This is a genomic window from Pleomorphomonas sp. NRK KF1 (assembly GCF_023721755.1).
Lineage (GTDB): Bacteria > Pseudomonadota > Alphaproteobacteria > Rhizobiales > Pleomorphomonadaceae > Pleomorphomonas.
The window spans coordinates 1-56550 of the sequence record NZ_JAMDLH010000002.1; the positions used below are offsets into that span (position 1 = coordinate 1).

A 56550-nucleotide genomic window follows, 5' to 3' on the forward strand; every position below is an offset into this window, starting at 1 on the left:
GACGATATCGGCCTACGAGCGGGTGAACGGCGACATCGGCATCCGCAACGACCTCTTCATCGTGCCGCTGGTCGGCTGCATCAACGGCCTTGCCGACAACATCGCCAAGGCGGTGCAGAAGGAGGGGCTTCTGCCCGAGGGCTCCAGCGTCACCGTCCTCTCCCACCCCTACGGCTGCTCGCAGCTCGGCGACGACCTCGCCAACACGCGCGGCATCCTGCAGAACTACGTCGCGCATCCCAATGCCGGCGGCGTCTTGGTGCTCGGTCTTGGCTGCGAGAACAACACCAAGGCCTACTTCAGGGAAGGGCTGGAGCTGCCTGACCCCGACCGCGTCCGCTTCCTGACCAGCCAGGAGGCCGGCGACGAGAGGACGGAAGCGCTCGCCCTCTGCCGCGAGCTCACCCAGAAGATGGCAGGCGACAGGCGGACCGAGGTTGGCGCCGACCGTCTCCGCATCGGCCTCAAGTGCGGCGGTTCGGACGGCTTCTCGGGCATCACCGCCAATCCGCTGCTCGGCGCCTTCTCCGACTGGCTGACCGGCATCGGCGGCACCACCGTTCTCACCGAGGTGCCGGAGATGTTCGGTGCCGAACAGCTCCTGATGGAGCGCTCGGAGAGCCGCGAGGTGTTCGACAAGACGGTGGCGCTGATCAACGACTTCAAGCGCTACTACGTCGACAACAACCAGCCGATCTACGAGAACCCCTCGCCGGGCAACAAGGCGGGCGGTATCTCGACGCTCGAAGAGAAGTCGCTCGGCTGCACGCAGAAGGCCGGCCTCTCCACCGTGCGCGACGTGATCGGCTACACCGGCAAGATCCGCAAGCCCGGCCTCAACCTCCTGTCGGCCCCCGGCAACGACGGCGTCGCCGTCACAGCGCTCGCCGCCTCGGGCTGTCACATGGTGCTGTTCACCACCGGACGCGGCACGCCGCTCGGCGGCGTCGTGCCCACCATGAAGATCGCCACCAACAGCGACCTTGCGACCCGCAAGCCGCACTGGATCGACTTCGACGCCGGCCCCATCGCCACCGGAGAGACCACCGTCGAAGGCCTCAGAGACAGCTTCGCAGACGCCGTCCTCCAGATCGCATCCGGCAAACCAACCAGAAACGAAACCAACGAAATCAAGGAAATCGTCATATTCAAAACCGGAGTCACGCTTTAAGCGGGAAAAGCCGCTTATCGCTGCAGGGCGGCGAGCTTTGCCGCGAGGCCGAGAAACAGCGCCCCCAGCGAGCGGTCGAGCCATAGGCCTAGCCGCGTGCTGGCGCGCAATCGCGCCGTCAGCCAGGCGCCGCCGAGCACCACCAGCGGCTCCACGGTTGCCGCGACGACGATGATCAGGACGCCATGCAGCAGGAGCTGCAGCGGCACCGGCCCCGCGCCTTCGACGACGAATTGCGGCAGGAAGGCGAGGAAGAAGATCGCCACCTTCGGGTTCAGGATGTCGACCAGCATGCCTTGAAGAAAGACGGCCGACAGGCGGCTCTCGACTTCTGCCGCCTTGACGTCGAAGGCGCCCGCCTTCGATCGCAGGGCCGAGATGCCAAGGTAGGCGAGATAGGCGACGCCGGCCCATTTCACCAATGAGAAAGCGGTGGCGGACGTGGCGACGATGGCCGACAGGCCGATGGCGGCAAACAGCACGTGGCAGAAGGCGCCGGCCCACAGGCCGAACATGGCGGCGAGCCCCTGCCGGCGGCCGCCGCGCGCCGTATGGCCGAGGATGAAGGCGATATCCGGCCCCGGCGACACGTTCAGCAGGAAAGCCGCCGCAAAGAAGGTTGCCCAGTGCGCCAGGTCGTAGCCCAACATGTCCGTCCCCGTGTCCTAACGGCTTCAGATCTATCCGGTCGGCGGCCGCAATGCATGCGGAAACGCCATCACGCCCGCCGCCGAGCCGGTACGTGTCGCGTGGCACGGGCGGGCACGTCGAGATCGGCGGCCACGTCCGGTTCGGCCGGCAGGGGCGCGTTGGCCGGGTGCGGCGGCTGGTAGATGGGGTCGGGCAGTCCACCGCCCTTGTCGGTGGCGCGTACCGCCTCGCCGGGCGGGGTCAGCGCCGCCGCCGCGTCGTCGGCCGCGAGATGACCGAGGAGATGCGTCAGGTTGACGATGCGGTCGGCCACCACATGGATGACGCCGCTTTCGGACTGCATGCGGCCCGTCACCGACACCATGCGGGAGCCGAGCACGATGGCCCGGTGCGCCTCGAACACCTTGGCCCAGACGACGATGTTGGCGATGCCGGTCTCGTCTTCGAGTGTCAGGAAGATGGTACCCTTGGCCGTGCCCGGCCGCTGACGCACCACGATGAGGCCGGCCACCGTGACGCGGCGGCCGTCGGCGGTTCGCGTCAGATCGTCGCAGGGCATGGCGCGCAAGCGGTCGAGGTGGGAGCGCAGGAAGCTGACGGGATGGGCGCGCAGCGACATCCGGAGATGGCGATAATCCATCACCACTTCCTCGCCCGGCAGCATGGGCGGCAAGTGCATGTCCGGCTCGATCTCGCGGCCCGCCTCCTCGGCCGCCAGGAACAGCGGCAAGTCGTCCTTGTCGCCGGTCCTGCCGAGGCCACGCACCGCCCAGAGCGCGTCGCGGCGGCTGAGGCCGAGCGAGGCGAAGGCATCGGCGTCGGCAAGCCGTTCCAGCGTCGAGCTCGGCAGGCCGGTGCGGAGCCAGACGTCGCGAATGGAGTCGTATCCCCTGCCCCGACACTCGACTATCAGCCGACCGTCACTCTCCTTGAGACCCTCCACCTCGCGGAAGCCGAGGCGAAGGGCATGGGTCGTCCGGATATGCCCAGCCATCGAGGCGTGGCGCCGATGCGGCGTCACCTCCGGCGCGCCGGGCTCCAGCGTCGCATCCCAATCCGAGAGGTTGATGTCGGGCGGTCGCACGGTGACGCCATGGTCGCGCGCGTCGCGGACGATCTGGGCCGGCGCATAGAAGCCGAGCGGCTGGGCGTTGAGCAGCGAGGCGGCGAAGACGTCCGGGTAGTAGCACTTGATGAAAGCCGAGGCGTAGACCAGCAGCGCGAAGCTCGCGGCATGACTCTCGGGAAAGCCGTATTCGCCGAAGCCTTCGATTTGCCGGAAGCAGTTCTCGGCGAAGGTACGGTCGTAGCCGCGCCCGGCCATGCCCTCCACCATCTTGTCGCGGAAGGTGTGAATGGTGCCCATGCGGCGGAAGGTGGCCATGGCGCGCCGCAGCTTATCCGCCTCGCCCGGCGTGAAGCCGGCGGCGACGATGGCGATGCGCATCGCCTGTTCCTGGAACAGCGGCACGCCCAACGTCTTGCCAAGCACCTGCTCCAACTCATCCTCTGGACCATGCTCGGGAGACGGGGCTGGATATTTCGGCTTTTCGAGACCTTGCCGCCGCCTGAGGTAGGGATGCACCATATTGCCTTGAATAGGCCCAGGGCGGACGATCGCCACCTCGATGACGAGGTCATAGAAATGGGCCGGTCTCAAACGCGGCAGCATGCTCATCTGCGCCCGGCTCTCGATCTGGAAGACGCCGAGCGTATCGGCGCGCTGGATCATGGCGTAGACCGCCTTCCGCTCGGGCGGCAGGCTGGCCAGCGTCCAGTGCCGATCATAATGCTCGCCGAGCATTTTCAATGCCTTGGCGAGCGCCGTCAGCATACCCAGGGCCAGGATATCGACCTTCAGCATGCCCAAGGCGTCGAGGTCGTCCTTGTCCCACTCGACGAAGGTGCGGTCGGCCATGGCGGCGTTGCCGATCGGCACGGCTTCGTCGAGCCGGCCAGCCGTCAGAACGAAACCACCGACGTGCTGGCTGAGGTGACGCGGAAAGCCCGAGAGGTCACGGGCATATTTCAGCACCATGGCAAGCCTCGCCTCGGTGGGATCGAAGCCGGTGCGGCGGGCGTCGTCGTCCTTCAGTCCCTTTGATGGCGATCCCCAGACCGAGCCCGACAATGCCGTCACCGCGTCGTCGGTGAGGCCGAACACCTTGCCCACCTCGCGCACGGCGCTGCGGCCGCGATAGGTGATCACCGTGGCGGCGATGCCGGCCTTCTCCCGACCGTAGCGTCTGTAGATGTACTGCATCACCTCCTCGCGCCGGCCATGCTCGAAATCGACGTCGATATCCGGCGGCTCGTCGCGTTCGACCGAGATGAAGCGTTCGAACAGAAGATCGCCACGCCTGGGGTCCACGTCGGTAATTCCAAGGCAATAGCAGACGACGGAGTTGGCGGCCGATCCACGCCCCTGGCAGAGAATGCTCTCCGAGCGCGCATAGCGGACGATGTCGTAGACGGTGAGGAAATAAGGCTCGTATTCCTTCTGGGCGATGATGGCGAGCTCATGCTCGATGGTCTTGCGAATTGCCTCGTCAACCCCTTCCGGAAAGCGTCGCTTCACCCCCTCTTCGACCAGGGCTCTCAATGCTTCGGCAGCCGTGGCGTAACCCGCGAAGGCTTCGCGCGGATATTCGTACTTGAGTTCGTCGAGCGAAAAGCCGAGCCCGTCGAGGAAGCGTACCGTCTCGCTTACCGCCTGCGGCAGGTCGGCGAACAGGCGTTCCATTTCCTCCGGCCGTTTGAGGTGGCGTTCGGCGTTCTGTTCGAGGCGCAAGCCGGCCTCGTCGATGGTGACGTGCTCGCGGATGCAGGTGACGATGTCCTGCAGCGGTCGCCGTTCGGGAGTGTGATAGAGCGGATCGCCGAGGGCGATCGGCTTGAGACCTGCCGATTTTGCCAGCGCCGCGAAGGCGGCAAGCCGGCGCCGGTCGTCGCCGAGGCGCGGCATGGTGACGCCGAGCCAGAGCTGGCCGGACAGGTCGGCGGCGAGCTTTTTCACCTCAGCGCCGAAGGCCGGCAGAAGGCGGCGCGGCGGCACGACGATCAGCCGGAGGCCTTCGGAAAACTCCAGAAGGTCGCCAGCCGTCAGGATGCAATCGCCCTTCTCGGCCCGCATGTTACCGGTGGTCAGCAGGCGGCAGAGCCGACCATAGGCGGCGCGGTCCTTGGGATAGGCGAGAATATCGGGCGTGCCATCGGTGAAGACGAGGCGGGAGCCGACGGCGAGCCGCACGCCGTATTCCTTGGCCGCCACATGGGCGCGCACGACGCCGGCCAGCGTGTTGCGATCGGCGATGCCGATGCCGGCATAACCAAGCTGCCCGGCCGTTCCCACCATCTCCAGGGCATGGGAGGCGCCACGCAGGAAGGAATAGTTGGTGACAGCGGCAAGCTCGGCATAGGCGGTCATGATCGCCTCCGAAAACCTTTACGAGGCCAATTTCCGCCATCCCCCCTCTCCCTGGTCCCTCCCCCACAAGGGGGGAGGGGACGATGGGACCAGCCGACCCATTTCCGAGGCAAGTCGAACCTTCCAATAATGGGTAGATTTAAGCCGCGTCCCCTCCCCCCTTGTGGGGGAGGGACCAGGAAGAGGGGTGAGCCCAGCCTCCTCATGCGAACAGTCCGTGCACGAACCAGCGCGGATGGTTGGTTTCGACCTGAAAGAGGCCTTCGCGGAACATCCAGAAGCGGCGCCCCTCGGCATCCTCGACGCGGAAATAGTCGCGCGTCGGCGCCTCCTGCCGCCACCACTCGCCAGCGATCCGTTCCGGCCCCTCGGCGCGCTTCACCTCATGCGTGACGCGCCGCCAGCGAAAGCGGAGCGGCGGGCCATCCGGCACCGAGGCCATCGCCTCCACCAGTTCCGGCTGCGCGAACAGGCGGATCGGCCGCTCGGGCGGATCGCCGGCCAGGACATCGGTTGCCGGGAAGCTAGCCTCTTCCGCCACGTGGGCCGGCACGGCGCGGCTTGCCCGCTCGGGAATGTGGCTCGCATAGAACTTGAGTCGCCGCACCCGGCCCCGGCCGATGCGGGCGCCGACACGGTCGACGAAGCGCGTCAGCTCCAGCGCCGTATCGGGCCCGGCAAGCGACAGGACCTCGGCGTCGCGGCGGCTCGCCTCGGTTACGGCAACGGTGACGCAATCGAAGCCATACCCGGCATCGAAATCCTCGGCGAGGCTGTCGAGCCGGCGGCAGAGGATGTCCTGCATGACCGTCGCCTCGCGGCTCGGACGGCTGAGACCTGCCTCGACATGGGCGAGCGCGCCATCGACGCGCCAGAGGCTGAGGCGAAGATGCAACGCCCCCTCGCCGGCCGCCTCCAGCCGCTCGGCCAGCGCGCCGATCAGCGACAGAGCGACGGCGCGCACGTCTTCCTCGCGGGCGATCGGCTCGAAGAAGCGGCGCTCGGCACAATAGGGAGCGACGGGCAGTCGCGGGGAGAAGGCCTCGTCGGCCAGCCCCAGCGCCCGATCGAGCTGGATGAGCGGAGCACGACCGAAGCGGGCGGTAAGCGGCGCGCGCGGGCCGTCCATCAGGTCGCCGATGCGCTTGAGACCAACGCGGGCGAGCGCGTCCACAGTCGTCGCGTCGAGCCGCAGCGCCGCCATGGGCAGGCCGGCCAGCGCTCGTCGCTCCTCGCCGGCTTGCAGCCGCCCGCCTCGTCCGAAGGCGGCAAGCGCATGGGCGGCGCCGATGGTCGAGGCGATGCCGATGCTGACAGTCAAGTCCTGCCGCTCGAGCCGACGCGCCATGTCGGCCGCCAACGCCTCTTCGCCGCCGAACAGATGGGCGCAGCCGGCGATGTCGAGCACCAGCGTGAAATCCTCCGGATATGGAAACTCCGGGTCGACGGACGACGTGCCGATGCGGCGGCCGGCCAGCGGCGTATAGCGCTGCGCCCAGTCGCAGAGACGATCGAGGAAAGCGGCGTCGGCCTCGGGATCGGCGGCGCGGACGTCAAGGCCGGGCACGCGGGCACGCGCGTCGGCCAGGCCGAGTCCCGGCTGCAACCCGAGCCGCACCGCCTGCCCGTCGACATGGGCGAGACGCACGGCGCTCCGATGTTTCGCCGTCAGCACCATGGGTGGGCGCGCCGAGGCCTCAGCGGCTGCGGAAGGGGACGACCGCTCCCGATCCAGGCGGGCGAGACGGTCGGTCGCCAGATGCGGCAGCCAGGCGACCAGATAGCGGGACTGCCAGGGGGCCGGCCCCTTCGGCTTTGGGCCTGGCGCGCGGGGCTCGGAAGGATTGCTCATCGGTACGCCACTCCATCATCCACGCGCCGACAGGACCGAAACGATTACGCGCAAGATCGGCCGCGAAAACCGGATTGCCGGGCTGGCGGCCGCCGTTGCTCGGGGCGGCCGAGATGCGCCAGCGCGTGACGGCGCTGGTCGGACCCGGAATGCCGCCCGTCCGGAGCAGGATGCCGGTGGCCCGGCCGCCATCGGCGATCAGCGACAGGCGGCGGCAGGCCGTCAGGTCGAGCCGGCGGTCGTCGCCGAAGGGTTCGATCAGCACCGCCCCGAAGGCACGGGCGGCAAGCCCCTCCTCGGCGGCGCGCAGCACGTCGGCGGTGTCGCCGGCCGTCACCGCGACGAGCCGCGACGGATCGAGGCCGAAGGCGGCAAGGCCAGGCCCATAGGGTTCGCCCGCCTCGCGCCCGGCCATCTCGGCACGCACCCAGAGCCAGAGACTGTCCCGCCCGGCCGCTCTCAACAGCAGCCCGGCGCAGGCCAGTGCGAAGCCGGTCGCCGAGGCCATGTCGGGCGCACCGGCCGGGCTCACGTCGTGCAGTGCGCCACGCTTGAGTCCCCCCGTCGCCGCATCGACCTCCGGATGACCGAAAGGAAGCGCCGTCGTCTCCGCGCCCGCCCAGGCGTTCGCGACCCGACCACCGCGAAAAGCGGAGGTCGGCGCGGCACGGATTGCGGCGGGCGCGATATCGTGCACCGGCACGCCGGCCAACTCTTCCACAGCCTCGGGATCAGCCCGAACCTCGCCCCGGCCGCGTGCCCGTTCCAATTGGGCGACCTGCCGTCGAAGCATGGCAATCCTGTCCGTCGACTCGCTGGCGAGCACGGTTCAAACTCCCGTTTCCGTGGGTTTTGTTCTCTATATGTTCCAGTATAGGAGGGGCATTCGAAGAGTCAACGGGGATGCGATGGAAACCCGTCGGGATCCTCCTGTTCGGATTCGAAAAATCGCCACTTCCCTGGCAGCCGCAGTCATACCTCGATCAGGGTCAGGCCGGCGGATCTGAAGGGATCGAGCACCTCTTCGGCAAGATCCGACACCGTCACGAGGGTGCCGACATCGCCGAGCGGCATGATCTGGTAGGGCGAAGCCGCCCCCAGCTTTTCCTCGGTCGCCAGCACGACGGTTTCCGCCGACTGCCGGGCGATCAGGTTCTTGACCGCCGCCTCCTCCCGGTCGCCGGTGGTGACGCCGGTTTCCGGATGAATGCCGGTTGCGCCCATGAAGAACAGATCGGCGCGGATGCGCGAGATCGCTTCGGCGGATGTCGCTCCCACCGCGACGATGGAATGCTTGAACAGCCTGCCGCCGATGAGTTCGACCTCCACATGGGGATGGCGGACAAGTTCCACCGCGATGCTCGGGCTATGGGTCACGACGACCGCCCTGAGATCCAGGGGAAGATGGCGCGCCAGTTGCACGTTCGTCGTGCCGCCGTCGAGAAAGACGATCTGTCCCGACTGGATCAGGCGGGCGGCGGCTTGTCCGAGCCGTGCCTTCACCGACGAGCCGACCTGTTCGCGCGAGGCGAAATCGGCGACCGCCGACGAGGCCGGCAGGGCTCCCCCATGCACGCGCTGCAACAGCCCCTCGCCGGCAAGTTCGCGCAGATCGCGGCGGATCGTATCCTCGGACACGCCCAGCCGCTGGCTGAAATCCTTGGCCACGAGACGGCCTTCCTGCCTCAACACCAGTTGGATCAAGGCCTTGCGTTCCGACGTGAGCATGCAATCCTCATCTGCACGAAAATTCTTGACTCTGCACGATATTGCACGAAACTAAGGGCAGGTCCAGAGTTCCGAAGACAAGGATACGAACTTGAGCATAGCCGATCGCGTTCGCGTGGAAGACGTCACCGTCCTCTCCGATGACTGGTACATCCTGAAGAAGACGATCTTTTCCTTTCGGCGCAGCGACGGAAGCTGGCAGCGCCAATCGCGCGAGACCTACGACCGGGGAAACGGCGCGACGATCCTGCTCTACGATCCCAGCCGACGCACTGTGATCCTGACCCGCCAGTTTCGCTATCCGGCCTTCGTCAACGGCCACGACGACCTGCTGATCGAGGCGCCGGCCGGCCTTCTCGACAATGCCGCGCCCGAGGTTCGCATCCGCGCCGAGATGGAAGAGGAAACGGGATTTCGCGTGCGCGACGTCCGCCCGATCTTCGACGCCTTCATGAGCCCCGGCTCAGTGACGGAGCGGCTGCATTTCTTCGTCGGCCGGTACGAACCCGGCGACAGGATCTCTGCCGGCGGCGGCAACGAGATCGAGGGCGAGGATATCGCCGTTCTCGAAGTCGGCATCGACGAGGCCCTGTCGATGATCGGATCGGGCGTCATTCGCGACGGCAAGACGATCATGCTGCTGCAATACGCCGCCCTCCATCTTTTCCCCCAAACGATCCCGAACAAGGCAACCATCGCATGCTGATCCTGATCGCCGGTCCCTACCGCTCCGGAACCGGAGACGATCCCCAGAAGATGGCCGACAACCTCCGTCGCCTGGAGCAAGCCTCCTGGCCGCTGTTCCAGGCCGGGCACGTTCCGATGATCGGCGAATGGGTGGCCCTTCCCGTCTGGCGGTCGGCGGGTGGGACAACGCTCGGCGACGAGCTCTACGACCGGATCTTCTATCCGGCTGCCGAGCGTTTGCTGGCGATTTGCGATGCGGTTCTTCGTCTTCCAGGAGAATCCAAAGGCGCCGACAATGACGTCCGCATAGCAAAAGAGCGGGGATTGCCGGTCTATCATCGGCTGGAGGACGTGCCGGGAGTTGGAAGCTGATCCTGCCCTGCCTTGACCTCGCCATGGATTGGCCCCACACAGTCCCGGTCCGGCGAAACGCCCCGACAATCCATACCGGGATCCTCCGTGCCCAACCGTTCTCCAGAATTTGCCCGCATCGAAGCGGCAACCGATGAATCTATCCGTCTCGCCGCCGATCGCATCCGGCAGGGCGAGCTGGTCGCCTTTCCCACCGAGACCGTCTACGGCCTCGGGGCCGATGCGACGCGCGGGCAAGCCGTCGCCGCCATCTACGAGGCCAAGGGGCGTCCCTCCTTCAACCCGCTGATCGCCCATGTCGACAGCATTGCCATGGCCGAGACGCTGGTCGTCTTCGATCCGCTGTCGCGGCGTCTGGCCGAAGCCTTCTGGCCGGGACCGTTGACGCTGGTACTGCCGGCACGGCCGGATTGCCCGGTATCCTCGCTGGCCACCGCCGGCCTCGACACGCTTGCCGTACGAATGCCGGCGCACAGGGTGGCGCTCGACCTGATCCGCGCCGCCGGCGTGCCGATCGTCGCGCCCAGCGCCAACACTTCGGGGCACGTCAGCCCCACCTCCGCCGCCCACGTCTATGGCGACCTCTCCCGCCGTGTACCGCTGATCCTCGACGGCGGCCGCACCGAGGTAGGCCTCGAATCGACCATTCTGCAGGTTCGCGACGACATTCCCTATCTCCTGCGCCCGGGTGGACTCGCCCGCGAGGACATTGAGGCGGCGGCCGGCGTCGCCGTCGTCCGGTCGGAAGGCGACCCGTCCACCGCGCCCGTGGCACCGGGCATGCTGGCCTCCCATTACGCGCCCCGCGCCCGCGTCCGGCTCGACGCCCGCCGCGTCGAGCCCAACGAAGCCCTGCTCGCTTTCGGCGGAGCATCGATCCGAGGCGCCACCGAGGCAAAGCGCGTCTTCAACCTCAGTCCGGCGGGCAGTCTACGCGAAGCGGCCGCCAATCTGTTCGACATGCTGCGCCGAGCCGACGGCGACGATGTTGCCGGAATCGCGGTGGCACCGATCCCCACGCATGGCTTGGGCGAGGCGATCCGGGACCGGCTGACGCGGGCGGCGGCTCCGCGCTAAACCTTCCTGCTACTTGACGGCTCGGTTGTAGCGGCATCCTCTGTCTCAGGATTTTCACGGACGCCGCATGGCGTCATGCGGAGAGGGGCGCATGCGGACACTTTTCCTGAGCCACCCGCGCTATCGCGACCATCTCGCCCCGGAGAACCACCCCGAACAGCCGGGCCGCATCATCGCCATCGAGCGACAACTTGAGGGCGAGGCGTTCCAGAACCTGATCCGCGACATGGCGCGTCCCATCACCGACGCCGAGATCCAGCGCGTCCATCCGGCCGCCTATGTCGACCATATCCGCATCCAGGCGCCGCACGACGGGCTAATGTCGATCAGCAGCGACACCATCCTGTCGAACGGGACCTACGAAGCGGCGCGGCTCGCAGCGGGCGCCGCATGCCTCGCCGTCGACGAGGTGATGGCCGGCCTTGTCGACAACGCCTTTTCCGCCGCCCGTCCGCCAGGCCATCATGCCAGCGCCCGGCAGGCCATGGGTTTCTGCTTCTTCAATCACGCCGCCATCGCCGCCCGCCATGCCCAGGCGGCGCATGGAGCGGAGCGTGTGGCCATCGTCGATTTCGACGTCCACCACGGCAACGGCACGCAGAACATCTTTTACGCCGACGAATCGGTGTTCTACGCCTCCATCCACCAGGCCCACCTGTTTCCAGGTACCGGCGAGGCATCGGAAACCGGCGTCGCCGACAACATTCTCAACATACCGCTCGGTGCCGGTGCCAACGGGGCTGACGTTCTCGCAGCGATGACCGATGCCGTTTTGCCGGCGGTTGCTGCCTTTCGGCCCGATTTCCTGGTACTTTCGGCGGGCTTCGATGCTCACTATCGCGACCCCCTCGGCGATCTCAATCTCGTCGAAGGCGACTATGCTACCCTGACCCGCTCCCTGATGGACGTCGCCGATCGCATCTGTGGCGGGCGTGTCGTATCCCTTCTTGAGGGAGGGTATGACATCGACGCTCTCGGCCTGTCGGCCGCCGCCCATATCTCGGCACTGATGGGGCATTAAGCCGGGCAAGCAACATCTCGGGCGCCGCGTAATCGCCAAGATGCCCGAGTTCAATGGTCCGTGCCTGTTGGCGAGGATCAGTGTTTGGAGCCATGCACGCCGAACTCATGCGCGACTGGTTGGGTGCCAAGCTCCACCATCGCTCGATAAAGGCTTCGCCTTGTCATGCAATGCCGCCCTGAGCGGCAGCCAATCCGGACGTCTGTTCAAATTTTGCTTAACGAGGCGTTAAGTTTTTCTTGGCCCGCTTATTCATTTTGCATCGCCTTCAATACTTGATCAGCTTTTGACCTCTGCTATCGGCAAAGCAAATGTCGCATTTTGGTCACGGACTCAAAAATCTAATTCAGCCTAGGAAGAAATCCGAACCGCATGAATGCTGCCTGCCCTTGTTCGGCCTCATTCGCAGGATTAATATATGAACGTGGAAGACGTGATTTAACCACGTTGTTCCAGAATGAATACATAAGACAAACCACGTACCCGGCAACGGGGTAGGACGGTACCCAGATGGTCAAACAGGCTGATGCTGTGAACAAGGGCCAGATCCAACAAGGCAGCGAGCTGGAGCTCGATGCCCAATATCATGAGATCGGCATTCCGGCGGTGAACGCTGCCGCGCGCGCCATGCGTCGTCAGGTGCAGCAGAAAGACTACACGACGGTCCAGCAGACCGCCCCCATGTTCTCGTACGAGGACTGATGGATCAGCCTTCCAGGGTTGCCGCATATGCGGCCGGCCCGGCGGCGAACCAACTCCTTTCAGATTTGCTTTCAAAGGCGATCGCGAGAATCTTATAGGTTCTGCGCGCGAGGTAGGGCTTGTGCCTTGAAAGCAGGGACTGGACTCGTCTACGGCCGGGGCTATGTCCCCGGCCGTAGACGTTTGTGGCGACAGCGAAGTGCGGGTTATCCGCCGTGCTTCATTCCCGCGCCATCCATCGGCATGGCATCGTGCCCGCCCGCCTTGTGATCCTTCGCCTTGGCGCTGATGGCTTCGACGGCGAACTCCACCGGGATCTCACCGGCCTTCTCGAAAAGCAGGGTTCCCTTGACCTTGGTGCCGGCCTCAAGTGGGGCCGTCAGCTTCATGAACATGAGGTGGTAGGAACCGGGCTTCAGCTCGACGGTGGCGCCGGCCGGGATGTCCAGCCCCCCGTCGAGTTGCCGCATTTTCATCACGTCGCCTTCCATCTTCATTTCATGCACTTCGGTGCGCTCGGAGAGCTCGAAGCTGCCGCCAACGAGCTTGTCGGCGTGCTCACCCGCGTTGACCACGGTCACGAAGCCACCCGCCATTTCCGCCCCATTCGGCGTGGCGCGCGTCCAGGGATGGTCGAGAGTGAGCGAGCCGGACTTGAACTCATGGGCGGCAGCCGGCGCAATGGCCAGCGTGGAAGCGGCGGGCAGGATCGCGAAAAGGCCCGCGACCAGTGCGGCGCGGAACGGTGGGGAAGCGAACTGGGGCATTGGAAACCTCGTCTATGAGGGAGTTACGGCCACTTTTGCGAGGCGCGGAGCGTCCATCAGCAGGTCGATCCGTCGCACGAGAAAGGGCGTCGATCTTTGGCGAGCAACAAACTTGTCAAGCGAGACCCGGAGGCCCCCTTTGCGGAGGCGGCCCGCCGGCCTCCAGTCGCCGCACGACGACGCTGGGCGCGGCCAGCTTGACCGGCAGACAGAATCCCACCGGCTCGGTGAGCCCAGCCGGGGGCGCCAGCGCGGCCGTCACGGTCCCGAAGCAGCAGGACAGACAGTCGTGCGCTATCCTTGCGGGCTTTTCGGCGGGCCGCGCGACATTGTCGGTACCGCCGTTCATCGAGCAAAGGACGAACGCACCGCCGCCGACACCCTCGCGCGCTTCGGAACGGGCAACGGACAGCGGAACCAGCGCCTGCAGCAGAAGCGCATAGACGAGCAGCACACGCATCAAGCTGCGCGTCAGCCTCGCCTGCGTTGGCTGCCAGTCGCCCCCCGCCATGATCTCCCCCACGGACCTATCCGATGAAACACTTACCAGATCGCCTTGGCGGTGCAATGTCCAACGGGAAAGACTCGACCGGCGGCACGCCCGCGTATAGAGAAACGGCAGACGGCAACGCCTCCTTCTTTTGGGAAGAGTCGCCGCATCCGGAGATTTTGCCCATCGCCAAGCGAACCGGCCTCGCGAAGGCCAGAGTTCTGGACGTCGCCCATGCTCAATGCGTTTCATCCCGTCGGCGACAAGCTCGAATACGCCCCCAATTGCGGCACCCTGGTGCCAGATCAGCAGACGCTTTGGATCGACCTGATGACGCCGACGCGTGCCGAGGAACTGGCCGTCGAGCAGTTCATCGGCGCCGAGCTGCCCACCCGCGCCGAGATGGAAGAGATCGAACCGTCCAGCCGGCTGTCGGTCGCCAATGACGTCCTCTATCTCACTGCCGCCCTGCCCTGTCGCGCCGGCAGCAACGACCCGGGCATTACCGTCGTCACCTTCGTGCTGACTGACAAGCATCTCGTCACGGTGCGCTACGACGAGCCCGGCACCATCCCCCTCGCCATCAAGAACGTGACGACGGCGGGAGCCAACGTGACGACGCCGCACGGTGCTCTGCTGACCATCCTGGAGGCCGCCATCGACCGGCTGGCCGACGTCATCGAGCAATCCGGCGCCCGTATCGAAACCATCGCCCGCCGGGTGTTCGAGGACGACTCGCGGACCTCACCGTCGGGCGATCGCTACAAGAGTTCGCTGCGGCGCATCGGTCGCGAAGGCCTGCGTCTCGGCCACTTTCAGGAGAGCCTGATCTCCCTCTCCCGTCTCCTGCTGTTCCTCACGGCCAAGATGGAAGGGCCGCGCTATTCCAAGGAAGACGTCGCCCGGCTGAAGCCGATGAAGAGCGACGTGACGGCGCTGGCCGACCACTGCCGGGGCCAGGAAGAACGCATCACTTTCCTGCTCGATGCGACGCTGGGCCTCATCTCGATCCAGCAGAACGACACCATCAAGATCTTCTCGGTTTTGGCCGTAATCTTCATGCCGCCGACGCTGGTCGCCAGTTTCTACGGCATGAACTTCCGCTACATGCCCGAGCTCGAATGGTCTTACGGCTATCTCTGGGGCATCGCCGCGATGATCCTGTCGGCGGCCGGCACCTATGGCCTCTTCCGCTGGAAGCGGTGGCTATGATCCTTGCCTGGGGCGTTCCGGATCGTCAGGAACGCCATCGAGAACGGCAGACTGATCCGCACGGCTTGGCCTGATGCGAGACTCCCTGAGATCGCCATGCCTGTCGAGAGTGGCGTAGGCAATGGTTGCGAACTTGGAGTTTATCTCCTTGAGCGCCGCGATCATCTCCAGGTGCTGGTTGCTCGAACCGAGACTGAGATGATCGCCCTGGCGAAGACGGGCGAGATGGGCGGCCCGGCTATGGCTTTCCATTTCGGTCACGGCCTGCTTGTGGCTCACCAGGCGCCGCGCCGTGGAAATGTCGCCGGTCCACGCCGTTTCCTCGGCAAGAATGATCGCCTGGTGGACGGCTTGCACCATGGCGTCAATCTCGGCTTTTCCCTCTTCGGAGAACTGGTACTCGCCCTTGATCTGCTCCAGCCGAAGAGCAATGAGCTTGCCGGCAAAGATGTCTCCACAGCGTTCCAGGCGGATCGCAAAATCGACGATGGGCCGGATGTCCGCCAGCTCTGCATCGTTCACAGCCGGCAGCTTGGCGTAGATCTCGCGAATGCTGGCCAAGGTGGCATTCATGCGCTTTTCCAAGCTCGCCATTCTCGCCGGATCCGGGACGGGCGCCGTGGCGTCGTCGAGCATCAACGCGGCGATTTCCAGCATGCTGGAGAGCTGACGCTTGATCATCGGGAAGGCAAGTCCCACGTCGTCGGCCACCCCTTTGGGTAGGCTGACGGTGAACGGCGCGTTGGCAGCACCAAAACGTCCGTCGATGAAACGCGCCAGACGCACGCAAAGCGGGGCGGATAGCAGCAGCATGGCGTTGAAGGCGAGATGCCCGGCAAGCATCGCCTCGCCGGTGCCAAAGCGAACGCCTTCCGTCAGGCCGCCGAAATGTGCTCCGACAAGCATGAGAAGACACAGCAGGACGAAGGCAAATCGCACTGCTGCCACCGCTCCCGCAACCGCCTTGCTGCGCGCGTTCTCATGCTTCAGCAGCCATAACGGCAAGAGTGCGCTGCCAAGGTTGGCGCCCAGTACGATCCCGAGGCCGGCGCTGACGCCAAGGGGCGCGTGAAGGGAGAAAGCCATGGTGGCCAGCAGCGCCGCGATGCTGGAGTGCATGAGGAGCGTCAGCGCGCCACCGACCAGCAAGGCCGTTACCGGATCGCTGTTCAGGTAACCGACGACGGCAGCGGCGCCCGGCAGGTTGGCAAGTGGGGCTACGCTCTGCCTGATGATCGCGAGAGACAGAAAAATCAGCCCTAGACCGAGAATGGTGCGGCCGTAATTTCGAAGACGCGGCTCCGTCGCACGCAAGTAAAGGGACCCTCCAACAAGAATGCAGAGAGGCCCAACCGCGGAAACCGGCAGTTGCAGAAACTGGACAGCCAATGCCGAGCCCATGTCGGCGCCGAGAGCCACGCTTGCCGCCACGCCGACTGGTACCGACCCGGTGCCGGCAAGCCCCGCCACGATCAACACTACGGCGATGCTGCCCTGCATGACAAAGCCAAGACCGGTGCCGGTCATCACATTGCGGACAGTCGACGCTCCCTCGGCGAGGCTCGACCTGATGCGGCCACCCCACAGACGCTCGATGCCGATCCGCATGAAGCGTACGGCAAACAGCAGAATCATTGCGCCGCTCAAAAGTTGGATCGCAAAGTTCAGGATCGTCATCGAACTGGCTTCCGCTGGAGCTTCTGGCCGGCAACTCTATACGCTAGTCGCCTAACAAATTCGGCAACCCACGCCCCCTTCGAAGGGCTTTTCAGACGATAAGTGGTGTGCCCCGGCGGCAGTGGCCATGCTGCGGACGGCAGGGAGGCGGTGGAGACCTGACATCAGGCAGAGAGCATCATCGGCCGACAGCCGATTCCTGTGGCAATACGCCTCAGGAAGCTGGAGATCGCAGTCGAGATCGGGTTCGGAGGAACTCGTCCAAGTCGAACGGCTCCTGCCTGCCGCGACCGTGACGCTTGTTTTCGAAGAGGCGGCCCACGCCGCTGCCTTCGCAGAAGAAGCGGCCGGACCGATGTCCGTCAAGACGCCGCGTATTCCTATCAGAAACAGGAGATCGAGGCGGTTGCGCTGGAGTTCCCAGGATATGGACTTGAGGTTGATGAGGGTCGGCAAGAAAGAACAAAAAACTGCTTTAAAAATGGCTTTTGCAGGGGACCGCCAGTGATCAACCGCCTCGATGGACCCGATCATCTCGGGACCAAAGCTCCATCGCATGCGAGCCGACCGATTTCTACGGTCCAATACGTAGCGTCCCGGAAATGGTCGTGGTGTGCCAGCCATCCCGCATTCCGTGACACCTCTTCTCGGGCGCAAAGACGGTGCGTGGCCTCCGGAGCGAGCTGCCGTTTGGTTCTATCGCCCGATGCTTTCGATCCACTGGGCCCAGCCCATTTCCGCCAGCCTCCCGGCGGCGTCCGGCAAACTCCTGCCCGAGGCGGCAAGCTGCCGCACCTCGCGAGGCGACAGGCCGGACTCGCGGCGGAAAGCCCGGCTGAAGTTCTCCGCATTGGGGAAGCCGTGAGCGCTGCCGATCTCGGAAATCGACACATGCCGCCAGTCGGGTGAGCGCAACGCCCGCAGGGCGCGCTGAAGGCGGCGCCGGTTGACGTAGGTGGCGAAGCCACCGACCGGTTCGAACAGTCGGTAGGCCTTCCGTCGAGACAGTCCGAATGTCGCGAGCAAGCTGTCGAGCGTGAGATCGGGGTCGAGAAGGTTGTCTTCGACGTGGCGCCGCAGACCGACAAGGCACGCCAGATTGACCCCGGCGACGTTGCGCTCGTCCGCATGACCGTTGATGGCAGCGGCAGCAAGGTCGAGGAGTGGAGGAATTGCGATTTCCGCTTCGCGAAGCGACATCCTGTCGAGCTGGCCGTAGAAGCTCTTCAGGCTTTCGCGAAACAACGCGACCAGCGGCAGCCCTGCCGGAACGACTTTCATGTGAGCGGTATCGGCGGACTCGAGCCGCGTCGTCATCAACCGCCTCGGCACCACGAAGCTGATCTGGTCATGGTCCGTGGTTGTGGTCGAAAGCGGCTGGGCCATGTCGATGACGTAGAGGTCGCCCTCACCCGCCACCTCCGAGTTGCTCCCGCCGCGCGAGGCGCTTCGCCCGCTGAGGTAGAACTGCAGCAGGTAGCCATCCATGCCGTCACGGGCGATCTTGTAACGTGAGCGATCAAAGTCCTGCGTGGTGCTGCGCAGGCGACCGAGAGCGACATCGCCCATGAAGGCCGCATCGACGTTGGCAAAGAAGCCCTCCTCGACGCTCTTGCGCGGACGCGCATCGAAAATGACGCCGATCGCCTCGGTCCAGGCCGGTTGGGCCTGACGGGGCGGCAAAGCGCGGGTGTCGAAACGAGAGCGAAGGGGTTTCGGTTCGGAGGTCGTGGCGCTCATTGGAGATCGGGCGCTCCGGTTGCCGCACGGGAAGCCGGCAATCTGGATAAATACTCATACATGGCGGACGTGGAATATCAAGCCGCCGAAGCGCGGGTCGACCTCCGCCAACATGGAAACGCCCGGCGCGAAGGCCGGGCGTCGTATCGTGTCTTTCCCAAGCCTGGGGCCGGGTGCATATCACGCCACGGTCAGGCGATACTTCGCAAACCCTTCCTCGGCATCGCCGACCTTCTCCACCTTTACGCCAGCCGGCACGGTGTCCAGCGTCGCGTTTGGCGAATTGGGGAAGGTCAGATTGACCCCTTCGGGCAGCTTGGCGATCGACCAGTTGCCGTCGGCGGAGGGGTTGATGGTCTTGTTGGCGATGATGTAGCGGACGATGACGTCGCGGTTGCTGTCCGGCCCCTGGAACACCACGGTGCTGCCGTCGGCCCCGGGGAAGTGCCCACCGCCGCCGGCGCGGTAGTTGTTGGTCACCACCAGGAACTCCTGGGTCGGCTCGACCGGCTTGCCCTGATAGGCAAGATCGACGATGCGATGCGCGTCGGGCGCCACCACCTTGCCGTCGTTGTCGTAGCGCTTCTCCTGCGTCACATCGATGCGGTAGGTGACGCCGTCGATGACGTCGTAATTGTAGGATGGGAACGACGTATCGATCAGCGGCTGCTCGTCGGGCTTCGTCGGGTCGATGGTGTTGAAGATGCCGGCCGAACGCTCGAGCCACTCCCTCACCTGTTCCCCGGTCACCTTCACGATGCGGATCGTGTTCGGGTAGAGGTAGATGTCGGCAACGTTCTTGATGGCGATCGGACCCTTGGGAACGAAGGTGTAGTAGTCGGGGCCGGAACGGCCGCCGCACTTGAAGGGAGCTGCCGCCGACAGGATCGGCAGGTCCGGCAAGCCCGCGGCCTTTGCCTGGGTGGTGCCATACCAGAGCTGCGCCTGGCTGACGATCTGAACCGACGGGTCGTCGGCCACCAAGGCCCAATAGCTGGAAATCGGCGCCGAAGTTTCGCCCACGGGACGACGGACATAGTCGAGCGTCGCCTCGTGATCATCCTTCACGGACGCCAGCACGGCCGGAACCGCGTCTACCCGCGACACGATCTTCTTGTCGGCCGTCCGCTCATAGATCGGCCGCGCCTCGACCTGGAAGCCATTGATCTTCCAACCCTCGCCATCCTTGACGAGATCGAGGTCGATGACGCCGAGGTGGCTGCCCCAGAAGCCGGGCATGACGGTCGGCACGCCGTTGAGGGTTCCCTTCTCGATGTCGACGCCGTCGATGCCGGCGAAATCCTTGCCGGGAAAGACGAGATGCTGATGGCCGGTGAAGATGGCGTCGATTCCCGGAACCTTCGAGAGGAACAGCGCCGCGTTTTCCTCGCCGCCCGCCCGCTCACCGCCGGCGATGCCTGAGTGACAGAGAGCCACGACCACATCCGATTGCGCGCGCAGCGCCGGCAGATACTTGCCCGCCGCATCGACGATGTCGATGGTGGTCGCCTTGCCTTCGAGGTTGTCCTTGTCCCACTGGACGATCTGCGGCGGCACGAAACCGATGACGCCGATGCGCAGCACGTGCTCTGCCCCCGTGGCATCGGTCACCTTGGCGTCGAAGACGCGGGTCGGCTCGATGAGCGGTGTGCCGTCGGGCTTCAGAACGTTGGCGCAGACGGCCGGGAACTCGGCGCCCGACAGCGCCTTGCCAAGGAAGTCGAGCCCGTAATTGAACTCGTGGTTGCCGAGTGTGCCGCAGAGATAGCCGAGGCCATTCATCGCAGCGACGATCGGATGTTTGTTGCCGCCATCCAGGCCCTTCTCATAGGCGATGTAGTCGCCGAGCGGGCTACCCTGAATGAGGTCGCCATTGTCGAACAGAAGGGCGTTGCGCACTTCATCGCGAGCGGCGGCGATCAGGGCCGCCGTTTTGGCGAGACCGACGGTGTCGTCGGCCTTGTCGCGATAGTAATCGTAAGGGTAGACGTTGACGTGAAGATCGGTGGTCGCCATCAGGCGCAAGCGGACGGCCGGCTCGGCGGCTGCGGTGACCGTGGGAACAAAGGCAACGAGCGCGCCGGCAGCGGTAGCCAGAAGCAGCTCACGGCGGCTGAGACGATGGATCGGCATAACGAACTTGTCTCCCAAATGGATGCCCCTCAGGGGCGAAACGTGTCGGCAACGACGTGATTCTCACGCGATCTGAAATCTTCCAGGCGCCTTCTCTGCCGCCCCTCGGCATCGAAATTGTCCGGCTTCAGCCAGGCTTCGAAGGCGTCCCTCAGCGTCGGCCACTCCTTGTCGATCACGGAGAACCACGCGGTATCACGGTTACGTCCCTTGACTATGACGGCTTGGCGAAAGGTGCCTTCATAGGTAAAGCCCAAGCGTTCGGCAGCCTTCATCGACGGCATGTTGAGCGCGTTGCACTTCCATTCGTAGCGGCGGTAACCCAGCCCCTCGAAGGCGTGCTTCATCAGCAGATAATGCGCCTCGGTTGAGATGGCCGATCGTTGCATCAGCGGCGACCAGGTCACCCAGCCCACCTCGATCGAGCCGTTGGCGGGATCGATGCGGAGATAGGAAACGATGCCAACCGCCGTGCCGGTCGCCTTGTCAACCGCTGCGAAGAACAGCGGATCTTCCGAGGGAACGAGAGCATCGACCCAGGCGGCGAAACCAGCTTCGTCCGAAAAGGGGCCGACCGACAGATAGGTCCACATGCGGCCGCTCCGGTCTGCGGAATAGGCCGCGAAAAGGTCCGGTACGTGAGACGCGGACAGGGGTTCAAGCCGAACCGTCCGGCCTTCGAGCACCGTGTGCGCCGGACGCCGACGCGGCTCCCAGCCTGCGACAACCGGTCCGATGGGATCGCCGTGGTCGTCCAACTCCTGCAAGATCATGCCTGCCCCCTGAACAACGCGCAATCCGACGAGCGCAAGGCGCCGCGCAATTCTGTGTTGTAGCATTACTTGGCAGAAAGCTCGCCCTCGTTTCCGCGTGACGCGCTCAACCCTTGTAACGAGCCTTACTTACCGATCACGCCGGCGAGCTGGATCCGATTCCGCCCCAGCGCGGCGAGCACGGCCTGGACGATGCCCTGCGCATCGAGGCCGGCGGCCGCATACATGCGCTCTGGCCTGTCGTGATCGACGAAAGTGTCAGGCAATGTCAGCGCACGGAACCGGAAGCCCCGATCGAAACGACCGTCGTCAATGAGCGCCTGCGCGACCTGGCTGCCGAAGCCGCCGGTGGAGCCTTCTTCCACGGTGATCAGAAGTTCGTGGTGGGCGGCGAGCTGACGGATCAGCTCGCGGTCGAGAGGCTTGGCAAATCGCGCATCGGCCACTGTGGCGGGAAGGCCGAAGGTCGCCAGTTCCTCGGCTGCCTTCAGCGCCTCGCCAAGGCGGGTGCCGAAAGTGAGGATTGCCACCTTGCCGCCGCCGGAGACGATGCGGCCACGACCGATCTCGATCGGCTGCCCTTGTACGGGCAGTTCGACCCCGACGCCCTCGCCGCGCGGATAGCGGAAAGCGATGGGGCCGTCGTCATAGGCCACCGCCGTCGCCACCATATGCCTGAGTTCCGCCTCGTCGCCCGGGGCCATCACGACCATGTTGGGCAGGCAGGTGAGAAAAGCGGTGTCGAAGGCCCCGGCGTGCGTGGCGCCGTCGGCGCCGACGAAACCGGCCCGGTCGATCGGCAGGCGGACGGGCAGGTTCTGCAGGGCCACGTCGTGCACGACCTGATCGTAGGCGCGCTGCAGGAAGGTGGAGTAGATGGCGCAGAAAGGTTTCAAGCCCTCGGTCGCCATACCCGCCGCGAAAGTGACGGCGTGCTGTTCGGCGATGCCGACGTCGAACACCCGGTCGGGAAAAGCCTCCGCGAAGAGATCGAGGCCGGTGCCGGCCGGCATGGCGGCCGTGATGCCGACGATGCGTTCGTCGCGGTGTCCCTCATCGACCAGCGTTTCGCCGAACACTTGCGTGTAGCTCGGCGCGTTGGCCTTGGGTTTGACCTGGGCACCGGTCACCACGTCGAACCGGCTGACGCCGTGATACTTGTCGGCCGCCGCCTCGGCCGGCGGATAGCCTTTGCCCTTCTTGGTCACGACGTGCAGCAGCACCGGCCCATCCTTGGCGTTGCGGACGTTGCGCAACACCGGCAGCAGATGGGACAGATTGTGCCCGTCGATCGGCCCGACGTAATAGAAGCCGAGTTCCTCGAACAGCGTGCCGCCGGTCAGGAAGCCGCGCGCATACTCCTCGGCCCGCTGCGCCTTCTGCCGAAGGCCCTTGGGCAGGTTGAAGGCGAGCTGCTTCATCGCTTCGCGCAGCGTCAGATAGGTCGGGCCGGAAACGAGACGCGCCAGATAGGCGCTCATGGCGCCGGTCGGCGGGGCGATTGACATGTCGTTGTCGTTGAGGATGACGACGAGGCGGCTGTCCATGGCCCCGGCGTTGTTCATCGCCTCATAGGCCATGCCGGCCGACATGGCGCCATCGCCTATGACGGCGATCACCTGGTTGTCGTCGCCCTTGAGGTCGCGCGCCACGGCCATGCCGAGGCCGGCCGAAATCGACGTCGAGGAGTGGCCGGCGCCAAACGGGTCGTAGATGCTCTCGGCCCGCTTGGTGAAGCCTGAGAGACCGCCGCCCTGGCGCAGCGTGCGGATATCGCCGCGCCGGCCGGTCAGGATCTTGTGCGGATAGGCCTGATGCCCGACATCCCAGATCAGCCGATCGCGCGGTGTGTCGAACACGGCATGCAGGGCGACGGTCAGTTCGACGACGCCCAGCCCCGCGCCAAGGTGGCCGCCCGTCGCGGACACCGCGTCGATCATCTCGGCGCGCACCTCGGCGGCGAGCTGCTCAAGCTCGGCAATCGACAGCATCTTGAGGTCGTCCGGCGAGACGACCTTGTCGAGAAACGGGGTGGCGGGACGCGACAATCCAAAAATCCGTGAAACTACGAGGGCAAACCCCTCACTCTCAGATACCAGTCAATCACAGTCTCTTCAATTCGCAAGCGTCGTGTTTATCAAGCTAAATTGCGGCAGATGAAGGGACGCTCATCGCGCGAGCCCGAACTGAATCTCGATGAGATGGTAGGACGAACCAGGTCCTCGCCAGTCATGATAGATCTCCCGGCTCTCGCCGGAAAAGACGTGCCGCGATCGTTCGATTTCCGACACCAGCGGTCCATAGCCCTTTGAAAACAGCGTTCGCAACGACCCCCGATGCAGGGCCGAAGCGGCGACGATCGGTTCGAGATGCATCAGCTCGAACGCACCCGAATAGACCGCCGGCCGTTCGATCGGAAGGCAGATCCGCCAGTCGAACAGAGCCTTGCCATCACGCGGAAGGTCGTTGGCGACAAAGGTCCAGGGACCTGCGACAGTGAGCCCCAGATCCTCCACTTCGGCCATCATGTCCGGATAGAGTTCGGCCGAGACCGTCGCCACGTCCCGGATTCGAATCCTCCGAGCCGCACTCAGCACCCACATGTCCTGCGTTTCGACGATGTTCATCCGGCACCTCTTGCTTGTGCCGGCAAGCTACCGGTGAAATGGTCGGCACCAAGCGAGAAAGTGAGTTTTTCTTTCCAAGCCGAGGCGAGAATGACAAGCCGATTGGAAAATCGTTCCTCCCGGGCCGGTTACTCCCTATCGAGCGGCTCCACGCCGGCCGCCGATCCGTCTCCGGCGACCCGAATCTTCTCCACCTTGGCCTCGGCGGCCTTGAGCAGGCCGTCGCAGTGCTTGCGGAGCGCATCGCCGCGTTCGTAGATGGAAATGCTTTCCTCGAGCGGCACCGAGCCCTGCTCAAGGCGGGCGACGATGCCTTCGAGTTCCTTCAGGGCCTGCTCGAAGCTGAGGGCGCTGACGTCGGTGGCGTTGGTCATTTTCGGCAGCCTTTCGTCGGTCAGGGATAGAGGCGGGTGCGCGTCCAGCCGCCGTTGCCGTCGGGCAGAAAGCGGACGCGGTCATGCAGACGGAACAGCCCGTCACGCCAGAATTCGATGGCCGTCGGCGTGATACGCAGGCCCGACCAGTAGTCGGGGCGCGGCACGGCTCCGACGCCGAACTTCAAGCCCCATTCGGCAACCGCCTTCTCAAGCGCGAAGCGACTTTCGAGCGGGCGCGATTGCTTGGAAGCCCAGGCGCCGATGCGGCTGCCGCGATCGCGGCTCTGGAAATAGGCGTCCGCCTCGTCCTTCGAGACCTCGGAGACGTTGCCGCGAATGCGAATCTGCCGCTTGAGACTCTTCCAGTGAAACAGGAGCGCCGCCTTGCGGCTCGCAAGAATCTGCTCGCCCTTGGCAGAACCGAAGTTGGTGTAGAAGACGAAGCCCCGCTCATCGAAGCCCTTGAGCAGCACCATGCGGGCGTCCGGCATGCCATCTTCATCGACGGTGGCCAGCGCCATGGCGTTGGGGTCATTCGGCTCGCTCTTCTCGGCGTCCTTCATCCAGCTGACGAACAACTGATAGGGCTCCGAGGCTTCCGTGAAATCGGGCTCTGAACTGGACATGTCTCGTCGACGCCTCGTCGTGCTGGCTGGCCGGCGGCCAGATTCGGGCAAGCGTCCGACCGGCATATAGCCACATCCCGGCCGGCGACAACCTCTTGGACGCCTGCCCCCTGAAAAGATTTTGTCAAAGCGGTCCGACCCGTATAATGGCACACTCTGGAACGGAACGTGATCGGGCATTACATGCTTGGCAGAACCTTGGCGCCGCTCGGCGCCATCATCCATTTGAAGAGGGCCAACCAGCATGCGTGATCCGTATGAGGTCCTGGGCGTGCCCAGGGGCGCGGACGAAACAACGATCAAGAAGGCTTACCGCAAGCTCGCCAAGCAGCACCACCCGGACGCCAACAAGAACGATCCGCGCTCGAAGGAGCGTTTTGCCGAGGTGAACTCGGCCTATGAGATCGTCGGCGACAAGGACAAGCGCCGCCAGTTCGACGCCGGCGAAATCGATGCCGAGGGCAAACCGCGTTTCACCGGGTTCGAGGGCTTCAGCGGCGCCGGCGGCATGGGCGGCGGTTTCCGCCAGGCAGGCGGCCGACCAACCGACGACATCCTGCACGACATCTTCGGCGACGCCTTCGCCAGCTTTGCCAACGGCGGTGCCCGTGGCACGCGCGGCGGCCGGCGCGGCGGCGGGTTCTCGGGATTCGAAGGTTTCTCGAATGCCGGAGCGGCCGGCCAGGGCGCGGGTGCCGCAGGATCGACCAAGGGCGCCGACGTCATGGTGACGGCGCGCGTCCGCCTCGAGGATATCGTCGGCTCGGGCAAGGTCCGCGTCACCTTGCCGAGCGGCAAGTCGCTCGACGCGAAGATCCCCGCCGGTTTCGAGCCCGGTCAGCAGCTTCGTCTCAAGGGCCAGGGCGGGGACGGCACGCCGCCGGGCGACGCCATTGCCATTCTCGTCTACGAGACGCATGCCCTGTTCCGCCCGGATGGCTACAACCTGCGTCTTGATCTGCCGGTCACGCTCGACGAGGCGGTGCTTGGCGGCAAGGTGCGGGTGCCGACACTGGAGGGCGCCGTCGACATGACCATTCCGGCCGGCGTCACCGGCTCGAAGGCATTCCGCCTGCGCGGCAAGGGCCTGCCCGACAAGAAAGGCGTTCGGGGCGATATCTTCGTCACCCCGCGTATCGTGCTGCCCGATGGCGCCGATGCGGGCCTCGAAAAGCTGATGGAGCGTTGGCGCGAGGTTCGTCCCTACGACGTTCGCGGGCCGGAATTCTCTTCATGAGCCGCCTGCCCCCGCTGCCATTGCCACCGGCGCGCGGTGCCCGCACCGCGCGTTTCGTCGCCAGCCTCGCCTTCATGGTGATGGTGGTCGGGATCGTTTCTCGCCATCTCGATCTGATATCGAGCGGCACCATGTACACCGCCGTCGGCACCGGCCTGTTTCTCGGCCTTGTGGCGCTCGGCGTCCTGGCAATGACCATCCGTGACGTCTGGCGGGAAGGAAGGGGGGGCGCGGACAGCGCGTTCGGCACCCTGCTGCTGATCATAGCCGCTTTTTCGCCATTGATCGGCGCTGTCGCGGCTTATGTGGCCTACCCCGCAATAGACAGCGTTTCGACCGACACGGACGACCCGCCCGCCACGCCGGCAGGGTTCTCGCAAGTGGTGCTGCCGTTCGATCTGCGCGCCGCTCCCGGCGAAGCGGCGGCCTTGCAGGAGGATGCCTATCCCGACCTGACGACGCAGGCCACCGACCTTTCCACCGTCGAAGCCTATGCGCTCGCTCGGCAGACCGCCGACGATCTCGGCTGGGCCATCCGGCTGGCCGAGGAGCCCGACACCGAGGCGGCGAGTGGCCGCATCGAGGCCGACGCGCGATCGCTGGTGCTGGGTACGCAGGAGTATGTCGTCGTCCGCATTCGTCCCGGCGACAGCGGCAGCCGCATCGACGTTCGATCCCTGAGCCGGGTGGCCATGCCCGATCTCGGAGAGAACGCCCGCCACGTCGGAGACTTCATTGCCCGCTTCGGCGAAATGTCACGGCGACAGGCGGCCAACTAGCTCATACTCGGCTCAGCCTGTCGTCATCTCTCCTCAACAGACCGCGCCTCTCCAGCCAATCGGTGTGAGCCCCGACAGACAGCGCCGCCGCCCCGGCCAGCGCCGGATCGAGACCGATGTAGACGGCAGCGACGATCTCCTCGATGGTCCGATCCCTGCCATCGAGCGCCCGCAGGATCGCCGCCTCGCGCGCTTCCCGATGTCGCTTGAGTTCGGTCACGCGGGCCGGACCGTCGACCACGGGGCCGCCGTGCCCCGGCAGGTAGGTGCGCGACCCGATGGCGGCGAGACGATCGAGGGACGCCATGTAGTCGGCCATGCTTCCATCCGGAGGCACGACGACGCTGGTCGACCAGGCCATAACATGGTCGCCGGAAAACAGGAGTCCCAGTCCGGCGAGGTCGTAGCAAAGGTGCCCGGCCGTGTGGCCCGGTGTGGCAATGGCCTCGAGCGGCCCTGCCTCGGTCTCCACAGTGTCACCATCGGCCAGTATCCGGTCTGGGCGATAGAAGGAGCGCGTAGCGTCAGGCGCAGTGCCGATCACCTCGGCGCCGGTCAGTTCCGAAAGTCGACGGACGGCGCCGACATGATCGGCGTGATCGTGCGTCACGACGATCCGCCGGATCGGCGCGCCTGCGACCGCCAGAAGATCCGACACATGGGCGTCATCGTCGGGACCGGGATCGATGACAGTGATGTTCCGCTCGCCGAGCAAATAACAGTTGGAGCCGCGGAAGGTCAGGGGCCCTCCATTGCGGGCGGTGAGGCGGCGAACGCCCGCTGCTATCGGCTCGGCAGCACCATATGCCGGCATGAAATCAAGAACGGGGTCGGCGCTCACCTCACCCTCCCCCGCCGAAGCAGTCCGGCATGTGCGTCCATGAGAGCAGATGAGTCTCCTGGGGGTTGCATGAATCGCCCTGACTCCCGATGACCCCGCATGGACTCGCTCATCCCGGTGTCCCGGTGCCGACACCTCGTGCCGTGAACCACTCGATCAACCAGAAAAAGCTCCAGCCAAGGACAAACATCGCCGAGATCGCCAACGCAACGACCATTATCATCGTCCAGACGAGGGAGCGGGACATCATCGGCGCATCGGCATCGGGGATGGAGGCCAGTGCCCGGATCAGGTCCGCGCCCCGTTCGGGATCGAAGACGAAGATGCCGGCTTGCCGCCGCGCGCCGATCCTGAAGCCATCGGTTCCCATCGTCCGGATGAGATCCACGGGTCTCCACAAAGCGACGACGTCCCCTTCCGGAGCGATGATGGCGAGCCCGTTGGGGGACAGTTCTGCCCTCGCCGATCGGCGCTGGCCGTCGCCCTCCTCGAAATCTCCCTCGACCGTCGCCCATGTTGTCGTCGTCATGTCGCAGTCTCCCGGCAACCGGCCGAATATGACCGAGCCGCGCTTGCATTTCCACACGAACTGCCTCAAACCGATTCAAGATACAAAGTTCATGGAAAAGCCGTAGAGGTTCGCGACCTTGCGTTCGGAGGTCGGGCCTATCGATATCGGCGCAGCCATCGTGGTCGGTCTCGGCCGGCAGTCACCGTCCATCCGCCTGCACACGAGTTCGTCCTTGTCCAAGACTTTTGCCCCACTCGTCTCGCTCCTGACCGGTGTCGCCTTCCTTTTGTGCGGAAACGCACTGTTGGGCACGATGATCCCGCTCCGTGGGCTTCACGAGCACTTCACGCCGGTCATCATCGGCCTCATGGGGTCTTCCTACAATCTCGGCTTCGTCGTGGGCTGTCTTGCCTGCCCCTATCTCATCCTCAGGGCCGGCCACATTCGTGCCTATTCGACGCTGGTCGCCCTTGCTGCCGCGACAACGCTTGTCCATCCGATGGTCGTCGATCCCGTGGTGTGGATCGGCGCGCGCTCCATCACCGGCTTCTGCCTCGCGGGCCTCTACCTCATCATCGAAAGCTGGCTCAACGACCGCGCCACCAACGACAATCGCGGCCTCATCATGAGCGTCTATATCGTCGTCAACTACCTTACGACGACTGCCGGCCAACTGATGATCCTGCTGGCGCCCATTGAGCATTTCGAGCTCTTCGCGGCCGCTTCGCTCCTGGTGTCGCTGGCCGTGGTTCCCGTAGCGCTGACCACGTCAGCGCAGCCGGCGCCGATCGCCATCGTCCAGTTCCGACCGCTTGAACTTCTGAAAATGGCACCGGTCGGTCTTGCGGGCACATTCATGATCGGCGTCGCCAACGGCGCCTTCTGGTCGCTCGTCACCGTCTTCGCCATCGGGCGCGGTCTGTCGGCGAACGAAGCGGCCATCTTTCTATCACTTGCCGTGATCGGCGGCGCCTTGATGCAGTGGCCCGTGGGGCGGTTGTCCGACGCCCATGACCGCCGGCTGGTCCTTGCCTGCGTGATGGTGTTGTCGGCGATCGCCAGCCTTCTGACATTCCTGCTGCCGCTCGGCGGCACCGGCCTGTTCATCATGGCGTTCCTGCTCGGCACCGTCGTGCTGACGAGCTACTCGGTAGCGTCGGCCCACGCCTACGACCGAGCGGACAAGTCCGCCTATGTCGAGATGGCGACCGGCGTTCTGCTCGCCAACGGCGTCGGCGCTGTGTTCGGGCCGCTGATCGCTTCCTTTGCCATGGAGAGCTGGGGGAACGGATCGCTGTTCGTGTTCATGGCGCTGGTCGAGATGCTGCTTGCCGCCTTCATTGCCTTGCGCTCGCGTATCCGTCCCACGCAGCCGGACGATCCGAAGGATACCTACGAGCTCTTCTCCACCGCACCTGTCGGTGGCGCCATCCCACCCGAGGCACCGGCGCCCGACGATCCCATCCTCCAGACGCCCGTCGTTCCGGCACCCGAGCCCCAGGAGCAGGAAGAGGCCGATTCTCCCTGACCGGGTCTTGCCAAACTCCGGCGTCTGCCCCAAAGCAACGCCATGGCCAGGATCCGTCTCGATCAGCTTCTCGTCTCCCGTGGGCTCACGGACACTCGTGCCCGCGCTCGTGATGCGATTCTGCGCGGGCATGTGATCCTGGCCGGGCGAGTGGCGGACAAGCCCGGCCTGTCGGTCGACGAAGATGCCGAGCTTGCGATTACCGATCCGGCCGCCGCCTACGTTTCGCGCGCCGCCCTGAAGCTCGTCGCCGGTCTCGATCGCTTCGGCTTCGACGTTGCCGGTCGAGACTGCCTCGACATCGGCGCCTCCACCGGCGGCTTCACCGAAGTGTTGCTTCAGCGGGGCGCCGCCCGCGTCGTGGCGCTTGATGTCGGACACGGCCAGCTGCATCCGCGCGTCGCCGCCGATCCGCGTGTCCAAAACATCGAGGGTTTGAACGCCCGCGATCTCTCGTCCGCAGATATCCCCTTCCGGCCCGAGGTGATCGTCTCCGACGTTTCCTTCATCTCGCTGACACTGGCGCTGCTACCAGCGCTGACGCTGGCCCGGCACCCCGCTGTCGGCATCTTCCTCGTCAAGCCGCAGTTCGAGGCGGGCAGGCAGGCGATCGGCAAGGGCGGCCTTGTCGACGAGACAACCGGTCGTGCCGCCGCCGAGCGTGTGTGCGCCTGGCTTGACGGTCGCGACGGTTGGCGCGTCCACGACCTCGTCCCATCGCCGATCCTCGGCGGCGACGGCAACCACGAATATCTACTCGGAGCCAGCCTTGACTGAACTCGTGATCGATCGCCTTGGCCACCGAGGCGATGGCATCGCCTCAACAGCGGACGGCAAGCCGTTGTTCGTACCCTACACGCTGCCCGGAGAGATCGTGGATCTCGATGTTCAGGGGGGAGCGATGCGCCTCAGCCGGATCGTCTCGCCCTCGCCCGACCGCATCGAACCGGTCTGCACGCACTTTGGCACCTGCGGCGGTTGCCTGCTCCAGCATTTTGCGCCCACACCCTATGCTGATTTCAAGCGGCGGCTTGTCATCGATGCCCTGGCCGATCGTGGCCTGACGCCAGAGGTCGGCGAAACCCGACTGGTGCCGCCCGGCTCCCGTCGCCGGGCAACATTCGCCGGCATCATGGCCGGCCGTCATCCGCTCGTCGGCTTCAACGAGCGGGGAAGTCATCGCCTCGTCAGTCTGGACGAGTGTCCCGTCATCAAGCCGCAGCTCCTCGCCGCGTTGCCTGCGCTGACGGCGATCACCGGCCTTGTCACCCCCCGCAAGGGCGGGCTCGATCTTACGGTGACGTTGACCTCCGGCGGCCTCGACGTATCCGTCACAGGCATGGCGGCACGTGATGTCGACCGGCTGCGACTTCAGCTCATCGAGCTTGCCGCGCGCTTCGACCTTGCCCGCCTCTCGACTGGCGGCGAAGCGATCGTCGAACGGCGCGCGGCAACGATTGAGATCGACGGCGTCGTGGTTGCGTTGCCGCCCGGCGGCTTCCTTCAGGCTTCTCAGGAAGCCGAGGCGATCATGGGCGAGCTGGTGACGGCCGCCATCCCTGCGAAGGCAAAACGGGTCGCCGATCTGTTCTCCGGCGTCGGCACCTTCTCGCTGCGCCTCGCTCGATTGGCCGAAGTGCTGGCGCTCGAAGGCGAGTCCGGCGCCGTCATGGCGCTCGACAGGGCGGCACGCGGCATGACCGGCCGCCATCGCATCACGGCGGAGAAGCGCGACCTGGCTCGCCGGCCGCTGGTCGAAAAGGAACTTGAGAAGATCGACGCCGTGGTGTTCGACCCGCCGCGCGCCGGGGCCGCCGAGCAGAGCCTGTGGTTGTCTCGCTCGAAGGTACCGACCGTGGTGGCGGTCTCCTGCAACCCGGCCACGCTGGCCCGCGATCTCAGGACGCTGGTCGACGGCGGCTATCACATCGACACCGTGACCCCGATCGACCAGTTCCTGTGGTCGAGCCACGTCGAAGTGGTCGCGGTCCTCAAGCGCTGATCGCCTCATCGGCCCGAGATGCGACAAGGCCGGGGCGACGAGTCGCTCCGGCCTTTTCCCTTTGAGTGACGACCAACGTCAGGCGAGCGCCTTCGCTGGATCGAGGTAGGCGAGGCCGAGGGCGTCGCTCACCGCCTTGTAGGTGATCTTGCCGGCATGAACGTTGAGGCCATGGGCGAGATGGATGTCGTCCTTGCAGGCCTCTTTCCAGCCCTTGTTGGCGAGTGCCAGCGCAAAGGGAAGCGTCGCGTTGTTGAGAGCAAAGGTCGACGTACGGGCGACGCCGCCGGGCATGTTGGCGACGCAGTAATGGACGACGCCGCTCTCGATGTAGGTCGGGTCGGAATGCGTGGTGGCATGCGACGTCTCGGAGGCGCCGCCCTGATCGATGGCGACATCGACGAAGGCCGATCCCTTCTTCATGGCGGCGATCAGCTCGCGGCTGATCAGCTTGGGCGCGGCGGCGCCGGGCACCAGCACTGTGGAGATGACGAGGTCGGCGCCGGTAACGAGATCGGCCACGGTGTCCTTGTTGGAATGGGCCGTCTTGATGCGCACGCCGAAGGTGGCGATGGCGCGGCGCAGGGCATCAATGGAGTTGTCGACCAATGTCACGTCGGCACCCATGCCCAGGGCCACGTGGGTGGCGTTGGTGCCCGCAACGCCGGCGCCCAGAATGACCACCTTGGCCGGCGCCACGCCGGCGACGCCGCCAAGCAGGATGCCCATGCCGCCGGCCGCGTTCTCAAGCGCCGCGGCGCCGACCTGGGGCGCCATGCGGCCGGCCACTTCGGACATCGGGGCGAGCAGCGGCAGCGAGCCGTTGGGCGCCGTAACCGTTTCGTAGGCGATGCAGGTGGCGCCGGACTTCATCAGGTCCTCGGCCTGCTCCGGATCAGGGGCAAGGTGAAGATAGGTGAAGAGCGTCTGTCCCTCGCGAAGCTTCTTGCGCTCGACGGCGAGCGGTTCCTTCACCTTGACGACCATGTCGACCTTGGCGAAGATTTCATCAGGACCATCGACGATGGAGGCGCCCGCCTTGACATAGGCGGCGTCCGCGATGCCGATCCCCGCGCCAGCATTCTTCTCGATGATGACCTTGTGACCGGCGGCGACGAGTTCGCGCACCGACGAGGGAACGAGTCCGACGCGGTCCTCGTGGTCTTTGATTTCCTTCGGCGTACCGACAAGCATTTCGTTAGTCCCCTGCTGGTTCTGCCGCCGGGTTCAGTCCCAGCTTGGCGAGATGGCGCATAATTGGCCAATCTTGGCGCAATTTCTTGCACAGATTCAGCAGACTATGGTCGAAAAACAGCATAAAATTCCGTTCTTCGCCCCTTGAAACGCAGGAAATTCAACCCATGCGCCTCGACGTGACGGATCGTGCGATCCTGACCGCCTTGCAAGACAATGCCCGACCGACGAATGCCGAGCTCGCGGATCGGGTCCACCTCTCAGCCTCGGCCTGCCTGAGGCGCACGCGCCTCCTCGAGGAAAGCGGGCTCATCGCCCGCTTCGTTGCCATTCTCGACCCTCGAATAGCCGGCGTGCCCGGCACCGCCTACGTTTCCGTGACGCTCGACAGTCAGGGGCGTCAATCGCTCGACAAGTTCGAAGCCGCGGTGCGCGCCATCCCCGAGATCACCGAGTGCTATCTGCTCGCCGGCCAGCACGACTATCTCCTTCGTGTCGTCTACCGCGATGCAGCCGACCTCGAACGCATCCACAGCGAGATTCTGACGCCGCTGCCCGGCGTCGTGCGCGTCCAGTCGCAGTTGACGCTCCGGACGGTCAAGCGGTCCACCAAGTTGCCGATCTGAGGCCAGCGCTTTCAAAATAACGGCCCGGAGCGGATGCCGACCGTCTGAGGCGGCGCCGCTCCGGGCCGTACTGGGCTTTCTGTCGGACACTCCTCAGGCGGCGGTCACCTTCTCGAGGAAACCGGCCAGCAGGTCTTCGAGCGCCTTGGTCTCGCGTTCCACCTCGGCGGCGCTGTCCTTGACGGACTGGGCAGACCGGGTGGTGGCGTCGGCGGCACTGGCCACCCGCTCGACGATGCCGAGCACCGATCCGGTGGCCGCCGCGGCGGCATGGACATTGCCGCTGATCGAGGTGGTCGCCTCGCTCTGCTGGCCCATGGCGTCGGCCATGGCAACCGTGTAGCGGTTGACGGTCGCCATGGTATCGGTAATCGCCTGGATGGCTTCGGCCGCCTCTTCCGAGGAGGTCTGGATGGCGGCGATCTGGTGGGCGATCTCCTCGGTAGCCTTGGCGGTCTGGCCCGCAAGGTTCTTGACCTCGGAAGCGACGACGGCAAAGCCTTTGCCCGCCTCGCCGGCGCGAGCGGCCTCGATGGTGGCATTGAGGGCCAAAAGGTTGGTCTGGCCGGCGATCGACTGGATCAGCGTGACGATCTTGCCGATCTCCTCGGAGGCGACGCGCAACCCACCGACCTTGGCATTGGCGGCATTGGCCCCCTCGGTGGCGCTCTCCACCACGTCGCGGGCGGCGTTCACCTGGGTGCCGAGATTGCGGATCGAAGCGTCCAGTTCCTCGGCGGCAGCGGCAACCGATCCGACAGAGCCCGACGCCGTCGACGAGGCATGGGCGGCCTCGCCGGTACGGACGGTGGTTTCCTCCGCGACCTGCGTCAGGTCCGAGGCGGTCGCGGTCATGTCGGCCATGCGACGCGTGACGGCTTCGATGGTGTTGTGCACCTCAGCCCGGAACTCCGCGACCACGCGGTCTATCTCCTGCTGCCTGAGCTCGCGCCGGCGCCCCTCCTCGATCTGCTGTTCCTCAAGCCGCAGCCTTTCGATGGCGGCGGCACGGAACACGTCGACGGCTCGGGCAAGATCGCCGATCTCGTCCTTGCGGTCGCGACCCGACAGCGAGGTATCCAGTTCGCCGGCGCCGAGGCGGCGGACGTCCGACGCCAGCGTCGCCAGGGGGCGCGTCAGGCGGCGCGTGAGCTGAACGGCGAGACCGCCGACCAGGAGGAGAATCGCGCCCGCGACCGCGACGAGGATCAAGGTCAGCCGCCTCACCGGGGCCAGGGCCGCGCTGCGGTCGTGCAGCGACAACACTTGCCAGCCGGGCCGAACCGGTGCCAACGCCGCGAGTTCCACGACGCCGGGCGCAATCTCGGTCTCGAAGGCCACGCCTTGCGCCGTCTTGAGCGCGGGATTGGCGGAGAGGTCGACCAGAATGTCGCCCTTCTCCGTCTGGCCGAAGGCAAACCCTGTCCCATCCCCGGATGACACGAGGAAGGACCGCCCCGTCACGCCAAGCCCGGTCTTGTCGGTCAGGATCTTGGCGGCCTGGATCATTTTGACTCGCAGAGCGACAACCGCGACGAAGCGACCTTCCATGATCACCGGCGCCACGAAATAGGCGCTGAGGCCGACGGAGGCGGACGGATCGGGCATGAAGCTGGTAAAGGCGGGCTTGAGTTCGGCCGGCTTGGCACCCGGTGCCGGAATCATTGCCCTCACCACATCAACCAGCCCCGGCTTGTCGGTGGCGTCGGTGATGCGACGGCCGAACAGGTCGTCTTTCACATAGGAGTAATAGGCCCGACCGCTGTCGTCGAAGAGCACGAGGTCATCGAAGCCGGTGTCACGCAGAGCGGAGGCGACTGCCTTGTGGCCGGTGGCGTGATAGATGAAATAACGCTCCGACGTATCGTCGACGGCGACCATCTCTTCGCGATGCTGGGGGTTCGGGTTAGCGTCGACGAACACCTGCCGCAGGCGCGCGCCGGGGTCGTCGTCGAGAAGCTGGTTCCAGGCGCTGCTGAATTCGCGTGCCGACGCCTGGAGAGCCGATGCCGAGGCGACGGCCGCCGCCTGGCTCGAAAGGCTGTCGATCCACGCCTGCAGCGCGGCGGCCCGTGCGCCGGCTGCCGTGACGATGGCTTCGCCCGAAAGATCGGTAACCGTCTTCTCCGCCATTCGCTGCGTCGCGAATGTCAGAACGGCAGCGAGCGCCAGCGCGGACGCCAGCACGACGAAAACTATTCTCCCCGTGAACGATCTCAGCATGCCTGTCCCCGCTCGATTGGCGCGGGACCGCCCTTTTCTGCGATGCCGGGACCAGACTGCGATCACAAGGGTGCAGTCAGGCCTCGACTGACCGGTCCGGCTTCCGCCGTCAACTGGTCCCCGCCGCGACTGATACTTTCGTATGAGTTTGTGCGCGGTCGCGCGTAAACAAGCCGTAAAGCGAGTATGAAGAATTCGCGATATCCCAGGGAATTGCCACTGCTACGGACAATCTTCCCGAGGACCGGCCAACGGCAACTCGAGACGATGGACAACGTGCCAACGCCGACCGAAGACGTGCGGCCCGCTGGTCTTGGTCCACCTGAAGCCCTGCCTCTCCCAGAAAACGCGCGCCCTTTCGTTGCCGTCGAGAACGCCGAGCAGCAAGCGCGTTGCTCCGCGTGTCCGGGCAAGCCGCTTCACCTCGTCGAGAATCACCTGTCCCAAACCTCCGCCCCGCGCCGCCGGTACCAGGAGGAGCAAGCCGAGATAGGCGTCGTCCGCCTCGGGGTAGCCGAACGCCAGATCGCCGATGGCAACGAGCTCACCCTCGCTGCCACGGACCCCGAACTTCAGCGACGCATCGCCGCCTGCCGGGGGACGATCGTCGAAGAAGGCGTGCGCAGCCGCTTCGGCCGTCAGGCCGGTTTCGAGAAGGAGATAGTCCGTAGCCTCACGATAGACGGCCACGACGGCACCGAGATCGCCCACGGGATCGAGTAAGACGAGAGCGACCGGCGATGGAGCCATGCCGACGCGTCAACGCAAGGGGAAGACGACCGCTCCGTCGCGACCGGTCTGGGCACGATGGCGCAGCTTGTGGTCGGCGAGCACCAGGGCCATCATGGCTTCGCCCACCGGAACCGCGCGGATGCCGACACAGGGATCGTGCCGTCCACGGGTCATCACCTCGACATCCTCACCGCCTGCCGACACCGAGCGACGATCGGTCAGGATGGACGAGGTCGGCTTGACGGCAAAGCGGGCCACCACCGGCTGGCCGGTGGAAATGCCGCCGAGCACGCCGCCGGCGTGGTTCGACGCGTGCAGGATGGCGCCGTCGTTGCCCATGCGCATCTCGTCGGCATTCTCTTCGCCGGTGAGTTCGGCGGCAGCAAATCCTTCGCCGATCTCGACGCCCTTGACCGCGTTGATCGACATCAGCGCCGAGGCGAGATCCTGATCGAGCTTGCCATAGATCGGGGCTCCCCAGCCGGCCGGCACGCCCTCGGCCACCAGTTCCACCACAGCGCCGACCGACGAGCCGGCCTTGCGCACGCGATCGAGGTAGGCCTCGAAACGCGGCACGGCCTCGCGATCCGGACAGAAGAACGGGTTTTCGTCGACCGCGCTCCAGTCCCAGTTGGCGCGATCGATCTTCTCCTTGCCGATCTGAACGAGGGCACCGCGAATGGTGACGCCGTCGATCACCTTGCGAGCGATAGCGCCGGCGGCAACACGCGCCGCGGTTTCGCGCGCCGAGGAACGGCCACCGCCCCGATAGTCACGGACACCGTACTTGAGGTCGTAGGCGACATCGGCATGGCCGGGCCGATATTTGTCGCGGATGTCGCCGTAATCCTTGGAGCGTTGGTCGGTATTGCGGATGAGCAGCGAGATCGGCGTTCCCGTGGTCACGGGACCGCCGGTGCGGTCGTCCTCGAACACGCCGGAGAGGATCTCGACCAGATCGTCCTCGCGCCGCTGCGTCACGAAGCGCGACTGACCGGGCTTGCGCCGGTCGAGGAACGTCTGGATGAACTCGGACGTCAGCGGCAGTCCCGGCGGACAGCCGTCGACGACCACGCCCAATGCAGGACCGTGGCTCTCGCCCCAGGTGGTGATGCGGAAGAGATGTCCGAAGCTATTGTGCGACATCGGTTTGCCCGGAGTTTGATGAGCGGCGAAAGCCGCGACAGTCTGGGATTTCTCTTATGGGGCGCGGAGGCTGACGTCAAATACGGGAGATTTTCTCGGCTGTTCGTGCGATGATTCCGGGGTCGATTCACCCCTCTCTCCAACTCTCCCCCACAAGGGGGGAGAGGGTTCGTCGAGCCGAACGGTGCAAACCGATGGGCTCTGGCCGGAAGCAAGCGGTGCTCTCTCCCCGCTAGTGGGGGAGAGTTGGAGAGAGGGGGAATGCTCACTGAAAGTTCATAAGAAGTCAGCATGTCCCGCGTCGCCCCCTCCCCCGATCTTCTTACCGGCCTCATCGTCGAGGCTTGCGATCGCCGCATGGAGGAGGACTTCGCGCGCCGCTGGGGCGGCCCTGTTGCCGGGGTCGATGAGGTCGGTCGCGGACCACTGGCTGGTCCGGTGGTGACGGCGGCGGTGATTCTCACCGATGCGCCACTCCCCGAAGGGCTCACCGATTCCAAGCAGCTCAAGCCGAGCACGCGGGAACAGATGTTCGAGGCCATCTGCCGCGATCACATCGTCGCGGTCGCCTCGGCGTCGGCAGCGCGCATCGATGCAATGAACATCCTCGCCGCCAACCTCTGGGCGATGGACCGGGCGGTGCGATCTCTGGCCGAGCAGCCGGTGGGCGTGCTGGTCGATGGGCGCGACGTTCCCACTGCACTGACCGGCGCCGGCTATCGGGGGGCGGCCATCGTGAAGGGGGACGCCCGTGTCGCCGCCATTGCCGCCGCGTCCATCGTCGCCAAGGTGATGCGGGATCGCATGATGGAGCTTCATGCCGCCGAGTTTCCCGGCTACGGCTTCGAGACCAATGTCGGCTATGGCTCGGCGAGGCATCTGAAAGCGCTCGCCGAACTGGGGCCAACGCCGATCCATCGCCGCAGCTTCCGGCCTGTGAGCGAATGCATCGAGGCGCGGGCGGGTGGACGGCAGCCATGAAAAAAGGGGCCGCGAGTGCCCCCTTGTTCCCTGTCGGTCCGAGATAAGGTCGCTCAGCCGAAACGGGCCTTCACCTCGTCCACGCCGTTCGAGATGAGATCGGCGGCGACTTTGCCCTGTACCTTCTCGGCAAGCAGGTGCTTCGAGGCAGCAATCGCCATGTCGATGGCAACGGCCCGCACCTCGGCAACCGCAGCCGCCTCGGCGTGGGCAATCTTGGCCTCGACGGTGCGCGTCCTCTGCTCGATCAGCTCCTTGAGCGCCACTTCGGCATCGGCCGTCATGCGCTTGGCTTCGGCCTCGGCATGAGCGATGATCTCGGCGGCGTCCTGCTCGGCGACAATGCGCTTCTGCTGGTACTCGGCGAGGAGGGCTTCCGCCTCTCTCCGCAACTGCTGGGCCGCGTCGAGCTCGGCCGTAACTTCCTCGGCCCTCTTGTCGAGCATGCGGGTCACCATGCCGAAGACCCCGTAATAGCCGAGCACGGCAAAGAACAGGACCAGACCGACAAAGGCCCACGTGGTGTTGTCGAACATTGGGCCTCTCCTCAGTGTTTGCTGGCCGACACGGCGGCAACAGCCGCAGCGGCCTCGTCGCGGCTCACCTTGCCGACAAGCGCCTCAACGACCGACTCGGTCGTCTCGGTGGCGATCGTCGACACATGCTCAAGCGCGATCCGCTTGACATCCGCGATGTGCTTTTCTGTATCGGTCAGCTTTGCAGCCAGTTGCGCCTCGGCCGCATGGCGCCGCCCGTCAATCTCGTGGGCAACCTTGCTGCGCGTCTCGTGGGCGATGGCGTTGGCCTTGTTCCGAGCGGCGGCGAGCGACGCTTCGTAGGAAGCAATCGAAGCGTCCGTATCTGCCTTGGCCTTTTCGGCCTCGACGAGATCGGCGGCAATCTTCGCGGCACGCGCCTCCAGAATGCCGGCAATCTGCGGAATGACCTTCTTGGCCATCAGGACGTAGAGCGCGATGAAGACGATGGCCAGCCAGAACAGCTGCGAGGGGAAGGTCGAGGGATCGAAAGGCGGGAACGTGCCGCCATGCTCGCCGCCCTCATGGGCCACCGTCGTGCCGACGGCGTCCGTCGGCGCGTGGCCGTCCTCCGCCGGAACGATCGCCGGCTCTTGTGCGTTGGCTTGGCTGATGAACCAGCTCATCGACGCTCAGGCTCCATGGATGATCAAGACCAAGCGGCGCCTCAAGGCAGAAACCACCTTGCGAGGCGCCGTCTCGTCACGGCCGACCGGGACCCGATCGGCGGCATACAGCGGGCCCGGTACGGGCCTGCTTCGACTGTCTCGCGATCAGACGGCGAACAGCAGCAGAAGGGCGATCAGCAACGAGAAGATGCCGAGCGCTTCGGTCACGGCGAAGCCGAGGATCAGGCGACCGAACTGGCCGTCGGCGGCCGACGGATTGCGGACGGCACTCGACAGATAATTGCCGAAGATGCTGCCGAGGCCGATGGCGGAACCGGCGATGCCGATGGTCGAAAGGCCAGCGCCGATGTACTTGGCGGCTTCAGCTTCCATTGTAACGCTCCTTGAGAAACAAAGACTTGAACGGTTTTGACGGGGTGAACTTCGTCGATCCGGCCTCAGTGCCCCGGATGCAGGGCGTCATTGAGGTACATGCAGGTGAGGATCGTGAAGACGTAGGCCTGGAGGAAAGCCACCAGGAATTCGAGGGCGGTCAGCGCCACCACCATGATCAGCGGCAACAGCGCGCCGAGGAAGCCGAAGGCGCCGAGACCGGTCAGCGTCACCACGAAGCCCGCGAACACCTTGAGGGTGATGTGACCGGCCAGCATGTTCGCAAACAGACGGACGGAGAGGCTGAGTGGCCGTGACAGGAAGGAGATGATCTCGATCAGCGTGACCAGGGGAACGATCGCCGCCGGAACGCCAGAGGGGACGAACAGCTTCAGAAAGTGAGTGCCGTTCTTGTAGAAGCCATAGATCGTCACCGTGAAAATGACGAGCAGCGCCAACGCGGCCGTGACGATGATGTGCGAGGTGACCGTGAAGAAATAAGGCACCATGCCGAAGATGTTCGCCGTCAAGACGAACATGAACAGCGAAAACACGAGCGGCATGAAGCGCATGCCACTCTCGCCAGCCGTCGTCCGCAGCGTATTGGCAACGAACTCGTAGGAAAGCTCAGCCACCGTCTGAGCCCGGCCAGGCACCACGGCGCGCGACGAACTGCCCCAGAGCAGCAAAAGCGCGATGGCTGCAAGCACCAGGACCATGAACAGCGAGGAATTGGTGAAGGAGACGTCGTAGCCGTCGATGTTGATGTCCACCAGCTTCTGGATGCCGAACTGATGGATGGGATCGGTTCTTACGTCAGCCACCTTGAGGAGCTCCCTCGCTCGATCTCGCCCGCACTACGGCTCCGGGCCAGCCCGCCCGGCCGTTCAAAACTCACTTATCGCCGTCAGGCGCCCGACGCGAGGACTTTCCCGCATTGGAGGCAAAAGGATCTCTTGCCACACCCGTCGCACGCATCACGTTCAGCGTTCCCGCCGCAAAGCCAAGCAACAGAAACACGATCATGCCCCACGGACCAGTCCCGAAAAGGCGATCGATCGTATAGCCGATCACGAAACCAACGATCACCCCGGCCACGAACTCCGAGCCGACCTTCATCGCCTGACCGATACCGGTCAGCCCGGACGACTGCGGCGCACCACCCTCGGTCTGCCGCTGATCCCGCCGAGCACCCGCCAGCTTCTCTCCCAGCGCCCTGAGGCGGGGATCGCTTCCGGCATCGTCCGACCGTTCGTCATCCTGCCCCATCGGCGGCATCCTCGAGAACGCAGTCGCCAAGGCCCTGCAAGATCGGGGTAATCCCTGATTTGGCCGGCACCATAGTGTTCACACGGATGCCTGTCAAGATTGGCGACGGCGTATACATTTCATTGATTTATATGCCATTTCCACCGCCGGAACCACCGCCATTCCCAGACTACGACCTTAGTCGAGGCGGGCGTAATCGATTAAGCTGCCACCGCCTCGCAACACGGCCTGTAAAGCCGCCACCGCTCAGCTCGCCTCACGAAAAGATTCGGCTGTTTCGAGATCGACCGAAACCAGCTGCGACACGCCTCGCTCGGCCATGGTGACTCCGAACAGGCGGCTCATCCGCGCCATGGTGATCGGGTTGTGAGTAATGACGACGAAGCGAGTCTCGGTGGAACGGGACATCTCTTCGAGAAGGTCGCAGTAGCGTTCGACATTCGCATCGTCGAGCGGCGCGTCCACCTCATCGAGCACGCAGATCGGCGCGGGATTGGTAAGAAAAACGGCGAAGATCAGCGCCATCGCCGTCAGCGCCTGCTCGCCACCAGAAAGAAGAGTCATGGTCTGCGGCTTTTTTCCCGGCGGACGAGCAAGGATCTCCAGGCCGGCTTCCAGCGGGTCCTCGGCGTCGACGAGCTGCAATTCGGCCGTGCCACCGCCGAACAGGTGCACGAAAAGCCGCTGGAAGTGGGCATTGACGATGCCAAAGGCGTTGAGCAGCCGCTCGCGCGCCTCGCGGTTGAGGTTCTGGATGCCGAGACGCAGCCGACGGATCGCCTCGATCAGGTCTTCGCGTTCGTTGACCAGGGTATCGAGCCGCTCCTCCAGCTCGGCTTGCTCGGCCTCCGCCTGGAGATTGACGCCGCCGAGCTTGTCGCGCTCGACCTTCAACCGCTCGAGCCGGGTTTCGACACCGGCCAGATCCGGCAACGGCGCGGCATCGTCGATTTCGGCGAGCTGACGCAAGGCATAAAGCGGCGCATCGAAACGATCGCGCATCTCGGTGGCGTATTCCTCAAGCCGCTGCTTGGCGGCGGCGAGCCGTTCCTCGGCCCGCACGCGCCCCTCTCGAATGGTCGAAAGGCGGGCAAGGGCCTCGGCGGCCGCGCGATCGGCCTCGCCGGCCTGCATCTCGCCCTCGCGGAGACGATCCGCCGCCTCGGTACTGGCAGCCTCCGCGGTAGCCACTGCCCGCATCAGCCCGCGCCGGGCTTCGACAATCTCGTCCGGCCGATCGATCAGCTCGGCCCTCTCGTCCTCCACCTGGGCGAGCCGGTCGTCCAGTTCGTCAAGATGGGCAGCGGCATGGCGAACTCGATCGCCCCAGCCGGCCCGCTCGCGTTCGATCGCCTCCATGCGGCGCTTGCGAAGCTCTCCCTCGCGTCGGATCATGTCGACAGCGGCGCGCGCTTCGGAGAACCGGGCGCGCGTATCGGCCGCCTCACCCCGGAGGGCATGAACCCGAGCCGACAGCTCCGAAGCGTCGGCGAGTTCGGCGTATCTTTCCTCGGCCTCAGCTTTGCGGGCGGCCTGATCCTCCGCGTCGGCGGCGAGGCGTTCGCGCTGGCCGGCAGCGGCGGCGCGACGGGCAACGGTCTCGGCCAGCGCCCGCTCAGCGACCAGCAGGCGGTCACGCGCGGTGGCGGCGGAACGCTCGGCGACCTTGACCGCTTCGCGGGCGGCGCGTTCCTGGGCCTCAGCCTCGCGAAGGCACGCCTCGGCGTCATCGAGGACCTGACGCCTGGTTGAGCAAAGCTCGCCCGCCGTTTCGCGAAGGGCGTCGATCTCGGCAAGCCGGTTGCGGGCGGCAAGCCTGCTGGCGGCAACTGTCGGCGCGTCCGCTGCAGCGGCGTATCCGTCCCAGCGCCAGATTGCCCCCTCAAGGGTCACGAGCATCTGGCCTGCGGCGAGCAGGGGCTGCAGTCGCCCGGCTTCCTCGCCCTTCACGACGCCGATCTGCCGCAGGCGGCGACCAATGAGGTCGGGACCGTCTACGAACTTGGCAAGCGGCGGCACACCCTCGGGCAGCGCCGGATCGTTGGCATCGTCACCGGGCTTCGTCCAGTAGGCCGGGGCGCGGTCGTCGATCGGCGCTTCGATGTCCTCACCAAGCGCGGCGGCCAGCGCAGTCTCGAATCCTTTCTGCGGCACGAGCCGATCGACCAGCGGCGGGAACAACTGACCGTGCTCGATATCCAGCATCTTGGCGAGGGTGCGGGCCTCGGTGTCGAGCTTCTGAAGCTCCCGTTCCGCTTCGGCCAGCGGCCCCGTCGCGGCGAGGCGCTCCTCCTCGGCGGCGCGCCGGCTGGCCTCGGCATCGGCCAGAGTCGCCTCCGCCTCGAATACCACGGCGGTTGCCAGTTCGATTTCCTCGCGCGCCTCGGCAATGGCGTCGTCGGCGCCAAGCCGTTCGTCGAGTTCGGCCAGTTCGGCATCTACTCCTTCGAGATCGCGCAACAGGCGGTCGAGGCGGAGCCCGGCTTCGCGGATTTCGCGTTCGAGCGCCCCCTTCAGCGCGGCTGCCTCGGCCTCGGCGGCGGTGGCCGTGGCAAGCTCCGCATCGATCTCGGACAGACGCGTGGCAATGTCGGAGGCGAACACCTCCGCTTCCGCCCGACGCTCTTCCTCGCCGAGCTCTTCGGCGGCCAGCGTCTCCGCCTCGTCGGCAAGGGCAGCCAGGCGCTCGTCATTTTCGGCCACCAACGCCGCTTCGCGTGCCCGGTCGCGAGCGATTTCCTCGGCGCGGCGGGAGAGTTCGGCCAACCGTTCCCGAGCGCGTCGCTCCTCGGCCTCGGATTCGGCCAGCGCAATCCTCAGGCGCTGCAACGCGGCAGCCGTTTCCACCGCCCGATCGCGAAGGCCGGGCAGATCGTGGGCGATGATCGCCTGCCGACGAACGGCCTCGGTCTGGGCGGCCTGGGCGTCAGCGACGGCGCCGAAGCTGTCGGTCATCTGCGCTTCGGCTTCCTCGACCTGTGTCATCAGGTCGCCGACGCGCAGGAATGCGACGGTTGCCTCGGCCTTGCGGATGTCGGCGGAAAGGTTGCGGTAGCGCGCTGCCTGCCGGGCCTGCCTGCGCAAGCCGTCGAGTCGGGCTTCGATCTCCCGCAAAACGTCTTCCATGCGCGTGAGGTTGGTTTCGGCGCCCTTGAGGCGCAGCTCCGCGTCATGCCGCCGGGAATGCAGACCGGAAATGCCGGCCGCTTCCTCCAGGATGGTGCGCCGTTGCGTCGGCTTGGCGGCGATCAGCTCGCCAATCTGCCCCTGCCGCACCATGGCCGGCGACCGGGCGCCGGTGGAGGCATCGGCGAACAGCAGCTGCACGTCGCGGGCCCGCACGTCCTTGCCGTTGATGCGATAGGACGACCCCGCCTGCCGTTCGATGCGGCGGGTGACTTCCAGGAGATCGGCATCATTGAAAGCGGGCGGCGCGGTGCGCTGGTCGTTCCTCAGCACCAGCGTCACCTCGGCGGCATTGCGGGCGGGACGCTTGCCGGAGCCGGAGAAAATGACGTCGTCCATGCCGGAGGCGCGCATCGCCTTGTAGGAGCTTTCGCCCATTACCCAGCGCATCGCCTCGACGAGATTGGACTTGCCACAGCCGTTCGGTCCGACCACGCCCGTCAGGCCGGGTTCGATGACGAACTCGGAGAAGTCCACGAAGGACTTGAAGCCCTGTATCTTCAGCCGCTCGAACTGCATTGGCGATCCGCTTCGGCCTCACTCTATTCGTAGAGTGTGACCCTACCATGGACCACCATATCATGAAGGCCGCGACGCGCGCCCGGCAAGAGGCGTGAGTCGCGGCCCTGTTGATATCCGGCGGTTATCACCAGCTGAGAATCAGCCCTGGAGCAGCGGATCGATCTTGGCCGACATCTCCTCGACCGACATGAAGCCGACCTCGCGCTGACCGTTGATGAAGAAGGTCGGCGTTCCCGTGATGCCGAACTCGTCTGCACCGCGCTTGCGCGTCGCGTTGAGGTCGTCGAGCAGCTTCTGATCGGTCAGCGTCGCCTCGAAGGTCGCGGGCGAATAACCGAACTGCTTGGAGACGTTGCGCAATCCCGAAAGCGGGTCTTCGACGAAGGCCCATTCGCGCTGCGTCTTGAAGAGATAGGAAATCACCTCAAAATACTTGCCGCCCGGAGCGTTGCGCGCCAGCATGAAGCCGGCGGCGGCCAGCGGATCCAGTGGGAACTCGCGAAGCACGAAATACATCTTGCCCGTATCGATGTACTTGGTCTTGATCTCTTCAAAGGTCTCGTTGTGGAAGTCGGCGCAATGGCTGCAGGTCATCGACATGTACTCGACGACCTTCACCTTGGCATTGGGATCCCCTAGCGCCATGTCGGGCAACGCGCCCGGCTTCATCAGCTCGTTCACATCGACCGTGGCTGCCGGTTCCTGGGCAAAAGCCAGTCCGGGGAAGGACGCGAGCGCGGCAAAACCGGCCGCGGCTACAGCTGTGGTCGTGAGGAAGCGGCGGCGAGTCAACATGTCGTTCCCTTTCGGATAACCGGCCCTACAGGGTCCGTCATTGGCGGCAAATTATGGCAAGGCCACGTCAATGGAAAGAGGATGTGCTTTTTCCATCTCATCGGCGACCGCGAACATCGCCGCTGACCGCCCGCCCCAGCCTTTCCACCGCCGCCTTCAATCCATCGTCCGAGATGCCGGAGGCAAGCGTCCGCACGCGGGCTTCGGCTTCCGGCGAGAGCTTTTCCGGCCTTGGGCGCGGTGGTGGGCCGATCTTCACGGGTGGAAGCTGCAGCGGCTTCAGGCGACCGACGAGACGGTAGCCGAAAAAGGTGTTGATGCGTTCGATGAGCTGCGGCGCCTCGAGCGACAGGCGCATGGCCGCCGCCCCGGAGCAACGCACTGTCAGCACCGCCGGCTCGTGCTCCTCTTCATCGATCAGCCCCTTCGGCCTGCGAGGCCAGGAAAGCTGATCGGGCGCCGTGGTTTCGGCATAGGCGGGGCCGACGATATCGGGCCAGTGAGCGACGAGATCGAGCGTGGCGAAGCCGCGTTTGCGGCAAGCAGCATTGAGCGGCGCGGCGATGATGTCGGCAAGCGGCCTCACCCCCTTGTAGACGAAAGCCGGTTTTCTCAGGCGCGCCATCTGCTATGGAACCTCCAGCATCCCATCGGGACTTATACTCTCAAGCCGCAGGTTATCCCACATGCCGGCGCCATCCGCCACAGCCCTTCTCGACTGGTACGACGTTCACGCCCGACGGTTGCCCTGGCGAGTGCCGCCGGAAGACCGGGAATTGGGCATCTTGCCCGACCCATATCGCGTCTGGCTGTCGGAGGTGATGCTGCAGCAAACGACGGTCGCGGCCGTCAAGAGCTATTTCCTGAACTTCATGGAGCGTTGGCCGACCTTGCAGGCGCTTGCCGCCGCGCCGCGCGACGATGTGATGGCCGCCTGGGCGGGCCTTGGCTACTACTCGCGCGCCCGCAATCTCAAGGCCTGCGCCGAGGCTGTCGCTCGCGACCATGACGGCCGCTTTCCCGATACGGTGGAGGGCCTTGCCGCCCTGCCCGGCATCGGGCCCTACACGGCGGCGGCAATCGCCGCCATCGCTTTCGATGTGCCGGCCGCGGTCGTCGACGGCAACGTCGAACGCGTGGTGGCGCGCCTTTTCGAGCTGGAGACGCCGCTGCCCGACGTCAAGCCGGAGATCCGGCGCCTGACGGCGACGATGACGCCCGACCAAAGGCCCGGCGATTTCGCCCAGGCGATGATGGACCTCGGCGCCACCATCTGCACGCCGAAGCGCCCGGCCTGCGCCTTGTGTCCGTGGTCGGAACCTTGCCTCGCCCATCGTCGCGGGGATGCCGAAACCTTGCCACGACGACGGGCCAAGGCGGTGCGACCGACCCGTTACGGCATGGCCTTCGTCGCTCGCCGGCACGATGGAGCGCTCCTCGTGCGCCGCAGGGCGGACAAAGGACTGCTCGGCGGCATGCTGGAGGTGCCGGGAAGCGAATGGCGGGAAGGCCCAGCGAATGAGACCGCCGCTCCGTTCCAGGCTGGTTGGAGGAGTGCGGGCAAGGTCGAGCACACCTTCACCCATTTCCACCTTGTGCTGTCGGTCATGGCCGCCGAGGTCGGAGATCGACCGCCGCCCGCCGACTGCTTCTGGCTCGACGCCGCCGCCGTGGCGGGCGAGGCCCTGCCAACGGTCATGCGCAAGGTGGTCGAGGTGGCAACAGGAGCGCCAATACGACGGGCCGCCGGACGCCCCTCAACGGCGGCTCGCCCCAAATCATCATCTACAGGTTGAATAATTGCTACTAACTACGACCATCGTCGCATGAAAACTTACTTGGCGGTTAACGGCTGAGGTGCGATAATTCCGGTCATTGGGGCATGACCCGACAGTCATTAGGTCGGCCCGCGTCGGGTTGGGCTAATCCGGCGTGAAAGGTCGAGCGACACAGATTTTGAGGGTAGGCCAACCCCGCATGCCGAACGGCACGGGTTTGAAAAACAGGCGCCAATAAAGAAATGGCTCTCCGAACGATCGGAGAGCCTTCTTTTGTATGGGGCGTACAATCCGTTAGGCGCCGGCAGAGGCGAGTTCGCTGCGGACACGGCCACGCAATTCGTCGATCAGCACCAGTGCGCCCTGCTTCTCGACGTGCCAGTAGGTCCAGCCGTTGCAGGCCTCCAGCCCTTGCACCGAAGCGCCCACCTTGTGGATCGATCCGGCAACGGCGCCCGTCGCGATCGACCCGTCGGCCCGAACCGTGGCGACGTGGCGACGGCGGGCGTCGCAAAGCCTGTCGCCCGGCCGGATCAGGCCGGTCTCGATCAAAGAACCGAAGGGGATGCGCGGTTCGGCCCGCTTCGGCGTGACCACGGCAAGTCCGTCGTCCGGCGCGCGCTCGACCGAGGCGATCCGCGCCCTTGCGTAGTTGGCATAGGTGCTGTCGCGCTCGACACCGACGTAATGGCGTCCGAGCCGCTTTGCCACGGCCGCCGAGGTGCCGGTGCCGAGAAACGGATCGAGCACGACATCGCCGGGTTTCGACGACGACATCAGCACCCGCCACAGCAGCGCTTCCGGTTTCTGCGTCGGATGGACCTTGTCGCCATCGGCCGTCTTCAGGCGCTCGCCGCCGGTGCAGATCGGCAGCAGCCAGTCCGAGCGCATCTGAATATCGTCGTTGAAGGCCTTCATGGCCTCATAGTTGAAGGTGATGCCCTTGGCATCCTTGTCGCGCGACGCCCAGATCAGCGTTTCGTGCGCATTGGTGAAACGCTTGCCCTTGAAGTTGGGCATCGGGTTGGCCTTGCGCCAGATGATGTCGTTGAGCACCCAGAACCCAAGGTCCTGCATGATCGATCCGACGCGGAAGATGTTGTGGTAGGAGCCGATCACCCACATGGTGCCCGTCGGCTTCAGCACCCGACGGCAGGCGAGCAGCCAGGCACGGGTGAAGGCGTCGTAGGCCTCGAAGCTGTCGAAGCGATCCCAGTCGTCGTCCACGGCGTCAACCTTCGACTGATCGGGACGGGTGAGATCACCACCAAGCTGCAGGTTGTAGGGTGGATCGGCAAAAATCAGATCGACGGAGGCCTTCGGCAAGCGCTCGAGCGCGGCGACGCAGTCGCCGACAATGACGCTGTCGAGCCAGTCCGGAGCGGATGACGCGGCAGGGGAGTGGAAGGAAACCTCGGACGACGACGCGGCCGCCCGCTGACGCAGTACACTCATGGCTCTCCCACTCCGACGCAAAACAAACAGGAGGGGGTCTTCACGCCCCTGCCGGAAACCAATCTGCTCCGGCAGGGTAAATTCGGAGTTAAGCGACGCGAGTCGTCATTGATTAATTATTTCAATGGTTTGTTAACCATATCCGGCGTCTGCGGTAGATGGATGCCCTCCCGCTCACTCGCGCCAAAGGAAATCACGCTTGCCGACGGGCATGCCGAGATGGCGCAGAATGTCGTAGGCGGTGGTCAGGTGAAAATAGAAGTTGGGCAGAGCGAAGCCCTGGAGATAGTCGAGCGCGGGGAGTTCCATCGTTTCGTTCCGGAGCTTCAGCGTCACGATGGTTTCCTCGCGGCCATTGACGGCGGCGGCCGGCACAGATGCAACGAAAGCGAGTATCTTGTCGATACGGACGTAAAGCTCCGCGAACGTCTGCTCGGTGTCCGGGAAGGACGGGATATCGAGGCCGGCAAGACGGGCCATGGCACCCTTGGCGTGATCCGTGGCGATCTGGACCTGACGCTTCAGGTCGAACATGTCCGGAGCGAGGCGGGCGCCGAGTATCGCATCCTCCGTGAGGCCACGGGCCGGACCTTCGACCTCGCCGATCTTCAGGACATGGACAAGGGACTTGAGCCGCGCCGTGAAGATGGGGGCGGAGATGGCATGGAGTTCGATGGTCATGGGAGTCCTTCCGGCTGGCGAAGCACCTTCCAATAGGTGTCCTTGTGCTCGCCTGCCTGATTAGCGAGCCGCCCCAGCGCGAACCAGTCAACTCTCGGAGAGGACGTCAGGCCCGCCGCCCGGTCAGTCCTGCGACCATTCCAACCGGCAGACGGATGGCGAGCAGCAAGGCCGCCAATGCGCCAGCCGCGCCTCCGCCGGTGAGCGCATCGCTCTGCCCGTCAGCGATCACCCGCACGATCGGCGCCCTGAGGCGAAGAAGACGACGACGTCCGACGCGGCGGATAAGGTCAACGCCGGCCAGACCGTCGCGCCGACTGAACCCGCCAAGCTCGCGGAAATACCCCCGCGAGATGATCAGCCCCTGGTCGGGATGGGTCACGCTGGCGCATCGGCCGAACAGGCGCAACAGATAGTGCTTCAAGCTGCCGCCGAGCGTGTCGTCGTCGGACGCGAGGCGGAAAACGGCCGCGAAGCGGCTGTCGCCATGCCTGAGGCGGCGCTCGACCATAGCCTGGAAGTCACTCTCCCAACCGGGATCGAGCAGCACGCCGGGACGCAGGAACATCAGAAAATCGCCCCGCTGAGCCGCTGCCGCGCCGATGGCGCACCGAGCCCAGGCCCCGCCGGAGCCGGATATCAGATCGCAGCCCGTCCCCTCCGCGACGAGGTGCGTCTGGTCGTCGGAACCGCCATCCACCACGACCACCTCGCGCACCGTCCCGTCGGCAGCGGCGGTGACCAGCGTCGAGAGAGTGCGAGCGAGGCCTTCCTCGCTGTTCCGAGTGGGTATGACGACCGAGATCATACTTTCGTTCTAGCGGGTTTTCCTGGGAAGTGCGAGCCCGTCCTAACGCTGACGAGCAATCCGCCAGCCTCAGGTCGGCTTGCGCTGCCCATCCGAGCGACAAACGGCTCTCAGCGGACTTTCCAACACTCATCGCACGTGGATATCGAGATAATGTTCTTGACCTGTTCTCACACTGGAATAAGATCAAATCATGAACATCGCATGTCATCACCTCATCGAGCCCATCCCGGCGCCGGAGATCGCCGACACGGCGGTTGCCGCCGGACGCCGGCGCGGCCGGGGTGCGGGTATCAATCCATCCGGTCGGTTCGAGGCTTATGCCCGCACCGGCTTTGACGACGGTTGGGGCGACAGCGAAGAGTTGCCGCCATTCAAGACGACGGTTCAGATCGAGCCGGCGCGATCGGTCATCACGCGCAACGAGAGCCCGGATATCGCCTTCGAGCGCTCGCTCAACCCTTATCGCGGCTGCGAGCATGGCTGCGTCTACTGCTACGCCAGGCCGAACCACGCCTATCTCGGCCTGTCGCCGGGGCTGGACTTCGAAACCCAGCTCTACGCCAAGACCAACGCCGCGGAGGTGTTGGAGCGTCAACTCGGCGCTCCGTCCTACCAGCCGAAGGTAATCGCCATCGGCACGGCCACCGATGCCTACCAGCCGATCGAGAAAGAACAGCGGATCACGCGGCGCGTGCTGGAGGTCTTGGCGAAGACCCAGCATCCGGCGCTGATCATCACCAAGTCGGCGCTTGTCCTGCGCGACATCGACATTCTCCAGCCGATGGCCGCCCAGGGGCTCGTCAAGGTGGCGATCTCGATCACCACGCTCGACCGCCGCCTGGCGCGCGCCATGGAGCCGCGCGCTTCAAGCCCGCAGCGGCGCCTGGAAGCCATCCAGAAGCTTACCGACGCCGGCATTCCGGTCGGTGTGATGATGGCGCCGATCATTCCGGCGGTCACCGACAGCGAGATCGAGCGCATTCTGGAGGCAGCCCATACCTTTGGCGCCCGCGAGGCTGGTTATGTTCTGCTTCGTCTGCCGTTGGAGGTTTCGGAAATCTTTCGCGAGTTTCTACTGCGCGAACTGCCGGGTCGCTATCGGCACGTCATGAACGTCCTGAAGTCGATGCGAGGCGGCAAGGACTATGACGCCGAATGGGGCAAGCGCATGCGCGGTACCGGCCCCTATGCCTGGCAGATCGGCCGCAGGTTCGAGCTGACCGCCAAGCGCCTCGGGCTCAACAAGCATCGGGTGAAGCTTGACACGGAGAAGTTCCTGAAGCCCGGCAACGGTGGCGTCCAGCTCAGCCTGTTCTGAAAGAGCGCCTCTCCCCTTGACGCCCTCCTCTGCCGCCGACACTTCTGGGGGAACGGAAGGCAAGGGAGAGGATGATGAAACTCTTCGGCAGCAGCGCCAAGTTCGACTGGAAAGATCTGAAGGCGCCCGAGCTCGACGACTTCGAGACGATGGCGGCCGAGGCCTATGCCGCGCTGCCGGCTGATTTCCGGGCAATGACCGGCGAGATCGAGATTCGCGTCGCCGACTTTCCTGACGAGGAGGTCGTCAAGGACATGGAGCTCGAAAGCGATTTCGACATCCTCGGCCTGTTCCATGGTACCGGCCTTGCGCATGACGCGGCCATTCCGGAAACCGGCCGTCTGCCCAACCGTGTCTGGCTCTATCGCCGCCCGATCCTCGACTATTGGGCCGAGCACGAGGAGACCCTGGGCGACATCGTCTCCCATGTTCTCGTCCACGAAATCGGTCACCATTTCGGCCTCAGCGACGACGACATGTACGGCATCGAGGACAACGAGCCGTGACCGACACGAGCACCTTGCGCATTCTGGAGCCGGCACGGGGTGTGTTCGCCTATTATGATGGGCGCGTGCCGGGCGCCCGGCTGCACTCGCCCACGGAGAACTGGCTCGACGACGGCGCCTACAGTCTCGGCATCGCGTCCTACGCCATCGTCGAGGGCAGCGAAGCGATCGTCTTCGACAGCCATATCTCGCTCGATCACGCCCGCGCCGTCAGGCAGCATCTCGAAGGGCTCGGCGTCACCCGGTTCAAGCTGGTGCTCAGTCACTGGCACGACGATCATGTCGCCGGCAACGCCGTCTTTTCAGATGGACCGATCATCGCCCATCGTCTGACAAGAGACGCGCTTGCCGCCAACCGAGCCAAGCTGGAGAGCGGCAATCCGCCCATCCGACCGCTGGTCATGCCGACCGATGGTTTCGACGACGAGATGGAGCTGACGGCCGGGCGCCGCATCGTCCGAGCCTTGCACTTCGACATCCACAGTGCCGACGGCGTCGTGTTGCACGTGCCCGACGCCGGCCTTCTTCTTGCCGGCGACGTGGTCGAGGACACGGTCACCTACATTTCGGAAGCCGATCGCACGCCAACGCATGTTTCAGAGCTGGGCCGCCTCGCCACACTGTCCTTCTCAAGCATCCTGCCAGCGCACGGCGATCCCGAGCGGATCGAGGCGGGTGGATATGACAGCGGCCTCATCGCCGCCAACCGCAGCTATCTGATGAGGCTTCTCGCCGGCGAAGGACGCGACGGCGCACCGCTTTCCAGCTTTGTCGCCGAGGATTTGGCGGCCGGTCGCATCGGCTATTTCGAGCCGTATGAGGCGGTACATCAGGCCAATCTCAAGGCGCTCGCAGCGGTCGAACTGTGAGACCCCACCGCCGCGAGCGTCAGTGCCTCACCCCTTGAGGGTCGCCGCGTTTTCCTTCACCCAGTCAGCCACCCGACGCGCCGGGTGTCCGGTCAGCGTTTGCACGTCGTCGGTCACGACCGCCGTCCAGCCTTCGCGCACCGGATAGAAGATCGACGCGAGGAAGCGGGCATAGACCTCGGGAACCCCGGCGCCCACGAGGGTGCCGACGAAGGTGTCGTCGTCGACCGCCTGATAGGCGACCGGCTTGCCGATGGCCTCGGAAATCAAGGCGGCGGCCTCGGCGTAACCGAGCGCCTCCGGCCCTGTGAGGTTGAACGCCTTGCCGTCGAAGCGGTCGGTCGTCAGGGCGGAGGCGGCGCTGTCGGCGATGTCGCGCGCGTCGATGAAGCTGGACTTGCCGTCGGCGGCCGGAACCGCGATGACGCCCGCCGCGTCGATGCCGGGCTTCCAATAGTTGATGAAGTTGTCAGTGAACCAGTTGGGGCGCAGCACGACCCAACGGACGCCGGACGTCTCAAGGGCAATTTCTACCTGACGGTAGGGAATGGAATCGTCGGCATCGACGCCGAAGACCGACTGCAGCACCACCTTGACCCCACGCGTCACCGCCGCCTCGATGATCGGCAGAAGCAGCGCCTTCGCCTCCGTGTAGCCACCCGGCAGCATGACGAAGGCGCGATCGACATCTTCGAAGGCGGCAGGGAAAGTCATCGGGTCGGCCACGTCGAAGGCAACGCCCTCGGCCCCTTCTACCGGCTTGCCGGTGCGCGATGCCGCCTTGACGGCCTCGCCCCGAGCCAGGAGAGCCTTCACGAGCGGCCGCCCAACATTGCCGGTGGCGCCTATGACCAGAATCTTGCCTGCCATATCGAAACTCCTTAGTATCTACAGGAAACCATGTTTCGGAAACGAACGTAGTCAATTCTGGAAACTCAAGAAAGAAGGCAGTTTCCAGTGACCAGGTTTCCTTCGGGAAACCACCCGGAGAGACCAGATGAATCCCGCCTATGACGTCTTCGACGATCGCTGCCCCACTCGTATGGTACTCGATCGTTTGGCCGACAAATGGGCGCTCTTGGTGCTCGACCGGTTGCAGAGCGGTCCGGTGCGCTTCAATCATCTTCGACGCGAGATTCGCGGCCTTTCCCAGAAGGTGCTGTCCCAGACGCTGAAGCGCCTCGAACGTGATGGACTGGTAAAACGCACGGTCCATCCCACCGTTCCCATCCGCGTCGATTATGCGCTGACACCGCTCGGCCGGACGCTGACGGAGACGGTCGCCGCTTTTGCCCATTGGGCCGAGCGCAACATGGACGCGGTCCTCGCCGCCCAGACCGCCTATGACGCGGCTTCGGCTGGCTGACGCGGAACAGGCATCGGCAATCTCACGCTTCTTGGAGCGCATCGTCCGTGCTATCGCCGGGGCGGTCGGCCAGTTGCCGTCGGAGAATCAGAATGCGCGCCATATTTTACGAGCTGTTCGGCCAGCGGCCGGAGATCCGCACCCTGCCCGACCCGACGCCGGAGCCGCACGGACTGGTGCTGAAGGTGGAAGCCTCAGGCATCTGCCGTTCCGACTGGCACGGCTGGATGGGTCACGATCCCGACATCGCGCTACCACACGTACCCGGACACGAGTTCGCCGGCCGAGTCGTCGCCGTCGGTCGTGACGTCCGCCGCTTCCGTGTGGGCGATCGCGTCACTATGCCCTTCGTCGCCGGCTGCGGTGGCTGTCCGGAGTGCAGCTCGGGCAACCAACAGGTCTGTCGCAACCAGACGCAGCCCGGGTTCACCCACTGGGGCTCTTTTGCCGAGTACGTCGGCGTGCATAACGCCGACGACAACGTGGTGGCCCTGCCCGACGGCATCGATTTCCCGACGGCCGCCAGCCTCGGCTGCCGCTTTGCCACCTCCTTCCGGGCGGTGGTCGACCAGGGTCGGGTGCGCGGCGGCGAGTGGGTGGCAGTGCACGGCTGTGGCGGCGTCGGCCTGTCGGCCATCATGATCGCAGCGGCGATGGGCGCCAACGTGATTGCCGTCGATATCGCCGACGACAAGTTGGAGTTTGCCAAGACGATCGGCGCCACGGCGGTCATCAACGGCAGAACGACGTCCGACGTTGCCGGCGCCATCCGCGACCTGACGGGCGGCGGCGCCCATCTTTCCATCGACGCCCTCGGTCATCGGGTCACCGCTCGCAACTCCATCCTCGGCCTCAAACGGCGCGGACGCCACGTGCAGGTGGGCCTGATGCTCGGCGACGATACCGAAGCGCCGATCCCCATGGCGCGGATCATCGGCTGGGAACTCGAGGTCTATGGCAGCCACGGCATGCAGGCCTGGCGCTATGACGACATGCTCGCGATGATCGCCTCGGGCAAGCTGGCGCCGCAGAAGCTGATCAACCGCCACGTCGGGCTCGACGAGGCGATCGATCTGCTTATCGGCATGGACCGGTCTCAGGAGACCGGCATCAATGTCATCACCGATTTTGGCTGACGTTTATTTGGCCGTGAAGAACGCCGGGTGGAAGACGATCGACTTCCAGACCGGTGGTTCTTCGAAGGCCAGCGCCTGCACGTAAGCGTCCGGCACGCCTTCACAGGAGAGACCAGGCCGCGCGGCAAAGCCGAAGCGGCCATAGTAGGCCGGATCACCGACCAGCCCGACTCCGGCCGCGCCCTGGTCCGACAACTGCGCGAGACCGGCCCGAACCAGCGCCGAGCCGACGCCGGTACGCTGCAGCGCCGGTGCAACCGACAGCGGCCCCAGGCCGAACCAGCGACCGGGCATATCCGTCTCGATCGGTGAGAAGCCGGCGTGTCCGACGATTTCATCGGCCGGATCGATGGCGACGAGCGACAGGACCAGCACACCGGCAGAGCGCAAGTCACGGACGATCGCCGCCTC

At 65.2% G+C, this 56550-nt stretch carries 54 protein-coding genes (1 of these 54 only partly in view); 20 read left to right on the forward strand and 34 right to left on the reverse strand.

Going from position 1 to position 56550, the window contains the following annotated elements; genetic code table 11:
- The coding region (locus tag M4J39_RS05425) for a UxaA family hydrolase (protein WP_251726814.1) at positions 1 to 1171 on the forward strand (1171 nt) is incomplete at its 5' end.
- Between the two features lie 14 nt (positions 1172 to 1185).
- Here M4J39_RS05425 and M4J39_RS05430 read toward each other — a convergent pair.
- The 5 genes from M4J39_RS05430 to M4J39_RS05450 form a co-directional block, all read right to left on the reverse strand.
- Positions 1186 to 1821 carry a LysE family translocator gene (locus M4J39_RS05430; RefSeq protein WP_251726815.1) on the reverse strand — a complete coding sequence of 212 codons (636 nt, stop codon included), beginning with the start codon at positions 1819 to 1821 and terminating at the stop codon, positions 1186 to 1188.
- Positions 1822 to 1889: 68 nt separating this feature from the next.
- Positions 1890 to 5249 carry an error-prone DNA polymerase gene (locus tag M4J39_RS05435; protein WP_251726816.1) on the reverse strand — a complete coding sequence of 1120 codons (3360 nt, stop codon included), beginning with the start codon at positions 5247 to 5249 and terminating at the stop codon, positions 1890 to 1892.
- 202 nt (positions 5250 to 5451) lie between these two features.
- Positions 5452 to 7029: a DNA polymerase Y family protein gene (locus M4J39_RS05440; RefSeq protein WP_371875430.1), complete on the reverse strand. Its 1578-nt coding sequence runs from the start codon at positions 7027 to 7029 to the stop codon at positions 5452 to 5454.
- On the reverse strand, positions 6947 to 7927 hold the full coding sequence (locus M4J39_RS23030; RefSeq protein WP_251726817.1) for a DNA repair protein: 981 nt from the start codon (positions 7925 to 7927) through the stop codon (positions 6947 to 6949). The genes M4J39_RS05440 and M4J39_RS23030 overlap by 83 nt, the downstream gene beginning before the upstream one ends.
- 146 nt (positions 7928 to 8073) lie before the next feature.
- Positions 8074 to 8829 (reverse strand): DeoR/GlpR family DNA-binding transcription regulator, encoded by a 756-nt coding sequence (locus M4J39_RS05450; RefSeq protein ID WP_251726818.1) that lies wholly within the window; start codon positions 8827 to 8829, stop codon positions 8074 to 8076.
- A 91-nt stretch (positions 8830 to 8920) separates the two neighbouring features.
- Between M4J39_RS05450 and M4J39_RS05455 the strand changes: the two genes are divergently transcribed.
- The 5 genes from M4J39_RS05455 to M4J39_RS05475 all read left to right on the forward strand — a co-directional run bounded on the left by M4J39_RS05455 (position 8921) and on the right by M4J39_RS05475 (position 12688).
- The gene (locus M4J39_RS05455; protein ID WP_251726819.1) at positions 8921 to 9535 is read left to right on the forward strand and encodes an NUDIX domain-containing protein; all 615 of its coding nucleotides are present in this window, start codon (positions 8921 to 8923) and stop codon (positions 9533 to 9535) included.
- A complete protein-coding gene (locus M4J39_RS05460) occupies positions 9529 to 9888 on the forward strand; it encodes a DUF4406 domain-containing protein (RefSeq protein ID WP_251726820.1) in 360 nt (119 codons plus the stop codon). Before M4J39_RS05455 ends, M4J39_RS05460 begins: the two co-directional genes overlap by 7 nt.
- An 87-nt stretch (positions 9889 to 9975) precedes the next feature.
- The gene (locus tag M4J39_RS05465; RefSeq protein WP_371875402.1) at positions 9976 to 10965 is read left to right on the forward strand and encodes an L-threonylcarbamoyladenylate synthase; all 990 of its coding nucleotides are present in this window, start codon (positions 9976 to 9978) and stop codon (positions 10963 to 10965) included.
- Positions 10966 to 11056: 91 nt separating this feature from the next.
- Positions 11057 to 11986 carry a histone deacetylase family protein gene (locus M4J39_RS05470; RefSeq protein ID WP_251726821.1) on the forward strand — a complete coding sequence of 310 codons (930 nt, stop codon included), beginning with the start codon at positions 11057 to 11059 and terminating at the stop codon, positions 11984 to 11986.
- A 510-nt stretch (positions 11987 to 12496) separates the two neighbouring features.
- A complete protein-coding gene (locus M4J39_RS05475) occupies positions 12497 to 12688 on the forward strand; it encodes a hypothetical protein (protein ID WP_100081086.1) in 192 nt (63 codons plus the stop codon).
- A gap of 206 nt (positions 12689 to 12894) precedes the next feature.
- Here the strand turns inward: M4J39_RS05475 and M4J39_RS05480 are convergent, their stop codons facing one another.
- Complete coding sequence (locus M4J39_RS05480) at positions 12895 to 13455, reverse strand: copper chaperone PCu(A)C (RefSeq protein WP_251726822.1); 561 nt, start codon at positions 13453 to 13455, stop codon at positions 12895 to 12897.
- Positions 13456 to 13570: 115 nt separating this feature from the next.
- A complete protein-coding gene (locus M4J39_RS05485; protein WP_251726823.1) occupies positions 13571 to 13978 on the reverse strand; it encodes a DUF2946 family protein in 408 nt (135 codons plus the stop codon).
- 201 nt (positions 13979 to 14179) lie between these two features.
- Here M4J39_RS05485 and M4J39_RS05490 point away from each other — a divergent pair, with 201 nt between their 5' ends.
- Positions 14180 to 15157, forward strand: coding sequence for a magnesium transporter CorA family protein (locus M4J39_RS05490; RefSeq protein WP_251726824.1), 978 nt, complete (start codon positions 14180 to 14182; stop codon positions 15155 to 15157).
- Here M4J39_RS05490 and M4J39_RS05495 read toward each other — a convergent pair.
- The 8 genes from M4J39_RS05495 to pdxH all read right to left on the reverse strand — a co-directional run bounded on the left by M4J39_RS05495 (position 15152) and on the right by pdxH (position 25110).
- Positions 15152 to 16792 carry a Na/Pi cotransporter family protein gene (locus tag M4J39_RS05495; protein WP_251726825.1) on the reverse strand — a complete coding sequence of 547 codons (1641 nt, stop codon included), beginning with the start codon at positions 16790 to 16792 and terminating at the stop codon, positions 15152 to 15154. The genes M4J39_RS05490 and M4J39_RS05495 overlap by 6 nt on opposite strands.
- 738 nt (positions 16793 to 17530) lie before the next feature.
- Positions 17531 to 18574, reverse strand: a complete 1044-nt coding sequence (locus tag M4J39_RS05500; protein WP_251726826.1) for a helix-turn-helix domain-containing protein — start codon at positions 18572 to 18574, stop codon at positions 17531 to 17533.
- A gap of 180 nt (positions 18575 to 18754) precedes the next feature.
- Positions 18755 to 20707: a bifunctional 2',3'-cyclic-nucleotide 2'-phosphodiesterase/3'-nucleotidase gene (locus tag M4J39_RS05505; protein ID WP_251726827.1), complete on the reverse strand. Its 1953-nt coding sequence runs from the start codon at positions 20705 to 20707 to the stop codon at positions 18755 to 18757.
- Positions 20708 to 20736: 29 nt separating this feature from the next.
- Positions 20737 to 21480 (reverse strand): GNAT family N-acetyltransferase, encoded by a 744-nt coding sequence (locus M4J39_RS05510; protein ID WP_251726828.1) that lies wholly within the window; start codon positions 21478 to 21480, stop codon positions 20737 to 20739.
- Between the two features lie 125 nt (positions 21481 to 21605).
- Positions 21606 to 23528, reverse strand: a complete 1923-nt coding sequence (dxs, locus tag M4J39_RS05515; RefSeq protein ID WP_251726829.1) for a 1-deoxy-D-xylulose-5-phosphate synthase — start codon at positions 23526 to 23528, stop codon at positions 21606 to 21608.
- Positions 23529 to 23648: 120 nt separating this feature from the next.
- Positions 23649 to 24107 (reverse strand): hypothetical protein, encoded by a 459-nt coding sequence (locus tag M4J39_RS05520; RefSeq protein WP_251726830.1) that lies wholly within the window; start codon positions 24105 to 24107, stop codon positions 23649 to 23651.
- Between the two features lie 128 nt (positions 24108 to 24235).
- Positions 24236 to 24481 (reverse strand): exodeoxyribonuclease VII small subunit, encoded by a 246-nt coding sequence (locus M4J39_RS05525; RefSeq protein ID WP_251726831.1) that lies wholly within the window; start codon positions 24479 to 24481, stop codon positions 24236 to 24238.
- A 20-nt stretch (positions 24482 to 24501) separates the two neighbouring features.
- Positions 24502 to 25110: a pyridoxamine 5'-phosphate oxidase gene (pdxH, locus tag M4J39_RS05530; RefSeq protein WP_251726832.1), complete on the reverse strand. Its 609-nt coding sequence runs from the start codon at positions 25108 to 25110 to the stop codon at positions 24502 to 24504.
- Positions 25111 to 25354: 244 nt separating this feature from the next.
- Here pdxH and M4J39_RS05535 point away from each other — a divergent pair, with 244 nt between their 5' ends.
- Positions 25355 to 26347, forward strand: coding sequence for a DnaJ C-terminal domain-containing protein (locus tag M4J39_RS05535; protein ID WP_251726833.1), 993 nt, complete (start codon positions 25355 to 25357; stop codon positions 26345 to 26347).
- The gene (locus tag M4J39_RS05540) at positions 26344 to 27126 is read left to right on the forward strand and encodes a DUF1499 domain-containing protein (protein WP_251726834.1); all 783 of its coding nucleotides are present in this window, start codon (positions 26344 to 26346) and stop codon (positions 27124 to 27126) included. The genes M4J39_RS05535 and M4J39_RS05540 overlap by 4 nt, the downstream gene beginning before the upstream one ends.
- A 1-nt stretch (position 27127) precedes the next feature.
- On the opposite strand, the gene M4J39_RS05545 is transcribed toward M4J39_RS05540, so the two are convergent.
- Both M4J39_RS05545 and M4J39_RS05550 read right to left on the reverse strand, forming a co-directional pair.
- Positions 27128 to 27940 (reverse strand): MBL fold metallo-hydrolase, encoded by an 813-nt coding sequence (locus tag M4J39_RS05545; RefSeq protein ID WP_251727561.1) that lies wholly within the window; start codon positions 27938 to 27940, stop codon positions 27128 to 27130.
- 136 nt (positions 27941 to 28076) lie between these two features.
- Positions 28077 to 28496, reverse strand: a complete 420-nt coding sequence (locus M4J39_RS05550) for a hypothetical protein (protein ID WP_251726835.1) — start codon at positions 28494 to 28496, stop codon at positions 28077 to 28079.
- A gap of 214 nt (positions 28497 to 28710) precedes the next feature.
- Here M4J39_RS05550 and M4J39_RS05555 point away from each other — a divergent pair, with 214 nt between their 5' ends.
- The 3 genes from M4J39_RS05555 to M4J39_RS05565 are packed head-to-tail and all read left to right on the forward strand — an operon-like array spanning position 28711 to position 32008.
- Complete coding sequence (locus M4J39_RS05555; RefSeq protein ID WP_251726836.1) at positions 28711 to 30006, forward strand: MFS transporter; 1296 nt, start codon at positions 28711 to 28713, stop codon at positions 30004 to 30006.
- Between the two features lie 42 nt (positions 30007 to 30048).
- Positions 30049 to 30783, forward strand: a complete 735-nt coding sequence (locus tag M4J39_RS05560) for a TlyA family RNA methyltransferase (protein ID WP_251726837.1) — start codon at positions 30049 to 30051, stop codon at positions 30781 to 30783.
- Complete coding sequence (locus M4J39_RS05565; RefSeq protein WP_251726838.1) at positions 30776 to 32008, forward strand: class I SAM-dependent RNA methyltransferase; 1233 nt, start codon at positions 30776 to 30778, stop codon at positions 32006 to 32008. Before M4J39_RS05560 ends, M4J39_RS05565 begins: the two co-directional genes overlap by 8 nt.
- Positions 32009 to 32086: 78 nt before the next feature.
- Here M4J39_RS05565 and ald read toward each other — a convergent pair whose 3' ends face one another.
- On the reverse strand, positions 32087 to 33202 hold the full coding sequence (ald, locus tag M4J39_RS05570; RefSeq protein ID WP_251726839.1) for an alanine dehydrogenase: 1116 nt from the start codon (positions 33200 to 33202) through the stop codon (positions 32087 to 32089).
- A gap of 167 nt (positions 33203 to 33369) precedes the next feature.
- Here ald and M4J39_RS05575 point away from each other — a divergent pair, with 167 nt between their 5' ends.
- Positions 33370 to 33828 (forward strand): Lrp/AsnC family transcriptional regulator, encoded by a 459-nt coding sequence (locus M4J39_RS05575; protein ID WP_251726840.1) that lies wholly within the window; start codon positions 33370 to 33372, stop codon positions 33826 to 33828.
- Between the two features lie 93 nt (positions 33829 to 33921).
- On the opposite strand, the gene M4J39_RS05580 is transcribed toward M4J39_RS05575, so the two are convergent.
- From M4J39_RS05580 to aroC, 3 genes are all read right to left on the reverse strand, one after another.
- Entirely contained in the window at positions 33922 to 36051 is a 2130-nt protein-coding gene (locus M4J39_RS05580; RefSeq protein ID WP_251726841.1) for a methyl-accepting chemotaxis protein, read from the reverse strand.
- Between the two features lie 222 nt (positions 36052 to 36273).
- Entirely contained in the window at positions 36274 to 36801 is a 528-nt protein-coding gene (locus tag M4J39_RS05585) for an N-acetyltransferase (RefSeq protein WP_251726842.1), read from the reverse strand.
- Between the two features lie 9 nt (positions 36802 to 36810).
- A complete protein-coding gene (gene aroC / locus M4J39_RS05590) occupies positions 36811 to 37929 on the reverse strand; it encodes a chorismate synthase (RefSeq protein ID WP_251726843.1) in 1119 nt (372 codons plus the stop codon).
- 291 nt (positions 37930 to 38220) lie between these two features.
- On the opposite strand from aroC, the gene M4J39_RS05595 reads away from it, so the two are divergent.
- Positions 38221 to 38910, forward strand: a complete 690-nt coding sequence (locus M4J39_RS05595) for a ribonuclease HII (RefSeq protein WP_251726844.1) — start codon at positions 38221 to 38223, stop codon at positions 38908 to 38910.
- A gap of 53 nt (positions 38911 to 38963) precedes the next feature.
- Here M4J39_RS05595 and M4J39_RS05600 read toward each other — a convergent pair whose 3' ends face one another.
- The 8 genes from M4J39_RS05600 to M4J39_RS05635 all read right to left on the reverse strand — a co-directional run bounded on the left by M4J39_RS05600 (position 38964) and on the right by M4J39_RS05635 (position 46844).
- A complete protein-coding gene (locus M4J39_RS05600) occupies positions 38964 to 39446 on the reverse strand; it encodes an ATP F0F1 synthase subunit B (protein WP_251726845.1) in 483 nt (160 codons plus the stop codon).
- Between the two features lie 11 nt (positions 39447 to 39457).
- Positions 39458 to 40072: an ATP F0F1 synthase subunit B gene (locus tag M4J39_RS05605; protein ID WP_251726846.1), complete on the reverse strand. Its 615-nt coding sequence runs from the start codon at positions 40070 to 40072 to the stop codon at positions 39458 to 39460.
- 147 nt (positions 40073 to 40219) lie between these two features.
- Positions 40220 to 40447 (reverse strand): F0F1 ATP synthase subunit C, encoded by a 228-nt coding sequence (locus M4J39_RS05610; protein WP_100081062.1) that lies wholly within the window; start codon positions 40445 to 40447, stop codon positions 40220 to 40222.
- A gap of 65 nt (positions 40448 to 40512) precedes the next feature.
- Positions 40513 to 41271: a F0F1 ATP synthase subunit A gene (locus tag M4J39_RS05615; protein ID WP_251726847.1), complete on the reverse strand. Its 759-nt coding sequence runs from the start codon at positions 41269 to 41271 to the stop codon at positions 40513 to 40515.
- Between the two features lie 70 nt (positions 41272 to 41341).
- Positions 41342 to 41716 (reverse strand): AtpZ/AtpI family protein, encoded by a 375-nt coding sequence (locus M4J39_RS05620; protein ID WP_251726848.1) that lies wholly within the window; start codon positions 41714 to 41716, stop codon positions 41342 to 41344.
- Between the two features lie 246 nt (positions 41717 to 41962).
- Positions 41963 to 45421: a chromosome segregation SMC family protein gene (locus M4J39_RS05625; RefSeq protein ID WP_251726849.1), complete on the reverse strand. Its 3459-nt coding sequence runs from the start codon at positions 45419 to 45421 to the stop codon at positions 41963 to 41965.
- Positions 45422 to 45562: 141 nt separating this feature from the next.
- The gene (locus M4J39_RS05630; protein ID WP_251726850.1) at positions 45563 to 46219 is read right to left on the reverse strand and encodes a DsbA family protein; all 657 of its coding nucleotides are present in this window, start codon (positions 46217 to 46219) and stop codon (positions 45563 to 45565) included.
- 97 nt (positions 46220 to 46316) lie between these two features.
- A complete protein-coding gene (locus M4J39_RS05635) occupies positions 46317 to 46844 on the reverse strand; it encodes a DUF721 domain-containing protein (RefSeq protein WP_251726851.1) in 528 nt (175 codons plus the stop codon).
- 61 nt (positions 46845 to 46905) lie between these two features.
- Between M4J39_RS05635 and mutY the strand changes: the two genes are divergently transcribed.
- A complete protein-coding gene (gene mutY / locus M4J39_RS05640) occupies positions 46906 to 48015 on the forward strand; it encodes an A/G-specific adenine glycosylase (RefSeq protein WP_251726852.1) in 1110 nt (369 codons plus the stop codon).
- A gap of 276 nt (positions 48016 to 48291) precedes the next feature.
- Here mutY and M4J39_RS05645 read toward each other — a convergent pair whose 3' ends face one another.
- The 3 genes from M4J39_RS05645 to M4J39_RS05655 all read right to left on the reverse strand — a co-directional run bounded on the left by M4J39_RS05645 (position 48292) and on the right by M4J39_RS05655 (position 50941).
- The gene (locus tag M4J39_RS05645) at positions 48292 to 49452 is read right to left on the reverse strand and encodes a site-specific DNA-methyltransferase (RefSeq protein ID WP_251726853.1); all 1161 of its coding nucleotides are present in this window, start codon (positions 49450 to 49452) and stop codon (positions 48292 to 48294) included.
- Positions 49453 to 49626: 174 nt separating this feature from the next.
- Complete coding sequence (locus M4J39_RS05650) at positions 49627 to 50133, reverse strand: DUF1993 family protein (RefSeq protein WP_251726854.1); 507 nt, start codon at positions 50131 to 50133, stop codon at positions 49627 to 49629.
- 106 nt (positions 50134 to 50239) lie between these two features.
- Positions 50240 to 50941, reverse strand: a complete 702-nt coding sequence (locus tag M4J39_RS05655; protein WP_251726855.1) for a glycosyltransferase — start codon at positions 50939 to 50941, stop codon at positions 50240 to 50242.
- Between the two features lie 193 nt (positions 50942 to 51134).
- Between M4J39_RS05655 and M4J39_RS05660 the strand changes: the two genes are divergently transcribed.
- From M4J39_RS05660 to M4J39_RS05670, 3 genes are all read left to right on the forward strand, one after another.
- The gene (locus M4J39_RS05660) at positions 51135 to 52262 is read left to right on the forward strand and encodes a PA0069 family radical SAM protein (protein ID WP_251726856.1); all 1128 of its coding nucleotides are present in this window, start codon (positions 51135 to 51137) and stop codon (positions 52260 to 52262) included.
- Positions 52263 to 52333: 71 nt separating this feature from the next.
- Complete coding sequence (locus M4J39_RS05665) at positions 52334 to 52768, forward strand: metallopeptidase family protein (protein ID WP_251726857.1); 435 nt, start codon at positions 52334 to 52336, stop codon at positions 52766 to 52768.
- A complete protein-coding gene (locus M4J39_RS05670; RefSeq protein WP_251726858.1) occupies positions 52765 to 53637 on the forward strand; it encodes an MBL fold metallo-hydrolase in 873 nt (290 codons plus the stop codon). The genes M4J39_RS05665 and M4J39_RS05670 overlap by 4 nt, the downstream gene beginning before the upstream one ends.
- 27 nt (positions 53638 to 53664) lie before the next feature.
- Here the strand turns inward: M4J39_RS05670 and M4J39_RS05675 are convergent, their stop codons facing one another.
- A complete protein-coding gene (locus M4J39_RS05675) occupies positions 53665 to 54507 on the reverse strand; it encodes an SDR family oxidoreductase (protein WP_251726859.1) in 843 nt (280 codons plus the stop codon).
- 127 nt (positions 54508 to 54634) lie between these two features.
- Here M4J39_RS05675 and M4J39_RS05680 point away from each other — a divergent pair, with 127 nt between their 5' ends.
- Positions 54635 to 55003, forward strand: coding sequence for a helix-turn-helix domain-containing protein (locus tag M4J39_RS05680; protein WP_251726860.1), 369 nt, complete (start codon positions 54635 to 54637; stop codon positions 55001 to 55003).
- A 92-nt stretch (positions 55004 to 55095) separates the two neighbouring features.
- Complete coding sequence (locus tag M4J39_RS05685; RefSeq protein WP_251726861.1) at positions 55096 to 56139, forward strand: zinc-dependent alcohol dehydrogenase family protein; 1044 nt, start codon at positions 55096 to 55098, stop codon at positions 56137 to 56139.
- Between the two features lie 3 nt (positions 56140 to 56142).
- Here M4J39_RS05685 and M4J39_RS05690 read toward each other — a convergent pair whose 3' ends face one another.
- A protein-coding gene (locus M4J39_RS05690; protein WP_251726862.1) for a GNAT family N-acetyltransferase crosses the window boundary here: on the reverse strand, positions 56143 to 56550 show its 3' portion. 99 nt of this gene lie beyond the right edge of the window; only the last 408 of its 507 coding nucleotides appear in the window; the start codon falls outside the window, past its right edge; it ends in the stop codon at positions 56143 to 56145.

Excerpts from the sequence above, each read along its gene's own strand:
- M4J39_RS05645 (WP_251726853.1), bottom strand. The coding sequence starts at position 49,452 with ATGAGTGTACTGCGTCAGCGGGCGGCCGCGTCGTCGTCCGAGGTTTCC.
- M4J39_RS05560 (WP_251726837.1), top strand. The coding sequence starts at position 30,049 with ATGGCCAGGATCCGTCTCGATCAGCTTCTCGTCTCCCGTGGGCTCACG.
- M4J39_RS05490 (WP_251726824.1), top strand. The coding sequence starts at position 14,180 with ATGCTCAATGCGTTTCATCCCGTCGGCGACAAGCTCGAATACGCCCCC.
- M4J39_RS05430 (WP_251726815.1), bottom strand. The coding sequence starts at position 1,821 with ATGTTGGGCTACGACCTGGCGCACTGGGCAACCTTCTTTGCGGCGGCT.
- M4J39_RS05685 (WP_251726861.1), top strand. The coding sequence starts at position 55,096 with ATGCGCGCCATATTTTACGAGCTGTTCGGCCAGCGGCCGGAGATCCGC.
- M4J39_RS05595 (WP_251726844.1), top strand. The coding sequence starts at position 38,221 with ATGTCCCGCGTCGCCCCCTCCCCCGATCTTCTTACCGGCCTCATCGTC.
- M4J39_RS05610 (WP_100081062.1), bottom strand. The coding sequence starts at position 40,447 with ATGGAAGCTGAAGCCGCCAAGTACATCGGCGCTGGCCTTTCGACCATC.
- pdxH (WP_251726832.1), bottom strand. The coding sequence starts at position 25,110 with ATGTCCAGTTCAGAGCCCGATTTCACGGAAGCCTCGGAGCCCTATCAG.
- M4J39_RS05460 (WP_251726820.1), top strand. The coding sequence starts at position 9,529 with ATGCTGATCCTGATCGCCGGTCCCTACCGCTCCGGAACCGGAGACGAT.
- M4J39_RS05620 (WP_251726848.1), bottom strand. The coding sequence starts at position 41,716 with ATGGGGCAGGATGACGAACGGTCGGACGATGCCGGAAGCGATCCCCGC.
- M4J39_RS05625 (WP_251726849.1), bottom strand. The coding sequence starts at position 45,421 with ATGCAGTTCGAGCGGCTGAAGATACAGGGCTTCAAGTCCTTCGTGGAC.
- M4J39_RS05435 (WP_251726816.1), bottom strand. The coding sequence starts at position 5,249 with ATGACCGCCTATGCCGAGCTTGCCGCTGTCACCAACTATTCCTTCCTG.
- M4J39_RS05650 (WP_251726854.1), bottom strand. The coding sequence starts at position 50,133 with ATGACCATCGAACTCCATGCCATCTCCGCCCCCATCTTCACGGCGCGG.
- M4J39_RS05480 (WP_251726822.1), bottom strand. The coding sequence starts at position 13,455 with ATGCCCCAGTTCGCTTCCCCACCGTTCCGCGCCGCACTGGTCGCGGGC.
- M4J39_RS05665 (WP_251726857.1), top strand. The coding sequence starts at position 52,334 with ATGATGAAACTCTTCGGCAGCAGCGCCAAGTTCGACTGGAAAGATCTG.
- M4J39_RS05525 (WP_251726831.1), bottom strand. The coding sequence starts at position 24,481 with ATGACCAACGCCACCGACGTCAGCGCCCTCAGCTTCGAGCAGGCCCTG.
- M4J39_RS05660 (WP_251726856.1), top strand. The coding sequence starts at position 51,135 with ATGAACATCGCATGTCATCACCTCATCGAGCCCATCCCGGCGCCGGAG.
- aroC (WP_251726843.1), bottom strand. The coding sequence starts at position 37,929 with ATGTCGCACAATAGCTTCGGACATCTCTTCCGCATCACCACCTGGGGC.
- M4J39_RS05630 (WP_251726850.1), bottom strand. The coding sequence starts at position 46,219 with ATGTTGACTCGCCGCCGCTTCCTCACGACCACAGCTGTAGCCGCGGCC.
- M4J39_RS05585 (WP_251726842.1), bottom strand. The coding sequence starts at position 36,801 with ATGGCTCCATCGCCGGTCGCTCTCGTCTTACTCGATCCCGTGGGCGAT.
- M4J39_RS05540 (WP_251726834.1), top strand. The coding sequence starts at position 26,344 with ATGAGCCGCCTGCCCCCGCTGCCATTGCCACCGGCGCGCGGTGCCCGC.
- M4J39_RS05495 (WP_251726825.1), bottom strand. The coding sequence starts at position 16,792 with ATGATTCTGCTGTTTGCCGTACGCTTCATGCGGATCGGCATCGAGCGT.
- M4J39_RS05575 (WP_251726840.1), top strand. The coding sequence starts at position 33,370 with ATGCGCCTCGACGTGACGGATCGTGCGATCCTGACCGCCTTGCAAGAC.
- M4J39_RS05635 (WP_251726851.1), bottom strand. The coding sequence starts at position 46,844 with ATGGCGCGCCTGAGAAAACCGGCTTTCGTCTACAAGGGGGTGAGGCCG.
- M4J39_RS05600 (WP_251726845.1), bottom strand. The coding sequence starts at position 39,446 with ATGTTCGACAACACCACGTGGGCCTTTGTCGGTCTGGTCCTGTTCTTT.
- M4J39_RS05545 (WP_251727561.1), bottom strand. The coding sequence starts at position 27,940 with ATGCCGGCATATGGTGCTGCCGAGCCGATAGCAGCGGGCGTTCGCCGC.
- M4J39_RS05510 (WP_251726828.1), bottom strand. The coding sequence starts at position 21,480 with ATGATCTTGCAGGAGTTGGACGACCACGGCGATCCCATCGGACCGGTT.
- M4J39_RS05505 (WP_251726827.1), bottom strand. The coding sequence starts at position 20,707 with ATGCCGATCCATCGTCTCAGCCGCCGTGAGCTGCTTCTGGCTACCGCT.
- M4J39_RS05475 (WP_100081086.1), top strand. The coding sequence starts at position 12,497 with ATGGTCAAACAGGCTGATGCTGTGAACAAGGGCCAGATCCAACAAGGC.
- M4J39_RS05655 (WP_251726855.1), bottom strand. The coding sequence starts at position 50,941 with ATGATCTCGGTCGTCATACCCACTCGGAACAGCGAGGAAGGCCTCGCT.
- M4J39_RS05550 (WP_251726835.1), bottom strand. The coding sequence starts at position 28,496 with ATGACGACGACAACATGGGCGACGGTCGAGGGAGATTTCGAGGAGGGC.
- M4J39_RS05500 (WP_251726826.1), bottom strand. The coding sequence starts at position 18,574 with ATGAGCGCCACGACCTCCGAACCGAAACCCCTTCGCTCTCGTTTCGAC.
- M4J39_RS05450 (WP_251726818.1), bottom strand. The coding sequence starts at position 8,829 with ATGCTCACGTCGGAACGCAAGGCCTTGATCCAACTGGTGTTGAGGCAG.
- M4J39_RS05470 (WP_251726821.1), top strand. The coding sequence starts at position 11,057 with ATGCGGACACTTTTCCTGAGCCACCCGCGCTATCGCGACCATCTCGCC.
- M4J39_RS05605 (WP_251726846.1), bottom strand. The coding sequence starts at position 40,072 with ATGAGCTGGTTCATCAGCCAAGCCAACGCACAAGAGCCGGCGATCGTT.
- ald (WP_251726839.1), bottom strand. The coding sequence starts at position 33,202 with ATGCTTGTCGGTACGCCGAAGGAAATCAAAGACCACGAGGACCGCGTC.
- M4J39_RS05535 (WP_251726833.1), top strand. The coding sequence starts at position 25,355 with ATGCGTGATCCGTATGAGGTCCTGGGCGTGCCCAGGGGCGCGGACGAA.
- M4J39_RS05680 (WP_251726860.1), top strand. The coding sequence starts at position 54,635 with ATGAATCCCGCCTATGACGTCTTCGACGATCGCTGCCCCACTCGTATG.
- M4J39_RS05675 (WP_251726859.1), bottom strand. The coding sequence starts at position 54,507 with ATGGCAGGCAAGATTCTGGTCATAGGCGCCACCGGCAATGTTGGGCGG.
- M4J39_RS05580 (WP_251726841.1), bottom strand. The coding sequence starts at position 36,051 with ATGCTGAGATCGTTCACGGGGAGAATAGTTTTCGTCGTGCTGGCGTCC.
- mutY (WP_251726852.1), top strand. The coding sequence starts at position 46,906 with ATGCCGGCGCCATCCGCCACAGCCCTTCTCGACTGGTACGACGTTCAC.
- M4J39_RS05520 (WP_251726830.1), bottom strand. The coding sequence starts at position 24,107 with ATGAACATCGTCGAAACGCAGGACATGTGGGTGCTGAGTGCGGCTCGG.